Below are 57,671 nucleotides of genomic sequence, written 5' to 3' on the forward strand. Positions count from 1 at the left end.
AACCGAGGTTGGTTATAGAAAGAGCGATTAGCTCATGTTGAATCTGACGAGATAAAATATCTCATTGTGGATTTTGCAAGCAAAATCCGTACTCACTCGTTGTTCAGTTTTCAAAGATCAAACATTTCTTTTCTATTGATTTAGCTCATCGCCTCATCAACTCTTATATCATATCATGTCCGAACCAACTTTGCAAGCTTTTATTTTAAATCTTTTTTTGCATTTGCTCGCAATATTGTATTTCTTGGCCGGAATTAGAATATACCATATACATAAAAGGTTTGCAAGCTTTTATTATATGATTCTTTTGAAATTCTTTATTATAAATGCGTTAATGTTTATTTGCTAATAAAAAAGAACCCCCTCCCTTAAACACCGGGGAAGAGGCTCTAAATTTTTATCTACTATATTACTCGGATCCCATAAAGGCAAATCGAATCACTACAATAATAGCAAGCACCCACATAAGCCAGTGAATTTTAACTTTATTGCTGGTAAACAAGTTACTGAACACTGCCAGCACAACGTAAGACAAAATACCAGCAGAAATACCGTTCGCAATCCCGCCTGTAAAAGGCATCAATACGATAGTCAAAAACGCAGGAAATGCGAGCAGGAAGTTATCCCAGTCAATATTGCGAACCTGACTCATCATTAACACCCCGACAATAATCAGAGCTGGGGCCGTAGCCGCGGAAGGTACAACTAGTGCCAACGGTGCGATAAAGAGAGACAACAGGAACAGAATACCTGTCGTTACGGCAGTCAGACCGGTACGTCCACCTTCTTCCACCCCTGCGGAGCTTTCCACGAACGCTGTAATGGTACTTGTCCCCAATACTGCCCCCGTACTTACACCAACAGCATCCACCAGCATAGCTTTACCGATGATTTTCTCGCCTTTTTTCTTATCCTTCATGATTCCTGCACGGGTAGCTGTCCCCACCAGTGTGCCAAACGTATCAAACAACTCCACAAAAGTGAAAATGAAAATAATATCAAACAGCCCAATGTGCAGAGCCGCCTTCAAGTCTAACTGGCCTACTGCCAGGTTAGTGAAATCAGGAATCCAGTGTCCTGTTGCCAAGCTACTCAGATTCGTTACTCCCATCGGAATACCGATCAATGTTGTTGCTACGATTCCAATCAGCAAAGCACCTTTGACCCGAACAACCATCAGCGCTGCGATAATAAGCAATCCGATTAACGCCAGCAAAGCATCCTTTTGATGAACCAAGCTGCCCAGAACCAAATTAAAAGCATGACCTGGAACCGGTTGACCAACATCTGTACCTGGAACGATGCTCACCATAACCAGATTACAGAGCTTAAAGCCGACAATCGTAATAAACAAGCCGATACCCACCGTAATAGCTGTCTTTAAATTTTCCGGTACTGCAACGAGCAACATCTGTCTTACCCGTGTCACGGTTAAAATTAGAAAGACGATACCAGATATAAATACAGCGCCAAGCGCCGCCTGCCAAGTGATTACACCATTAGAACTCAAGACTACAGTCATAAAATAAGCATTCAAACCCATGCCCGGAGCCATGCCAATCGGCACATTAACGAATAAACCCATCAGAATAGTAATCAGGCCTGCGCCCACCGCTGTCGCAAAGAAAACAGCTTCACTAGGCATGCCCGCACCAGTTGGTCCTAAAAAGGTATTGTTGACCACCAGGATGTAAGCCATGGTCATAAAAGTAGTAATCCCCGCAATAATCTCGGTGCGGATGTTTGTTCCATGTTCCTTTAATTTAAAGAAACGCTCCATGAGTCGTAATTCCTCCTACGCAAAGCATACTCGTATTGTTGTCGTACATTTGCTGTAATATTCGCATTCATAAGCGCTATTACATCCGTTATTTTAGGCTCTCACCTACAGCTTGTCAACAGAAAAAGCGAATGTTGAAATTTGAACACATATGTATTGTTCGGAAAATCGAAACCCCGTCAGGTTGTTATGCACCTGACGGGGTCCCGTTTTAGCGAATCAGATATTTTTGTACTTATCAAAGGCATTCGCTGTGTCCGGTATATTTTCCAAATAAACGATTTTGCCCTTCGTATCCAGCCGGGCCTTATCCACTCCAGTAAGTGTATAAACTTCGCCTGTTGCCTTCTTACCGCACACAGCCCATTTGGTTTCATAGGTATCAGAGCCCCTGTCAGCAGGTTTCCAACCCTCATACATATGCTTGATTTCAAGCGTTCCCTCATAGAACATGTTCAAGAAGCCATTCCAGCTGTCCATCCCTTGCTTCCGATCTCCGTTCAATACAAACTCAATCTCCTCGGAAAAAAGACTGATTAATCGTGCTTTGCTTGTTTCATCATCTCTTGCTAAATCATAATAGTGAAAATATTCGTCTAAAACCTTCATTACGTGCAATTCCTTTCGTGCTGTAATGTTTGTAAGCTTCCTCAGGAAAAAGCTATTGCTATTTTACCTACAGCCTTCGTCTCCCACTTTCCAATCGATCACCTTACTACCGATTTCCGAAATAGTCCCGGCTACATATTCTTTACATTGGTAGACATACGTTGCAATGCACCTGTCAAAGCTACAATTTCCTCATCTGTAAACTCACGCAGCAGCTTGTCCTGAAAGACCTCTCTTTGCTTCGTCAAAACTTCCAGTTCTTGGACTCCTTGCTCGGTCAGACCAATATAAGTGACACGCTTATCCTGCTCTTTTTTATTGCGGATAATCAGACCTTCCTGCTCCAGCCTTTTCAGATGCCGGGTAACCGCTGCTCCGTCCAGAGCGAGCAAATGCTGAAGCTCCAGCTGACTTAATTCCTGACGCTGATGAATATGGTATAAAATCTCGACCTTGGTAAAGCTGGTTTTTAACTGTGCTTCAAAAGCAGTATTCATTTCTTTACACAAAAGATGCATACGATAAAACAATTTGCTTTTATCCGTGCAATGTCCGATGATATTTCCTCCTCCTTCAAATTAATTGACGTATCAATTGATATATCAAGTATTATACACCTCTATTTAAAATATTCAAGCTATGACCAGTCATTTATAGAAAACTCAGACAATATATAGAAAATACCCAAGCTAAGCGACCCGCCTGAGTATTTTCACTTCAGTAGTCCTGCTATAGTTCGGAGTCATAGTGTCGAAAAAGTGTTATGGTATATCTGTTCGTAGCAAACAATAGTCTATCGATTATAGTGTGTTCATAAAACCGATAATACGAGCTGCCAGTCGCTCATGGCCTGCCTGATTCGGGTGTAAACCATCAGGGATGCCGTATTCTCCGGTAAAGTACATCTGTCTATGTACAGGCAGCAGCGGTTGAATACCTGCAATATTCCATAAATCGCAGCACGGAAAAGAATACAGTGAAGCCACGTCCCTCACGGCCTGCGCGTATGCACTATACACTTGTCCCGTGATTACATTAGGCAAGTGTTCGGGAACCGCCTCGCTTGATCCGTGGGGAGGTGTCAGAAAGATGATCAGCTTATCCGGGTAACGGTTAATTAAACCCTCGGCTATGTGCTTGAGCGCACCATAAAATGTTTGCGTTTCTGCCGATGGTGTACCTAAATGACCGAACGGCGTTTTACCCATGGAAAAGTCATTTCTTCCGCCCATAAAAAAGATCACATCCGCATGAGGATTCATTTTTGCATATCGCTCACACATCGGCTCAAAGCCCCCGCTGGCTACACTGCTGCCGGATATGCCGTGATTCTCAAAGCTTTGAAAACCCAGGGCGGCGCTGACGATATGCGGGTAAGGCTTTTCCCCATCCTTTAATTCATAACCAAAAGTAATGCTATCACCCAAAAATACGGCATGGCTGCCTTGGTACTTGCCCTGATTAGTCGTCATTTGATTCCTCTCCTTCTCCATTAGATCGTATTATTGATTTCGATAAATTTATGTTCAATCGCTGTCATTTCGTGATTTGGACGAGATATTAAATATGTATCCATATAGCCAAACTTCTCCAATTGCGTAAGATACAGGCAACTATCCGACAATATAATAATAGAGGCCTCCTTGCAGTACCTGTTTGAGGTCTGAGCCGTAACAAAAGCGATATCGAGTTCCCCGTCAAGGATTAATCGCTTCATTTCCGTGGTAGTGCCCGTTTTTAATGTTACTGAAACCTGCGGGTACAGCTCGTATAGCTTTGTGAGCGCCCTCGTTGTTTCGCCTGCCACAATGGACTGCATCGTGCCATATGAGTTAAGTGTATTATATTGGCCTTGGATGCTATTTTCCACCCTCATTCTAAAATTCAGGAGGTATACAGCATGGTCAAAAAGAAGATTCGTGCAGGTGTCGTAGGAGGTTCGATGAATAACAAATGGGCGAGTCAAACGCATATTCCGGCTTTACTCAAGCATCAGAACCTTGTTATCACGGCATTGGTACTTCTCGCATGGAGAGTGCGCGAAAAAGTGCGGAGAAGTAATATGTTTGCCAAGGACATTTTGACGGATACCCGCTTCGCTGTAAAAAGCACACGCTTACAACAGCAAAATCTTAAAGCAAAAAACCTTCAAAACCACGATAGATGTGGAGTTGAAGGTTTTTTGTCTTGTTCCCAGTCTACAGCCTACTCCCACTCAATCGTTGCTGGTGGTTTGGAGGTTACATCGTACACGATACGGTTGACGTTTTCTACTTCATTAACGATACGTACCGAAATTTTCTCCAGCACATCCCAAGGAATGCGTGCCCAGTCGGCGGTCATGCCGTCGATGGACGTTACAGCACGAATACCTACGGTGTAGGAATACGTACGGGCATCGCCCATAACACCTACACTCTTCATATTCGGCAGAGCGGTGAAGTATTGCCAGATTTCCCGGTCCAGACCGGCTTTGGCAATCTCCTCGCGCAAAATATAATCCGATTCACGGACAATCTGGAGCTTGTCCTCTGTCACTTCACCCAATACACGAATGGCAAGGCCCGGACCCGGGAATGGCTGACGCCATACAATTTCAGCTGGCAGTCCGCATTCTTCACCGACTTTACGCACTTCGTCCTTGAACAATGCATTCAGTGGCTCGATCAGCTTGAACTTCATGTCTTCCGGCAAACCGCCCACGTTATGGTGCGATTTGATGGTTTGTGCCGTTGCTGTTCCGCTCTCTACAATATCTGTGTACAGCGTGCCTTGTGCCAGGAATTCAAAATCATCAAATTGAGCTGATTCTTCTTCAAAAACATAGATAAACTCGTTACCGATGATTTTACGTTTTTGCTCAGGATCATCGACTCCTGCCAGCTTGGACAGGAAGCGCTCACGAGCATCGATTTTGACAACTTTCATATCAAATTTGCCAACGAACGTGTCCATTACACTTTCAGCTTCGCCCTTGCGCAGCAGTCCGTGGTCAATGAACATACATGTCAGTTGGTCGCCGATGGCTTTATGAATAAGCATTGCTACAACGGAGGAATCCACACCGCCACTTAAAGCACACAAAACTTTCTTGTCGCCTACTTGCTGACGGATTTCACGGATTTGATCTTCAATGAAAGATTCCATCGTCCAATTGCCTTCACAACCGCACACTTCATACAGGAAGTTACTAATCATTTCATTACCTTGAACGGAATGACGTACCTCTGGATGAAACTGTACCGCATACAGATTCCGTTCCGGATGGCTCATCGCGGCAATCGGTGCACTCTCTGTTCCCGCATCCAGTGAAAAGCCGGATGGCAGATCTGTAACATGGTCTCCATGGCTCATCCATACCGTTTGGCGGGAATCCAAACCTTTAGCCAACCGGGCACCCTCATTGAATAACACGTCTGCTTTGCCGTATTCACGCTTGCCCGCACGTTCTACCTTACCGTCCAGTTGGTGAGCCATCAGCTGCATACCATAGCAAATACCAAAAATAGGAATGCCAAGGTCATAAATTGCCCGGTCCACCTGAGGAGCATTTTCTGTATACACGCTGGAAGGTCCGCCTGAGAAAACAATCCCTTTCGGTGCCAGCTCTCTCAGCTTCTCCGCAGGCGTATTGTATGGAAGGAGCTCGCTATATACACCAAGATCCCGAATTCTTCTTGCGATTAACTGGTTGTATTGTCCTCCAAAGTCGAGAACTACAACGATTTCATTTGGCTTATTCATTACCGTGCCTCCCTCAATTGTTCGTTTCATTATACGCAACGATAAAACAGGACGTCAAGAAATCACGCGGAGTTGAGTGGACATGAAAAGATTGTTAAAATAAATTGATTCCAAATTACTTAATCTGTTCGTAGGAGTGTACACGATGGATGTGCTGAAGTGGATCTCGCAATTGTTCGAAGAATACGGATACGGCGTCCTTTTTTTCGGCTTGCTGCTTGAGTTTATTGCTTTGCCTTTTCCTGGGGAAACCACGATGGCCTATGCGGGATATCTCTCCTATTCGGGCACCCTGGATTTCGGTAAACTCATACTGCTGGCCTTTTTGGGCACAACCATCGGTATGACCATTACCTACTTTATCGGAAAATGGGCTGGACTCCCCTTTATTCAGAAATACGGTAAATGGGTTCTCTTGTCACCGGACAAGCTTGAAAAAACACAAAAGTGGTTTCAACGATACGGGTACTGGCTTATTTTCCTTGGATATTTTATCCCTGGCGTTAGGCATTTCACTGGCTATTTTTCCGGAATTATCGCTATTCCTCTCCGTAAATTTGCCTTGTATGCATACAGCGGTGCTTTATTCTGGGTTATTTTATTTCTAAGCATTGGCAAGCTGTTTGGTCCGCAATGGGATGCTATTTTCCATTTGGTGGAGCTGTATGCACTGCGCATCGCCGCAGTCATCGGCATTCTCCTCCTGTTGTATGTTGTTTATCGCTGGAGAGCCTTTCTGTTTAGCTCTTTCCACAAATCAGATAAATCAGTGAAAACCAGCAACAAGAAAGATCCACAATAATCAGGCTCCGGCTGTCTTGGAGCTGCGAGCCCTAATATAATACATCGAGATTACGATAGATATCAGAACCAATCCTGCGCCTCCAGCCAAACCCAATATACGAGGCTCTATCACTTCCACAGCTACCCCTGCGCTAAACATAGATAACCGGATTATCCCCTGGCTCCACGCCATCAGCATTCACAATGGCCCCTGTAAATGCAATGGGGTCTCCGGCATTAATAGTGTATCCAAACAAGTGGCCCACACACCGCCAGCTAATGACAGCCCCTTAAAATTTACACAAACAATTAATTATACAATAATCTAATTAGAAATATAACTAATTTAAAGTTGCAGTGTTCTCTCGTCAAGGCATAAATCCATATATTCTGAACATACTAAATCAAAAAACTCCAATATTGGAGGATTTTACGTTATGCAAAACAAAAATGAAAGCTGTCCACTTATCCATGTATCCTCCTGTTTGAAAGATAACATAGCCCATATCCAAAGCTCGATTGGAAATAGCGGGGACCTGATTATAAAGGAACTGCTGTGGATGCAAAAATGGCCGGCGGCTTTGTTTTATATCGACGGACTGGTCAATACTCAATTGCTGCATGACTCTGTCCTGCGCTCATTCATGCGGATGGATCATCGCTATGTTCCAGAAGGTGCCGAGCCATTCGATTATTTGAAGGACCAGGTACTGATTGCCGGCCATTCAGGCAACGTGGACGAAATGGCTTCTCTTCTTAATCGTATGCTATCCGGTGGTATTATCATTTTGCTGGAGGGGTACACCAAAGGCATATGGATTGATGCGGCTGGCTGGGAGGACCGCAATGTTAGCGAACCTCAATCGCAGTCGGTTGTCCGTGGGCCGATGGAGGGATTCACCGAAAATCTGCGTACGAATACAGCCTTGATACGTAAGCGAATTCGTGACCCGCGCCTTTGGATGGAAACACGTCAGATTGGTGAAGTCACACACACCAATGTGGCCGTGATGTATGTCAAAGGCATCGCTGATGAGGCAGTGATCCATGAGCTGAGAGAACGTCTGAACCGGATTGATATAGATGGCATTTTGGAAGGGGGCTATATCGAGGAGGAGATTCAGGACGCTACCTTTACACCTTTTCCCACCATATACAACAGTGAACGCCCGGATTCGGTTGCTGCCAGCCTATTGGAAGGGAGAATTGCCATATTGGTGGACGGGACTCCTTTTGTACTTCTGATTCCTGCACTGTTCGTGCAATTCTTCCAGTCACCGGAGGATTATTACCAGCGTGCCGATATCAGTACTTTGTTGCGAATGCTCCGATATTTAGCCTGTTTTATCGCTCTGCTCGCTCCAGCCTTCTATATCGCCATGTCCACCTTTCATCAGGAGATGATTCCGACCAATCTGCTGATTAGCTTGGCGGCCCAAAGGGAGGGTGTGCCTTTTCCCGCATTTATTGAGGCAATGCTTATGGAAGTGACCTATGAAATATTGCGCGAAGCCGGGGTGCGTATTCCCAAAACGGTCGGACAGGCCGTATCCATTGTAGGCACACTTGTTATCGGTCAGGCGGCAGTAGAGGCGGGGGTAGTGTCAGCTGCCATGGTTATCGTCGTGTCCATTACGGCCATCGCCAGTTATGTCATCCCGGAGAACGGCCTGTCCATTGCAGTGCGGATGATCCGTTTTGCCTTAATGGTGATGGCTGCGCTCTTCGGATTTCTGGGTATATTAATGGGCTTGATGGCCCTCTTGCTTCATCTGACCAGTCTACGATCTTTCGGAGTGTCTTACATGAGCCCGTTCGGCCCTTATGTGCAAAGTGATATGAAGGATACCCTCTTTCGACTGCCTTGGCCGTGGATGACTACCCGTCCGCAAACGAATCAAGTTCAGAATTCGATCCGGCAAAAATACCAGAAAAAGCGGAGGGTTAAGAATAAATAATTTGGGAAGTGAACGTATATGAAAGCAGTAATCAGCACGATTCTCATACTCAGTTTACTCGCTTCCCTTCTGACTGGCTGCTGGGACCGCAGGGAGCTTAACGAGATCGGAATTACCGTAGGACTGGGCGTGGATAAGGAAGGCGATCAAGTCCGTGTGTCGGCACAAGTGGTTGTACCTTCGGAGGTGGCCTCCAAATCAAGATCAAGTAAAGGAGCTCCCGCGGTAATCCTCTTTGATGTAACAGCTCCTACGCTGTATGAAGCTATCCAGAAAATAACGGAAATCAGCCCACGAATCATCTATCTATCCCATATCCGCATGCTGGTATTTGGCGAGGAATTTGCCAGACAGGGCATCGCCGATGTCGTGGAATCCCTGATGAGAGAACCTTTTGCCAGAACTGATTTTTACATCTGTGTCGCAAAAGGCACATCTGCCTCCAACATGCTTCAGGTGGTTACGACATTGGAGAAAATCCCGGCGAACAAAATGTTTTCTTCTATGGAGGTATTATCCAAGACCTGGGCCCCTGTCAGCAAAGTGACTATAGACCAGCTAATGGAGGAGCTCGCCAGTTCCGAAATACATACCACTCTACCCGCCCTCGAAGCCAAAGGAGATTTACCCGAGGGGATAACGGAGGGGATGGACAATGTCAAAACAATTAAACCAACAACGGTTCTGGCAATTTCCAGCTTAGCCGTGTTTAAAAAAGACCGATTGATCGGCTGGCTTGATGAAAGCGATAGCAAAGGATACAACTATATCCGGAATCATGTGGATACAACGACAGGACATATAGACTGCCCGGAAGGCGGTAAAATTGCTCTGATGGCTTTGAGGAGCCACACGAAGACTAAAGTGTTCATGCACAACGGTGAGCCTCTCATCCAGATATCTGTAGAAAACAAAAGTACGATTAGAGAAAATAATTGCAGGAAAATGGAGCTGAAAAGTGTGGCAGATGTTCACGAAATCGAAAGGGAGAGCAATGCCAAATTAATCGAGATTATGAAGCATTCCGTAGAGACTGTACGTCGCAAGTTCAAAGTAGACATTTTTGGATTTGGGCAATTAGTTCACCAAGCCGATCCCAAGGCCTGGAAGGTGCTAAAAAAAGATTGGGATCACACATTTATGAATGTACAGATTGAATATAAAGCGAATACGGAAATCAAGAAACTCGGAGCTATTATGAACTCCTTTCAAAAGAAAATGACGGAGTAGCCAATAAACGAGTACGCTTACGGAAGGAGCATCCCTATGAAGGCCGTCATTGCGGTTGTGTGCATTGGTCTACTCATTGCAATCAAGGACTTGCCCGGCTTATACCGCAAGCATCACTTTAAGGATATGATTGTGTACATCGTGATGCTCTCATTGGGGACGTGGTTTAGCACGTTCACGGCCCAGGCAAAGGAAACGCCGAGTCCACTAATCTTGATTGAGATTATCTATAAGCCGGTAAACAACCTGTTCACACATCTATTTCATTTATAAATAAAGGGGGGGCGCCAGCATTGGAAAAGGGCCGGATTAGTGTTGGACAAGTAACCGTTCTGGTTATTTTTTGCACAATGGGCGATATGATACTGATCATTCCCAGCATTTTTACCCATATCGCCAAACAGGATGCATGGATCAGTACGCTGTTGAGTATACCGGCAGGCTGCGCGCTTGTTTGGCTTTTATTGCGTGTGAATGAGCTATATCCCAGCCTCACTCTTATTGAAACGATGAGGAAAATACTAGGGAAATGGCTGGCTCCTGTCGTCTCCATATGGTACCTTTTTTATTTCCTGATTTCCGACGCCATATATATCAGGGAATTTGGTGACTTTTATTCTACACAAACCTATGTGCTGACACCGTTAAGGATAATAATGCTGCTAGCAGTAATCATGCTGATCTACGCTTTTTTTACCGGAATTGAAGCCCTTGCCCGAGCCAGCGAGATATGCTTGCCTTTCTTTGTCATCGTGACGATTACTGTAGTGGCTTTCCTCATTCCCGAGATTGATTTTTCCAAATTAAAGCCCATGATGGAAGACGGAGTTCTCCCTGTTCTTCACGGTACACTGCTTGGGGTTAGCTATCCATTTGGGGAATTGGTCGTATTCCTCATGCTTTTTCCCTATGTGAAGCATTCAGCACATTTTAAAAAGAGTGTCCTTACAGGAACCCTTATTGGCGGTGTACTGCTCAGTCTGTTCGTGATCATGTCTCTGCTTGTTCTCGGCCCTTTTCTGACTGAATCCAGTGTGTACCCTTCGTATGTGCTCACCTCCAAAATAAATGTGTTCAATTTCTTCCAACGCATGGAGGCTATTATAGGAGCCATATGGGGATTGTCGCTCTTTTTTAAGAGTTTCCTTTATTTTTACGCGTTTACACTGGGGACAGCACAGACATTTCGTCTAAAAGATCACCGCCCTCTCGTCATGCCTGCGATCATGCTCGTCTACGGCTTGAGCATCATGGTTGCACCCAATATCATCTACTATTTTGATACCCTTGTTCCCTATTGGGTGGATTGGGATTTGACCAACTCAGTCATTATTCCCTTGTGCTTGTGGGGCATTTACGCGATCAAGCAAAAAAGTAAACAATCATCATGAGGCTTTTACATATCAAAAACACCCTCCAGGACCGAAATATAACCATCGTCCCAAAGGGTGTAAGAATGCTTATGATTTACGATTGCTCAGCCTGCTCCCGAATGTAATTCAGCGCAGCATCGATATGTCCTTTGACTCTCAAACCGCGCCATTCATGAACCAGAATACCATTCTCATCAATCAGAAATGTAGAGCGAACGATACCCATGTACTGCTTGCCATACATTTGTTTCTGCTGCCACACTCCGTATGTCTCAGCCACCTGATGCTCTACATCGGACAGCAGTTGAAAAGGTAGTCCGTACTTGGCAATAAACTTGTCATGCTGCTTGAGTGGATCAGGGCTTACCCCGAGAATGACTGTATTCAAGCCTTCAAACTCTGTATGCTTATCCCGAAAATCACACGCCTGTGTCGAGCAGCTGGAGGTCAAATCCTTCGGATAGAAATACAGCAGCACCCTGCTGCCTTTATAATCGGACAGCTTAACGCTTTTTCCCCCACTCCCCGGCAATTCAAAGTCCGGTGCCAGTTGTCCGATCACGGTAGAAGCCGTAGACATCTCATCATCTCCTATCTTTTTGGAGTTCGTATACCCTCCGGGCCTATGAGCCAGCGCCCCGATAACGCCGAATACCCCAATTCCATGCCAATAAGCCCAAAGTCAGAAACACAGCGCCCATCACAGGAGTTAAGAGCGCCATCTGCCGCATATCCTCCCTCTGAAGAAACAGGGATGCCGGGTATACGCCAACAAAAGCAAAGGGCAGAATCCAGGTCAGCACCACCTGAATGGCCCGGTTATAAATCGTTATCGGATAACGGCCGTAGCCCTGAATATTATACATGAGCGGAATAATTCCAGTCGGTGCGTCTGAAAAGAACGAAATGGAAGTCAAGATAGTGTAGATCCCCGTATAAATCGCTACAGCGCTCAGACTCATCACGATGAGTACCGGAATAAACCACCACGCCATATGCAGGTCCATCTGCGCCCCGCTGATTCCCATAATAATCAGACCAATCACCGATCCCACCAGCGCTGGCGGGTCCACATTTTCAAGGAAAATCTGGAATAGATTATACGCAGGACGGGTCATAACCCGGTCGAGTTCCCCTTTGACAATATAGCGCTCGCTAAAATTCCAAAGGTTGACAAAACAGGTGAATAGTCCATACGGAACCATGAAAAAGCCGTAAACGAACACCACTTCATTTTCACTCCAGCCTCCCAGACTGTCCGTATGCATAAAAATGACCAAAATAAAAATAAGATTTGTGGCCTGAAACAGCAGGTCCGAAATAACTTCCACCCAAAAATCGGCCCGATAGGTGAGCCGTGACTTCATGTAATTTTTCAAATATTCGCTAATGAGACCCAAATAGTACATCATCGGCTTACCCTCCCTGCACGAACAGACGTCTGCGCGCCAGTCGCCAAATGATGATCATCGGCACGAGCAGAACGACCAGCCAAATGATTTGGATACCCAGCACATTCCAGATGCCAACGCCTTTTACGCGTCCGGTAAAAACAGAGCCCGGTAAATAGGTAATCGCCTGAAACGGCATCCATTGGGCGATCGTCGCCAGCCAGCCCGGAAATAAACTGATGGGTAAAATCAACCCGGAAAACAGGTCTACCACCACGCGCTTCATACGCATCATGCCCTCGTTATTTTCGATAAAAAAGGCCGTTAAACCGGTAATAATATTAATCTGAGTGTTGATCAAAAAGCTGAAAAACAGCATGACCAGAAAACCAATCCAGGCTACCGGGTCTGTGGGAAGCTTCACCGGAAACAGCAGCATCGCAATCGCCATGCCTGGAATCATGAACAACAGGAAGCGGAACATCCCCTCGCCGAGTCCCTGCATACATTTAACGAGCACATAGTTATACGGCCGGATCATCTGAATAGCAATGCTTCCATCACGAATATCCGTCGAAATTTCACGATCCAGATTGTTAAAATAAAAAGCCCTAGCCATCCATGAGACTGCTACGTATGTCGTCATCTGAGCAGCGGTAAAGCCTCCAATGCTGCCAGCATCTCCATATATCGCTTGGTATGTGAAATAATAAACGCCAATATTCATGGAATAAATGAGTATACCTGAATAGTAGTTCACACGATAAGCTAGCATCGTCAGAAATCGGATACGAATAAAATCGGTATATACGCTAAGCATGAACTTTGGCCTCCACTGCCGGAGGTACCGGATTGCCCTGGCGCTCTGCCGAGCCAGACTGATAGATGCTGCGGACGATATCATCTGTGTTGGTTTCAATGATTTTGATGTCCGTAATGTCGGTGCGGCCGACTACACTGGCGAGCACATCCGATACGTTAATATGCAGTGGAATCCATACCTTGCCAGCCAGATCGTTATCCATCGTCCAGGTCAGCGGCATATCGGCGGTCCAAGCCTGCAATTGCTCCAGCCGGGTTGTCGTCCCAAACTGAAACCGTACTTCACGTCCTGTCCCCCACCGCGTCTTTAGATCCTCCAGACCACCATCATAAATGATATTCCCATCATCCAGCATAATGACGCGCGAGCACAACGCTTCAATATCCTGCAAATCATGAGTTGTCAGCAAAATGGTGGTGCCGTAATCCCGATTCATGTCCTTCAGAAACTCGCGAATTTCGGACTTGACCATAATATCGAGACCAATGGTCGGCTCGTCCAGAAACACAATGGACGGATTGTGCAGCAGTGCAGCTACCAGCTCACAGCGCATCCGTTGCCCAAGACTGAGCTTGCGTACCGGACGGCTTAGCAGATCCTGCAATTGAAGTCTCTCCACCAGCTCATCCAGCCTGCGTTTGAAGTCGGTAGCCGGAACCTGATATACTTTGCGCAGCAGCTGAAAAGACTCGATCACGCCGATGTCCCACCAAAGCTGGCTGCGCTGACCGAAAACAACGCCAATGTTGCTTACAAATTTCTCACGATCTTCGTAGGGGACATAACCGCCCACCTTGAGATGCCCCGATGTGGGCACGAGAATGCCTGTCAGCATCTTGATCGTGGTTGACTTTCCGGCTCCGTTCTCACCGATATAGCCGCATATTTCTCCTTGCGGGATACGGAAGGAGATATCTTTGACCGCAGCCACCTCGTTGTATTCTCGGGAGAATAAATCAAGGAAGGCGCCTTTCAGGCCCTCGCGGTTTTTTTGTACCTTAAATGTTTTGCGCAGATCCTGCACATCAATTGCCAGCATGTTATACCTCTCAGTCAGGATTTTACAAAATCCATTGTTAAATTGATTGTGCTCCAAAAAGAAATTATAATGTAATGAATTGAAAAGCGAAAGGGAGAGCATCCATGACAAGCAGAACCAAGAGGACGATATGGTCGGTTCTGGCCGTGGTTATCGTCGCGATTGTCGGCTTTGCCGTGTACTATTTTTCATCCATTTATAATCAATTGAACAATCTGCATAAAGAGGGTGCGAACTCCCCCTTCAAAAATGTAAAGCAGGTCGATCAGGTTCGTACGCCAGACCCACCCAAATGGGAAGGAACGGATATGGTCAACATTTTGCTGATGGGTGTCGATGGCCGTGGTATCCAAAAAGGGGAAGTCCCCCGGTCAGACAGTATGATGGTCGTATCCCTCGACCCTGTCAAGAAAAAGATCCACCTTTTCTCTATTTTGCGTGATACGTATGTGGATATTCCCGGCTACGGCAAAAATCGTATTAATACCGCCATTACCCACGGGCCTAATACAGCCATGAAGGCGGCTGGTGATCTGCTGGGCATTCAGGTGCAATATTATGTGTATACCGATTTCCAAGGATTTATTAAGCTGGTAGACGCTGTGGGCGGCATTGATTTTGAAGTGGAGAAGGATATGCACTATACGAGCAATGCGGATAAGCATCAATACGACATTGACTTGAAAAAGGGCATGCAGCATCTGGATGGCAATACGGCGCTTCAATACGTACGGTTCCGCCACGATGCCATGTCAGACTTCTCCAGGTCGGGACGTCAGCGCGCATTTTTGGAGGCGGTAGCCCAGAAAATGCAGACCACGACCTCCATTGCCAATCTGCCAAATATTTTGGAGCAGGTGAACCCTTACATTGACACCAATCTGAGTGTCAATGATATGTGGAAGCTGGCGAACGTCGGCTACCAAAGCACCTTTGCAGGCAGCGAGCAGGTTCCACCGATGAAGCTCCTTGGAGAAGAAAATGTAGGCGGTGCACAGGTGCTTACTGTCCGTGATCCGGAAGAGCTGAAAAAGTACGTGCAGGACATATTCAACAATCCTCCTGTACAGACACAGGAGCAGGGCAAGGATCAGAATGGAACGAAGCAGCCGGACAGTGCATCATCGTCCAAGACCGATAAGCCTTCTTTTACAGGGGGCAGTAAAACCAGTAATGAAGATGCTTCCACACAATCGACACCAAAGACAGGCCAAAAAGAGCTATAATGAAGATACAGGGGCAGCCGTGAACGCTGCCCTTTGGCGTGTGTATACCCTATTTTGATGAACGGAAAGGAAGTTTGTGATGATGAAACGGGAAAACTCCGAAGCATTATATAAAGAAGCATTGGAGCATATTGTCGGGGGCGTCAACAGCCCTTCGCGCTCCTTTAAGGCTGTGGGCGGCGGCGCTCCAGTATTCATGAAACGCGCCCAAGGCGCTCATTTCTGGGATGAGGATGATAATCGATATATCGACTATTTGGCGGCATACGGTCCTATTATTACCGGACATGCCCATCCCCATATTACCAAGGCCATTAGTGAAGCAGCGGCGAACGGGGTCTTGTACGGAACCTCAACGACATTGGAAATCAAACTGGCCAAGATGCTGAAGGAAGCGATTCCTTCGCTGGACAAGGTCCGGTTTGTGAATTCCGGTACAGAGGCGGTCATGACGACGATTCGTGTGGCGCGGGCCTATACCGGGCGGAACAAGATCATCAAATTCGCGGGTTGCTACCACGGTCACTCGGATCTCGTACTCGTAGCCGCAGGCTCCGGCCCATCCACGCTGGGCATACCGGACAGCGCAGGTATTACGACCAACATTGCGAGCGAGGTCATTACCGTGCCTTTCAATGATCTCGACGCGCTGCGCCAAGCCCTGGAGCGCTGGAGCGACGATGTGGCGGCAGTCATGGTCGAGCCGATCGTCGGTAATTTCGGCATGGTGATGCCGCAGCCGGGCTATCTGGAAGGGCTGTGCTCGATGGCGCGGGCGAACGGCTCCCTCGTCATTTATGACGAGGTCATTACCGCGTTCCGCTTCCACTACGGCTCCACCCAAACGTATGCAGGTCTGGACAATCATGATGCGATTCAGCCGGATTTGACCGCGCTGGGCAAAATCATGGGCGGCGGTCTGCCGATTGGTGCCTACGGCGGCAGCAAACAAATCATGGAGCAGGTTGCCCCACTCGGCCCGGCTTATCAGGCGGGCACCATGGCCGGCAACCCGGCTTCCATCTCGTCTGGCATCGCCTGCCTTGAAGTCCTTCAAGGGGAAGGCGTGTATGAAGAGATGGAACGTCTGGCCGTGAGACTGACAGACGGTATTCAGTCCTCCGCCGACCGCTACGGCGTGCCATTGACGATCAACCGCATTCGGGGAGCGTTCTCAACGCATTTCTGCGATCATCCGATCACGAATTACGCTCAGGCGCAGGATACAGACAGCGAAGCGTTCGCGTCCTTCTTCCGTCACATGCTGGATCGCGGTGTTCATTTGGCACCATCCAAATACGAAGCCTGGTTCCTCACAACAGCGCATACGGACGAAGATGTGGATGCTACGCTGGAAGCGGCGGACGATTCCTTCCGTGCGATGTCACAGGGTAAATAAGCAGAGCAGTAAGCGATAAAATATGGATTCGATAAGAGCCGGAAGTTGTCTTAAGGACGGGGTAGCCCACCTTTGAGACAACGTTCCGGCTTTTTTATGATGCAAACTGCACCCGTACAATTGTGAATTTTATGGATTGTATCCGGTTATGCTGTCCGGGTATAGTGAGAAAGCCATAGATTCAAATCATCATTACGGAGGTTCATTATGCACAGTCGTTCGAGAAATGGGGCAGCCTATCTGGCGGCTCTCTGCTATGCAGCTATACTTGGTTTTTCATTTTTATTCGTGAAGCTGACCGTCACGGAGGCTAGTCCGCTGGATGTGATCGCCCACCGCTTTGCGTTATCTTTTGTCGCTTTGACCATTCCAGTGCTGCTTGGCTGGATCAAAATCAGCATCACACGGCGTGATATTGTACGCATTTTACCATTGGCGCTGCTTTCACCTTTAGTGTTCTTTCCCTTGCAGGCCTTTGGGCTGATGAGCACCTCTTCATCGGAAGGCGGAATTATTCAAGCGACCGTTCCCATTTTCACCCTGCTGTTGGCCTCCTATTTCATTAAAGAACGCACAACAGGGGTTCAAAAGATATCTTTACTACTCTCAGTCTTTGGCGTAATTTTTATATTTGTGATGAAAAGCGGAGCGCCCCTGGCGTCCAACAGCTTTGGCGGTATTCTTTTGCTTGTGCTGTCTGCTGTTTGCCTATCTGGCTATAACGTGCTGGCTCGTCCATTAACACAAAAGTACAGCCCGATGGAATTGACCTACGTAACCTCCATTTTGGGATGTGTCGTTTTTAATCTGGCAGCTCTGGGATATCATGCCATAGACGGTTCCATGAGCGCTTATACCGCTCCGCTGGTAAAGCCTGATTACTGGCTGGCACTGGCTTATCTGGGCATACTGTCTACCCTCGTCACCTCGCTGTTATCCAGCTTTGCCCTGAAGTGGATCGAAGCCTCGAAAATGAGTGTGATCGGTAATTTATCCACGCTCATTTCCATGATGGCAGGTGCTTATATTTTGAAGGAGCAGCTTGCCTACTATCACATTATAGGCGCTATCATAATCATTGCCGGCGTGCTCGGCACCAATTTCGGAGGACGAAAAAGCTTTACACCCATCCAAACCACTTCTCCCAACCGTTAAAAGTGGACCGAAAACAGATATACAATTCACTTCTGGAATGGTAAACTGTATAAAATTGTATGCAATGATGAAAAGAAGTAGGCAGGATGTGAAGCTTCAGAGAGTCGGCGTTGGGTGGGAGCCGATGTTTCACTTTTGTTGAAATGGATTTCGGAGCACCACGTTGAACACTGCTTCATGGTAAAGCAGTCAGTAGGCAAGGCGGAATCGTCCATCCGTTATCAAGGGACAGGATATCGACGGTACTTGTTGGCCATGTAGGGAACTGACAAGAAACGCGTCCGTATCTGGTGAGGGGATCGTTTGTCAGAAGCAAACGGTCAATCCAGGTGGCACCGCGAGGCACAAGCTTCGTCCTTGGAACGCAATCGCTACGTATAGTGTATTGCGAGATTACAGCAAAACGGTATCGTCCGCAGGCTGTGATGTTCCAGAGACGGAGCTTTTTTGTATTGGTTTTGAAGTGAATGGTCCGGGATGGCTTGAATTTGAATTTGAGTTTGAAGGGAGGTGATGGCCGTGGAGGACGGCTGGTGGTGGCGTGTACACCGTGTAATGCTTGCAGCATTTTATAGCGCATTGAATTTAAGGAGGAATATGTATGCAATCAGCAACCGATATTATCCTGACTGGCGACCGTACGACTGGCAAGCTCCATCTCGGCCATTACATCGGCAGCCTTCGTAGCAGAACAGAGCTCCAGCATGAATACCGTACCTTTATTATTTTGGCAGATGTGCAAGCGCTGACCACGCATTTTGACCATCCGGACGTGCTGGCCACGAGTATCCGCCAAGTCGCGCTCGACTATCTGGCAGCAGGCATCGATCCGAATCAGGCTACCCTTTTTATCCAATCCATGATTCCGGAAATTGCAGAGCTGGCGCAGTATTTTAGTATGTTCGTGACGGTCAATTCACTGCGGCATAACCCGACGGTAAAAAATGAAGCACGGCAACGCGGCGTCCAAGATATGTATTACGGCTTTCTTGGCTATCCGGTCAGTCAGGCCGCAGATATCGCGATCTGCAAGGCGACCTTGGTTCCGGCGGGTGACGATCAGATTCCTCATGTAGAGCAGGCGCGTAAAATCGTTCGCCGTTTCAATGAACTATACCGCCCCGTTCTGCCCGAGCCGCGTATCTTACAGGGTGGACGGCTAACCGGGCTGGACGGCAATAGCAAGATGAGCAAAAGTCTGGGAAACGCGCTGTATCTCGATTCTTCCGCCGAGGATGTCCGTACCAAGCTGGCGCGGGCAAAAACCGATCCTGCGCGTATTCACAAGTATGATCCAGGTCACCCGGACATCTGTCCCGTATACGAGTATCATCGTTATTTCCGTCAGGACGGCATGGCCGAAATCCATGAACAGTGCTCCAAAGGAGCCATCGGCTGTACGGATTGCAAAAGGCTGGCGGCTCAGGCTGTAAATAGGTTGTTGGAGCCCATGCGTGAACGACGTCATACTTTTGCAGCACGGACCGGAGATGTTGACGAAATTTTGATCGAGGGTACACGAAAGGCCCAGATTACGGCGAGGGAAACGATGAGCGAGGTACGTGATGCAATGGGGATTGGCTATTTTCGGCGTTAAAATGCGCTGATATAGCTACTTCGTATGGCGGAGCAAATATGTGTCACGATGAAGGTGGCGTGGGCTATTTGTCCAAGTATGCTTCTGTCCTTCAAAAAAAGACATCTCTAGGCTTGAATTGCTATAGCCTGGAGATGTCTTTTTTAACAGTTCACAGTACGTATCGGATTAGACCGGGTATGCCATCACACTCATTAACGCCAGCTCCGGCTGTGTCGTGTCCAGCCTGCTATATTGAACAATTACGGGTACATCGCTGATGACCGTAATCGCGTAAGGTATGCCTGTCGGAATCCGTTCGCCGGACTTTTCCAGCGTAGCTGTTCGGATATGGCGGGTTCGTCTTCCTTCCACCACCTCGATCAGTCCCTCCAACGGCTCGCGATCCTCAAAATAGATGTCTATGCTCAGCTTTGCTGCACGGTTCCCACAGTTCAGCACGCATATACTCTCATGACTGAGCAGCTCTCCCCGGCTTTCCGGTGGAATATATCCATCGGGGATGACCCAGAACAAGCTGCCCCGCAGCTGGTTTACTTTTTCCTGAGGAAGGTCCTGAGAAAGTTCGGTATCACCCATACTATCAGCCTCCTTTTACCAAAATGACTTGGTCAAGCAACGAGCTTTTACCCATAAGGGTTCTCCTTGGTACGCAGCAATTGGGCCAGGAAAGCGAGCGCCAATCCCTGCCCCCAACCCTGAATGCGTTTGTAGGGTACATTGCGATAGCCGTCAATATCGTTCATTATAGCCGTTCCTGCGGATACGCCCGTCACTGTGCCGTCCTCCTTAATCCGGGAAAGGATGCCGTCGATCGCCTTTTGCGAGTATTTGTTAAACAGTCGTCCCCGCATAAGCAAGGCCGTCGCAATCCCTGCGGAGCCGGAAGTTTCCAGATAAGAGGTATCATCATTCAGCACCGTATGCCACAGTCCTTCCGGGGATTGCAGCCGCACCAGCGCACTAAGCTGGTCACGCAGCGAGCCGTCGATAATCATATAGGATGGATGCTGAACCTCTACAAATTTTAGCGCCTTGGCCATCGTGAGGGCCGCCCATGAATTGCCTCGTGCCCAATATATGCCTGACATCCGGCTCTGATTCGCATGATCCCAGCCGTGATAATACAAATTCGTATCCGGGTCCTGCAAAAATTCCTCATGCCCGTGATATTGCCGGATACCGTCCTCCCAATATTCCTTGTTATCCAGCAAATGACCGATGCGCAGCAAATAATAGCCTGCCATAAACATCGTATCCACCCACGCTTGCTGCGGAAATACGTCATGTACTGAATTCACCGTATGCTGGAAAATGCCGTCGGCGAACCGCTCGGCTTTTTTCGCCAGGAATTCTGCCATCCGGGTGGCGATATCCAGGTATTTTTGCTCCCCTGTGGCCTGATGCAGTGTCAACAAGCAGTGTCCGATCGATACGCCGTTCACCGACAGAGGTGGAAGTCCATCCTCAATATTTTCGTCAACCCATTCTCTCAGTTTGGTCAGATACTCTTCGTTCCCTGTCGCTTCATAGGCCTCGCATACCCCGTAAAAGGCCACTCCACCCGGCCAGTCCCAGCTATAGTCCATTTGAAACGTGCGTTCCACGACCCGGTCGATCACCTGTTTAATTTGCTCCTCATCAAAAATCAATGCTGGCATTTCCTCGTCTCCTCCTTCGGTAAGCTTCACGTTAGTTGCCCTCCTTGCCACCTGTTCCAGAAAAGTCCATCGGTCAACGTAAGTACATGCGCAGCGGTTGCAAATCCAGCTCCTTCACAGCCTCCGCCACCATATCTGCAATCCGGACCGCGCCATTCTCATGAAAATGCGTATTATCCTCCAGGCCGCCGGAAAAGTTCATGTATTCTCCGGGCAGCAGCCACATAAAAAGCTCCTTGCTTTCTTCGGGACCCAGCCCTTCATATAACTCCTGCGTGCGGGCAGACAAATCAATCAGCGGCACGTCCGCTTCTTCCGCCAGCTCACGAACCGCCGTAATATAGTCGCCATGGGTGTCGGACAGCGTACCATCCTTGTTAAAATAGCGACGATGTACAGGTGTAATCAGCACCGGGGTTCCCCCCTTGCTTCTCGCTCCATCGATATACAGGCGCAGATGCTCCTTATAGCTTGTAAAAGGCTCTGTAGCCCGCTCCGGATCAGGCTTCTCATCATTATGGCCGAACTGGATGAACAGGAAGTCACCTGCCTTCATTTCGCCCACAATGACGTCCAGCCGTCCTTCATCCACAAAGCTTTTGGAGCTTCGCCCTGATACGGCGTGATTATCCACGCAAACATCATGCTTGAACAGGGCAGGCAAAGCCTGGCCCCAGCCTGTATACGGATAGCCGGACGCGTCCTGATCCGTAACGGTGGAATCTCCGGCCAGAAATAGCCGGAGAGTCTGCGGCGCTGGCGTAATCTCCAGCGCATTGAGCCGCGGCGCGGTGCCCGATATGGCGAGGCGCAGCTGACCGCCCCGAACAGGCACCGCAAACCAGGCCTCCGCGAGCTGGCCTGGCAGCGTGTGGACCGGGGGCAGCATGTGCTTGCCCTCGCCAGCCTTGAGCCGCGTGCGCGTTTCCGCAAGCGGATCGCCGAGCAGCGCATAGACGAGATACACCCCGCCCGGCACGTCCGCTATAAAAGCAGCGTTCAGCGGAATGCAAAAGCTGCTTCGCAGCCGTGTGAGCGCATCCTTCGCAGGCGCAGGAGTTCGCCTTTGTCGTCCGTACACCTGTCCTGTAGCCTCGAAGCCGTACCCCAATTCAGCAGTATAGGAGCAATCCGGGGATACCCCCTTGTAGCCAGCAGCCGGCTCTCCCGGACCAAAATCAAACTTCCACACTCCACTCACCTCTTTCGCAGCTTGGGTTTTACCCCTTCAAGCCACTCGTACTCATTCCTTCTACAATTTGCTTCTGGAAGGCAAAGAATACAGCGATTACCGGTACCAGGCTCAAAATAGACATGGCGAACATTCCTCCCCAGTTGGAGGCCGACTCGCTGTCGAGGAACATTTTGAGTGCAATGGATACCGTATATTTCTCCGGCGAATTCAGATACAGTACCGGCCCCAGCAAATCCTCCCATTTCCAGTAGAAAGAAAAGATAGCCGCCGTAGCCAGCGAGGATTTGAGCAATGGCAAAATAATGCGGAAATACAGCCGGAATTTGCCGCATCCGTCAATCGTCGCCGCTTCATCCAGCTCCGCCGGTATCGTCCGTATAAACTGAACCATCAGGAAGATGAAGAATGGCATCCCGAAAAACGACGGCACCACTAACGGCAAAATCGTATTGACCCAGCCGAGCTTGGTGAAAATAATATATTGCGGTACCAGTACCACATCTCCGGGCAGCATCAACGTCATCATCATCAACGCAAACCAGAAGTTACGCCCTTTGAATTTCAAACGTGCAAAGCCAAATGCGATTAATGAGGAGGAAATCACGGCTCCAATCGTGGCAATCACGACAATCGTGAGCGAATTCAAAATGTACGTGCCAAAGTTGTATCCGCTTGTGCCCTTCCAGCCTGTCACATAGTTTTGCCAAATCCATTCTGTAGGGAAAAGAGAATCTGCCGTGACGAATATCGTCCGACTCTCCTTGAACGAGCTGAACAGCATCCAAAATACGGGATACAGCATCAGGAGCGCCAGCGCAGCGACCAGAATGTGATAGATCGGCCATTTGAACGTTTTCCATGCCATCGGTATCAGCGCCCCTTTTCCGTTTCATAGAATACCCAGTATCTGGAGGTTAAAAATAAAATCGCTGTCAGTATCGCAATCATAATGAGCATGACCCAGGCCATAGCCGCCGCATATCCCATATTACTGAACATAAACGCCTGTCGGAACAAATACAGCGAATGCAGCATCGTCCCATCCATTGGACCGCCCTCGCCCTTCGAAATAACGTAGGCTGGAACGAAGGTCATAAAGGCGCTAATCGTCTGCATAATCAGGTTAAATAAAATAATCGGACTAAGCAGAGGGAGCGTGATACTGAAAAATTTTCGTACTGGCGATGCGCCGTCCACGCTGGACGCCTCGTACATTTCAACCGAAATATTCTTCAATCCGGCCAGAAAAATAAGCATGGAGGAGCCGAATTGCCATACAGACAAGGTGATCAGCATCGTAAGCGAAGCATTCGGATCACCAAACCATTTCACCGGAGTTGCCCCCAAGGCTGACAGCAAGCTGTTAACAATGCCGTCATTGCTGAAAATGTTGCGCCACATGATGGACACCGCAACGCTGCCCCCGATAATGGACGGCAGATAGTACATCGTCCGATAGGTGCCAACCATACGCGATTTGGTATTCAAAATCATAGCCACAAACAGGGCGAATATCAGTCGCAGCGGCACACCGACCAATACATACGTAAATGTGACCCTGATCGAATTCCAGTATTTCGGATCGCCTGTGAACATTTTTTCAAAGTTCCCCAGACCAATCCATTTGGGCGGGGTGAACAGGTTGTAGGATGTAAAAGACAGATACAGCGAAATAAACATCGGAATTAATGTAAACGCCAGAAAGCCCACAATAAACGGGCTGATAAACGCATATCCGGTCATATTGGCTCTCAAGCTCTGATGATTTCGCAAGCTCATCAAGCCTCCCTTCTGTTGCATTTTACCAATTAACAAAACTTTATAGTTTTATTATATCGTTGTTATGTGCATTATATTATGATGTGTGCAAAGGAAGCTTCTACGGCTTGTTCGTCGGGTTAACCGTGCGCAATCATGCTATCACTACGCACGGTTAACTTAACGAAACGGGCCTTCGCCCTATGTCATAACGGGGCAGCCGCCCAGAAAGCCATTACACTCATTACTGCTTGTTATTCGCAAGAATAGTATTCGCATCAGTCCGGAATTTGACCGCTGCGTCCGCCGCTGTCATTTGACCAAAATTGACCTGCTCAATATAATCGGTCAGGGTCGCAATCACTTCCGGTGATCCGACTGGCGGCGGTGAGCTCATTGGAGAAGCCTTTGGCTCCATGGAAGCCACAAAATCAAATACCTGCTTCGTAGCCTCACTCAACTCAGGCGCTATAGCCTCCTTGATTTTGGCGGAAATGGGTACGCCCCGCTCTCCCTTAATCAATTTATTCGCTTCTACATCGTTCATCCAGAAATCAATAAACTTGGCGGCCTCATCTTTCACCTGAGAACGGGCAGCGACCGTCCAATACATCGTAGGCTGCATGTAGATACCTTTTTCCATATCCGGTCCAAACATCGGAGCGAGCGCCATTGGGCGGTTAACGACTTGCTGTAAGCCTACATACTGATTGGACCACTGCCAAATGCCGATGCCTGTTCCTTTTACGAGATCGGATTCCTCAAGAATCCCCTTGGTCTGGTTCATGATTTCAGGAGGCGGAGTCGCCCCTTTCTTAATCAGCTCAGCCAATCCGCCGAAGAAATCGACAAACAGCTTATCGTCGTCATATCCCAATCCTGTTCCTTCCGCATTGTAGAGAGATTTTCCATGTGTCCGCAAATAGTAGTGGAAGAAAATATCGGCAGCCATCGAGCTGTCAAAGTAAACCTTATTGGAGCCTGCCTTCAAGGCCAGTTCTTTGTATTGATCCCATGTCCAGTTGTCAGGAATTTTGTCTATGCCAGCTTTTTTCAGCAGGGCCGGGTCATACTGGAAGCCCAGCACATTGACACCTGTTGGAATACCATATTGCTTTCCGGCAATGATGCCGGTTTTGAGTACATTTTCGTTCACGTCAGCGACCTGAATTTTCTGATTCAAGTAAGGCGCCATATCTTCCAGTTGACCGTTCTTCGCATACTGGCTAATGTATGAAATGTCCATCTGCACGATATCTGGCAGCTGGTTTGCTGCCGCCTGCGGGGCGAGCTTTTTCCAATAGTCATCAAAAGAGGCATATTCCACATCAATCGTCACATTCGGATTTTTTTGCTTATACAAATCAATTACCTTCTGCGTGTATTCATGACGGGTATCTGATCCCCACCAAGCAATCCGCAACTTTACCTTCCCGTCTGTACTTGCCCCCGAATTGCTGCCGCTGTCCGCTCCGCTGCATGCCGTCGTCAAAACGAGCAGCATAGCCATGATCAGAAACCATCCCTTTTTGCCCACTTATCTCTCCCCTTTTCGCTGTTCTAGAAAGGAGCTGTGTTACAAGTGACAACGTAATTACGCCTTTTGATAGCGTTTACATTAGCTCCTGCTGTTATTTTCCCAAAAGCAGAGAAGCATTGGAATACACAAATCAGATTTGGAGGTTTAAAAATCAGAGGGGGTTTAGCACTCATCCCCGTTCGTGTGACTTGATGTACTCGGATGGCGTCATACCTGCCCATTTTTTGAACACCTGGCTAAAATATTGGGCGTTCCCGCCAAAGCCGAACCATTCCGCCAGCTCAAACACCTTGACGTCTCCCGTCTCCCGAATATGCTCAGCCGCACGTTCGATCCGGTAACGATTCACGTAATGCGAAAAGTTCTCCCCCGTTACCTTTTTGAAAATTTTCCCCAGGTAATCGGAATTCATGTATAGCATTTGCCCGGCTACTCCGTTCAGTGACAAATCGGATTTTCGATAGTTTTGCTCAATAATGGTGATCATTTTATCCACGGTGGAGGATTGGCGGTACACATTGCTCTTATAGTAGATTGCGGTCATTCGTCCGGCGGTCTCCTGCACAAAGAATTTAAGAGAAGCAAGCGTTTTTTGCTCTGCCAGCACGGCCATTCGGCTCGTAAACTCGGAGCGCTCCTCTTCAGGGCATATGCGGATCATGGCGGCATACAGTTGAAGCACATAGGAACGGGTCACGGAAATCTCCAGCTTCATCCGGGACAGGATACCAAACAGCCGATCCACTTCCTGTACAACCTCCTCCGTATTGCCCGCCTTGATCAGCAGACCAAACTTTTCCTCGTCCAGCTCCAAATCTGCCATCTCCCGTGGGTCCTCGGTCGCCAAATCCTCCTTCGTAATCAGACTGCCCTCTCCGGTGTAAAAGCGGTGATTCATACAATGCAATGTTTCCCTGTACATCCCCCGCGAATGCTGCATACTGTCCGACTCGCTAACCGCAACCGTTACCTCCAGCTTGTAAAAACGGCGAAACGTCGCACGTACCGCATCAAGCTGCTCCATAAGCCTGGACGTATCGTCTCCGCTTTCCAGCACGATGAGCAGCTGTCCTTGCATAGTCGTCCCAAGCAGCACATGCTCCATTAAATCTGCTGCAATATTTTGCAGCGCAAACAGATGCTCCGGCTCATGGGATTCCTCCACCCGCAGCAGCAGCATGCGGACCTGCTTATTTTGCAATTCCAGGCCAAATAACCGCTCATAAAAAGCGATATCACGGCTTCCGTAGGTTTTATAGGAAATGAACTCCTTCAAAAAATGCTCCTTCACATGCGGCAGCATACGCTGAAAATCGAGCTTCATCCGGTTCACAAACTGCTTGCGTTCCTCCTGCTCCTCCCGCTCCTGACCCAGCTCGGTCAGCGCCTCATGGATTTGCCGCTCATTGCAGGGCTTCAATAAATAATGCTTCACTCCATATTGCATGGCCCGACAAGCATAGTCGAAATCTTTATAGCCGGACAACAAAATGAAACGAACGTCCGGAAAATGCTCCGTCGTTTTGGCAACCAACCCGATGCCATCCAAACCTGGCATAGAGATATCGCTGATCACAAAATCAGGCGGACTGGCCTGAATCTGATCATAAGCCTCAATCCCGTTGCGAGCCGTCCCCACCAGTTGTGTGCCTGCTTTGCTCCAATCCACCACCTGTGATATGCCTTCCAAAATCATACGCTCATCATCAACCAGCAGCACCTTGTACATGACCCTGTTCCCCTTTCACATATGGAATACAGACATGAATCGACGTTCCTGTTCCTGACTCGCTGTGCAGCTCTATCCCCCATGGAGTACCAAAGGTCAGGTTAATCCTTTCCTGAATATTGGTAAGTCCTATGCCCTGTCCACGGGTCGTGACCTGCCCGCTTTGCAGCTTTTCCAAAAAATCCTGCGTCATTCCCGGTCCGTCATCCTCCACCCGCAAGAAAAGCGCACCTTCCCTCACCCTGGCAACAATAGAAATCCGGCACGGCTCAATTTGCGGCTCCAGCGCATAATGAATTGCATTCTCCACCAGGGGCTGAAGCGTCAGCTTCGGTATTTGCGCATCCATCAGCTCCTCCGGCACATCCAGATGGAAAACAAGCCGCTCATCGAAGCGCGTTTTTTGAATCGTGACGTAGCTCCTCACGATATCCAGCTCTTTCCGAAGTGGGATGAGCTGTTCTTCAAAGCTGACCGCACTGCGCAGCAGAAAGGCAAGCGCCTCGACCATTTCCGAGATACGATCCTGCTTATTGGCCTTGGCGAGCCAGTTCACAGACTCTAATGTATTGTATAGAAAATGCGGATTAATCTGTGCCTGAAGCGCCTTGAGCTCCGTTTCCCGCAGCAATAGCTGCTTGGCAACATTTTCATTAATGAGTTCACGAATGCGGCGGATCATCTTTTTGTACGTTCGATGCAGCAAGCCCACCTCATCCTGGGTGGAAAGGGGAACCGCACCGAGTGCTTCCTCTTCCAGACGGTCAAGATCGCCTTTTTCAATTTTGCGCATGTTCTGGATTAATTGAACGATCGGCCTGGTAATGCTGCCCGACAACCGGGCTCCCAGCGCCAGCGCAATCAGCAGCATAATGACAAAAATTGCGCTTACAATTTCTTTGATTATCGTAATACTGCGAAACATATCATCAAAGGGGGTCATATGCAAATACGTCCAGCCCGTATAAGAGGATTTGGTTTGGGCTGCGAAAAAGGTCCCGCCTGTGTAGGTCGCAATGCCGTAAGGCTGCTTGCGCGCAAGCTCAGCCTGCATATCACTCTCACTCAAAAGCGGTGCTTCGGGATAAATCATCTGTTTGCCATCTGTAATCATCAGCTGTCCATCACGGCCTGAGGTCTGCACACGATCCGCTACAATCCGGTCAATCCGCACACGAATCGCAAGCGTTCCGAGCCCTTTTAACGTAAAATTGGTATCTGTAAAGGATTTGAACTGGCGCGCTGCCAGCAAGGAGGAGTGACCTGCTACATACCATGCGTTGGAACCATCATATTCGGCTGCCAGCTCCGACAGGGTGGATCGAAGCTCTGGGGGAATCCCTTCACGGTTGCCCGCGCTCATGACCTGCCCTTCTTTGTCGATCACCATCATAGAATAGACATAGGTTTCAGAGCCTGCGAAGGCGACAAGCCTGTTCGTTATTTTTTTACGCAGCACCATTTTGGTATAAGGCGAGGTTTCACTTTCCAATTGGAGCAAATAACGTTGAAGCTGCTCATCCGTTGTTACTTTGAAGGTGATCTTTTCAACATCCTTTAGTTCATTTTCAATGCCAATCGAGGAAATATTCAATACTTCTGATGTTTTTTTGTACATTTGATTATCGTAAATATGAAATACGTATTTTAGGATAACTGCAAAAACCGCAAAATTGACCAACATGAGCACTATGATTAATAGAATCATTTTATGATGAATTCCAGCATTTTTGTAAGCGCTCTTAAAATAGGTCATTCGTGAATGTCGCCTCCTTTATAACATACAAAATACCCCATGCCTTGGTCTTTCGGCAAGAGGTATTTGTGTTTGCTTAGCGTCGGTCGGAGGGGTCCGATTGGTTCGCCTTGCTCATATATTCATCGTATCGGTCGTCCAGTTCCCGTGCCATACTGCGGTATTTGCGGGTCTCCTCGACAATGGGATCGATTTGCGTTTGAATCCGCACCTCATATTTAGGGCTGAGCCGTTCCCGTTTTTTGGCCTCATTCTCACGAATTTCGCCTTCTGTCAGCAATTCACTGAGCTCACGCTCCAAATCCTCGGATCGGCCCATCATCCTTCCTCCTTCAGCGATTTAGGTGTATTATAACCCGGTTGCATCTGCTTCTTTCAACACTTGAATAAGTTGGGAGTGAATAGCTGTATTCGTAGCTGCAATATGTCGCACGCTCAAATCATAAGGTCTGCCCAGCGTATCTGTGATCGTTCCACCCGATTCCTGTACCAGCAAAGCACCTGCCGCCACATCCCAGGCATTCAAACCGATTTCACAATAGGCTGACAGTCGTCCCGATGCTACATAAGCCAAATGCAGAGCTGCCGAGCCGAGCGCCCGAATGCCTCGTACCTGCGGCGTAAGCACCTGCGTAATTTTCATATTCAGCGGCTGTGCATACGTACGATCCGGCGGGAAGCCGATGCATACCAGACTATCTCCCAGTGTTTCCTCTCTTGATGCCTGCATCCGATTGCCATGTACATAGGCGCCTTTTCCTTTTTCCGCCACGAACATTTCATCACGGGACGGATCATAAATGACGCCGACAATCACCTCGCCACGGTGGGCCAAGGCAATAGACACACTGTAGAACGGCAGACTGTGCACAAAATTAGTGGTGCCGTCTACTGGATCAATAATCCATAAGTATTCCTCTTCACGGGCAGCCTCTAATGCACGGGCCGAAGCTTCGGCTCCCGGCTCCACGCCCTCTTCACCCAAAATGGCATGATCGGGGAAATGGGTGAGGATCAGCCTGCGGATCATCTGCTCCGCACCTTTATCCACCTCGGTTACCAGATCCGCAGAAGATTGCTTGGTATTCAATTGTTCAACCGTTCCCAGCCTGCTCTTAATCCATTCCCCGGCTTTGGATGCCGCGTTAATAGCCACGGCGGTATAGCTTTTTCCTGATACGATATAGGGAACCTTTTCGTTTTCATGTTCGTTCAACGTGTTCACTCTACTTTCTATATCATTGTTACGTGGTTTGCGAAGCTGCCATACAGCACAGTCTCTTAACCATCTCTGTTAAAGTACAACTTTGCTAGTTTGCACAATCTAGTATACACATTAGGTTTCATAAAGTTTCTCTATTTGGGAACTTTATCCGCAAAATCCTACACACTAAGGCGCAATTTCCACGGATGCTCCACTCAGCTAGGACTGCTGCTGCGCTCCAAAAAACATTTCATCTGCCAAGGCGGTCTGAATTCTCGATTCCTCTTCATTCAGCTTGCGAATAAGGATCATTTCAACCTCGGTCACTTCATCGCCCTGAAAATTGATTTCAGCGATACAGCCCACAATCTGTACGATGGCTACTGCCACGTTGTCCACGCTGTAAGCGATGACCTTCTGGCCTGTTGGGAACACACGCAGACCGGATTTAACCATTTTGCCACGTCCGTATTCCAGCAATTCGTACAATTCCTGTTCGCTCTTGAATTTACACACCGAGTTAAATTCAGTTTGAAAGCCCATGTTTAGCCGCCACCTTTCCATACATATGAACAAAAAGGAGAGTGATCAGCTCCCCTTTGTTTCGTTTTATGAGTTCTCGTAGTGAAGTGCAGACCTGCGTTCATAACGCTCCAGTGCGAGTGCAATCATGCGGTCGAGCAGACTTTGATAGGATACTCCGGTTTCTCTCCACAGCAATGGATACATGCTGAACGGCGTAAAGCCCGGCATGGTGTTCACTTCATTAATCAAAATATGTCCATCCGAGCGTCTGACGAAGAAATCGGCTCGGGAAATCCCACAGCCCTCCAGAGCGCGGAAAGCTTGTAATGCGGCCTCACGAATACGATCTGCCACTTCCTCGTCCAATGGTGCCGGAATGAGCGTTTCCGATTGGCCGTCCGTATATTTGGCAGCATAATCATAGTAATCGCTGGACGATACAATTTCACCCGGTACGGAAGCAATCGGCTCATCGTTCCCAAGCACGCTGACCTCAATCTCACGCGCATCCACGTATTCCTCTACAATCACCTTCAGATCAAATTGCAAAGCCAGTTCTACAGATTTCTCCAGCTCTTCCCGGTTATTGGCTTTGGAAATACCGACACTTGACCCCAGATTCGCCGGTTTGACAAAACACGGATAGCCAAGCTCCGTTTCGATGCTGCGCACCAGATCATGACTGGTCTGTGCCCACTGTGTACTATTAAAATAACAGTATTTCACTTGCGGCAAGCCTGCATGCTCAAACAGCTTCTTCATGACGCCTTTGTCCATCCCTGCGGCGGAAGCCAGCACTCCTGCACCGACATAAGGCATATCCGCCATTTCGAACAGACCCTGAATCGTTCCGTCCTCGCCAAAGGTGCCGTGCAGCAGCGGAAACAGCACATCCAGCGTCTGCTCTCCGTACAGCTTGCCAAACAACGTATCCAGTGCCGCTTTGGTACCGCCCTCTGCACGTTCCAGCTTCAATTGCTCCAATGAAGCCAAAGGTGCGCTAAGCAGCGGCCCTCTGCGCCAATCGCCAGCCTTTGTAATATAAAAAGGAATAATCTCGTATTTCTCATAATTAAATGCGTTCATTACAGCATACGCCGTTTGCAGCGAAACCTCATGTTCGCCTGATTTGCCACCGTACACCAGCCCTACGGTTAATTTTTGTTTTGCCATGCTATCCTCCGCTTTCCTGCTTTCGTCATTGTGCCTGATGTGCATCACTGTACCTGTTATTCATCATCTCTTTTAAAAATAGTCGGCGATATGATAAAAGCGATATACCGTGTTATCCGTCCATGCATACGAATTCTTGTAATCCCAATAACGATGTCTGGAGCTTACCGTATGTGCATTGACAAGCGGCATGCCGCCCGCATCAAAGGCCGTTACGATCGTGCTGTGCTGAAAGGTTCCGTCACCGTCCCAATCATAAAAAATGACGTCTCCCAGCATAAGCTGCTCCGGACGGCTCACCTGTTCAGCGGTCAATCCCCACGAGCTTGAGCCCAAATACCGCTCCAGGCTGTTGGAAACCGCCCAGCTATAACTCCACAGCTCACGTCCGGCGACCCGTCCTTTGTACCACCAGCCCGATTCTCTTTTACCAGTATAGTGGATCGGTGCTCCCCCTGCAAAGAGGCATTGCGAGATATAATTGGTGCAATCCACATCAAATCCTTCAAACTCCGGGTTGAAGCTATCCCACCACTGATCTGCATAAGCCGCCGCTTCCTCACGCCGATATCGGCTGGGACGTGCCGATGTGCCAAAGCCCAGCACGCCGCGATTCAGCAGCGGCAGACTCCCTCCTTGATTAAACGACGCCTGTTCAAAAGGCACCTCTCCCCCCGCAGGCTTCCTTTCTGCCGGATCACGCTCGATTCTCATCACCTGCCAGGTCTCACCCTCGCGCATGAACGTCAGTCGCTCCCGCTCAATACGATCCTCCCGGTGGGTCATCCCGCCCTTCTCATAAAAGAGCCGGACATGCAACTGCACATCTATTACGGCCTCATCCGGGGTATCCTGCACAATCCGCAACGGCTTGGCGCGTGTCTCGCTGCGTAGAGGTACAGCATCCCGTTCGTTATACCACTGCTCCAATCTGGCCGCACGCGCTGCTCGTTCCATCCGCTGATCCACCTCCAGATATTCATCCGGCTGCGGTGTCCCATTCACCTCACTGCGATTGTATTGATTCACATAAGCAAAAAGAGCCTGTTTCCATTCCCGCTCCCCCATCCCTATCCCTCCGTATTCGTCCCGCTACCCTTCTTTCGCGAATAGCCGGGATGATGTATAACTTCCTTTCTTCCCTCTCTGGACTGATATGCTCTCTATCTATAAGTATGAATCTCTAAAGCTTGGTATGAACATCGAAACACGAGGAAGCAGAACGTTTTATTTTCCAATCTGCGGCGCATAATTTAGGTTAAAAAAACTTTACGGAACCGCCTGAAAACGGTATACTTAATCCAAAAGCAATAATTTTGAAATCAAGTTTCATCTAATGAAACGAGTTTCATTCATCTCAACCTTTAACACGCAATGAATCACTGAAGATGAAAATGAGAACGCAACCAATTTAAACCAACCGTGCAAGACATCGAAAAAAACGACATTCCTATTCACCCCACAAGCATTCACTTCAAGGAGGTAATACCTATGTCAGGAAAAGATCAATTCTCCACTGCCCGTAGTCTCGAAGTTAACGGCAAGCCTTATCGCTATTACAGTCTTAAGGCATTGGAGGAACAAGGAAAAAGTGGTGTTGCCAACCTGCCTTTCTCCATTAAAGTGTTGCTGGAAGCTGCGGTTCGCCAATTTGACGGACGCGCCATTACAGAGGAGCATGTACAGCAGTTGACAGGCTGGGCCGAGGATCGTGACAGCAACAAGGAAATCCCATTCATCCCGGCACGCATCGTGCTTCAGGATTTTACGGGTGTTCCGGTGGTTGTCGATTTGGCAGCCATGCGTGATACCGTAAAAAAAGCAGGCGGCGATCCAAAACAAATCAACCCGCTCGTTCCCGTCGATCTCGTCATCGACCACTCGGTTATGGTTGATGCCTTTGGTTCCAGTGACGCGCTGGACTACAACATTAATGTAGAGTTTGAGCGTAACGAGGAGCGGTACCGTTTTCTGCGCTGGGCTCAAACGGCGTTCAACAACTTCCGCGCTGTACCGCCGTCCACCGGTATCGTCCATCAGGTCAATCTGGAGTATCTCGCATCCGTAGCCGCCACCAAAACCATTGACGGCGAGACGGTCGTTTTCCCGGATTCCCTCGTGGGAACAGACTCCCATACCACGATGATTAACGGACTTGGCGTTGTAGGCTGGGGCGTCGGCGGTATTGAGGCAGAGGCGGGTATGCTGGGGCAGCCGCTCTATTTTGTCACTCCCGATGTGATTGGCTTCAAGCTGACGGGCAGTCTGTCGGAAGGGGCTACCGCCACGGATCTGGCGCTGACAGTAACTCAAATGCTGCGTAAAAAAGGCGTGGTCGGCAAATTCGTAGAATTTTACGGTCCGGGCCTGGCTAACATCAGCTTGGCTGACCGTGCGACCGTTGCCAACATGGCACCGGAATACGGTGCAACGATCGGCTTTTTCCCGGTTGATGCCGAAACCCTGGTTTACCTGCGCAGCACTGGACGCTCCGATGAGCAAGTCAGCCTCGTAGAGGAATATTACAAAGCGCAAGGCATGTTCCGCACAGCCGATACGCCGGACCCTGTGTTCAGCGATACGATTGAGCTGGATCTGGCTTCGGTTGTAACGAGTCTCGCCGGACCCAAACGTCCGCAAGACCGCGTAGAATTGAGCCGCATGAAGGAAAACTTTGATGGTATTATCCGTACCCCGGTGGACAAAGGCGGCTATGGTCTGAGCGATGAGAAAATCGCACAAAAGATTCCGCTGACCCATCCGGATGGCTCCACCAGTGAATTGGGTACAGGAGCGGTCGTCATTGCGGCGATCACAAGCTGCACGAACACCTCCAACCCAAGCGTTATGCTGGGTGCGGGCTTGCTTGCCAAAAAAGCGGTACAGCGCGGACTTAAGAAGCCGGGCTATGTTAAAAGCAGCTTGACACCGGGTTCCCTCGTCGTGACGGAGTACCTGCAAAAGGCCGATCTGATCGGCCCACTGGAAGCACTCGGCTTCCATGTAGCTGGTTACGGCTGCGCGACCTGCATCGGCAACTCCGGGCCGCTTCCTGACGAAGTGAGTCAGGCCATTACAGACAACGATCTGACCGTGGCCGCAGTCATTTCCGGTAACCGGAACTTTGAAGGCCGTGTGCATGCGCAGGTCAAAGCCAACTATCTCGGCTCACCGCCACTGGTCGTCGCTTATGCGCTGGCAGGCACGGTGAACATTGATTTGGCGAATGATCCGCTCGGCTACGATCAGGACAATCAACCGGTTTACCTGAAAGACATCTGGCCTACTTCCGAGGAAATCAAGGAAGCCATCAGCCTGTCGCTCAGCCCGGATATGTTCCGCCGCAAATACGAAAATGTATTTACTGCCAACGAAAAATGGAACTCCATCCCGGTTCCTGAAGGCGAACTGTATGAATGGGATGAAAACTCGACTTATATTCAAAATCCGCCGTTCTTTGAAGGACTTCAGGATGGCGTACAGGATATCCAAGAAATCCGTAATGCCCGTGTGCTTGCCCTGTTGAACGATTCGGTTACGACAGACCATATCTCACCAGCAGGCAACATCGCCCCTTCCAGCCCGGCAGGACTGTACTTGAAGGAGCATGGTGTGGAGCGTAAGGACTTCAACTCCTACGGCTCCCGTCGTGGTAACCATGAGGTCATGATGCGCGGTACTTTTGCCAACATCCGTATCCGCAACAACGTGGCACCCGGCACCGAAGGCGGCGTGACCAAATACTTGCCAACGGATGAGGTCATGTCCATCTACGATGCGTCCATGAAATATCAGGCAGCCGATCAAAACCTGATCGTTATTGCCGGTAAAGAATACGGTACAGGCAGCTCGCGTGACTGGGCGGCCAAGGGTACGCTTCTGCTGGGCGTTAAAGCCGTCATCGCCGAAAGCTTCGAGCGGATTCACCGCAGTAACCTGGTCGGCATGGGCGTGCTGCCACTGCAGTTCAAGGATGGCAATAGCTGGTCCAGCTTCGGTCTGAACGGCCGCGAAACCTTCGACATCCTCGGCATTGACAATGACGTGAAGCCAGGCCAAGAGCTTACGGTTGTAGCCAAACGCGAGGATGGCACCAAGTTCGATTTCACGGTAATTGCCCGTCTGGACAGCACCGTCGACATCGACTACTACCACAACGGTGGTATTCTGCAAACCGTACTGCGCCAAATGATTCAAGAGTAAAGAGCGTTAAATCGTATAAATAACGAAATCCCCTCCAAAATGCAGTGGAAACTGCAAATTGAGAGGGGATTTTTTACATGCTTGAAGCATTCAGTAGAAAATATGAACGGAAATTAGCAACGGTGCAGATTTTCTCTGGATAAGTGTTTCATATTTGCTTCACCAGATAACCTAAGGGCAGAGATTAGCTGTGACTTATATTGCTCGATAACCTGGACCACCCCTTCTTCCCCGTACGCCGCCAAACCATAAATATACGGCCTTCCGATGGAAACGGCATCCGCTCCCAAAGCCAGCGCTTTATATATATCCGTACCGCTTCTGATGCCACCGTCCACGATAATAGCGGTTCTATCTTTAACCGCGTCAACAATGGGCGAAAGGGACTCCAGGGAGGATATTGCCGCATCCAGTTGTCTTCCACCGTGGTTTGATACAACAATCCCTTCAAATCCCAGCTCGACGGCTTTTTCCGCATCTTTTGGATGCTGTATGCCTTTTAAAATAATCGGCAGACTGGTAATTTTCCTCAAACGGAGAATATCATCCCAAGTAATATGATCCCTGCGTTTATTGTTTTGAATTTCTTTTATAATATTTTCTTCCGTCCATTCCGTGACCAACGCTTGAAATACAGGATCTTGACGAAAATTGGCTCCGCCTCTGGTTGCTCTCACAGGCGAGAAGTGATGAACAAAGCTGCTGCTTCTCCATCCCAATACGCCTGTGTCCACGGTTGCGACGATCGCTTTATATCCGGCTTGCTCCGCCCTTTTCACCATGCTGAAGGTGAGAGCTTCATTGGTTGACCAATAGAGCTGGAACCAGTTATTTCCTTGCGGCGTGTGTTCGCTTATTTCTTCCAAAGAATAATCGGAAACCGTACTTGCGATATAAGGGACACCCGCCTTTTCGGCAGCCTTGGCAGCGGCAAGCTCTCCTTGCGGACACGCAAGTTTTTGGTAGCCGACCGGCGCTAATAGAATTGGAGCTTGTATAGGTTGGTTCAATATGGAAGTGCTTATTTCCACAGAAGATACGTCCCGCAGCACGCGCGGAATAATCGCCCATTGACGAAACGCCGTTTCGTTCGCAAGCAGTGTCTCTCCACTTCCCGATCCGCCTCTAATATATTCAAAAGCACCACGTTCCAATTTTTCTGCGGCCAACGCTTCCCAATCCTTATAAAAGACTGGCATTTGGTTCCTGGTCATGATTTTTCCTTCTTTCCAGCTATAATAAGGAGAGCAGCCCGGAAACCGGATATTTCTCCAAGTCATCGACATATTGCAGGATTCGGCGTGAAGTCTTTTCGTTTTGCAGACAGATCTTCAGTTTGTATTGCATTTCCTCATCAGTTAACGGCTGCAGGGCCGAACCTTTGGGCGCATCCACACGCTCGCTCCATATTTCGTTGCGGTCTGTTATGATTTCCACAATTGTAAATCTGCCTTTCGGGATACTATCGGGAACAGGTTGAATGACATCACTGTACCTTCTCTTGATCTTGCTCATGAACATTCGTACATCTTCCGCAATAGGTTGTGCCTGAAAATTTCCAATTGAAAGCGGATAATGCAAAAGAATCAATCCGACAATATATTCTATGCTAAAGCGACCTTGTTCACCTGTCAGCGGAGTATGCTGCACTAAAGCGGCATCACCGCCCTGGGGGAAAATGATGTCGATTTGCTTGATTCGCTCCGGGTCGATCGGATAGTTAGCCACTAAACGCAAGGCTGCATCCGCTCCATGATACCCTGCGGAGCAAAAAGGATACAGTTTAAACCATAAACCCGGGTTAGCAATTTTCCATGAGCCATGCTGCCAATGATCCAATAAAAAAGGAGCCGCATATGGTTCGCCTTGTCCGTATACAGCAAAAAAGCCCAGCTCCTGATCCAATCCTGCCGCCGTGCCGCTTAACTGATATTCGGTAAATAAAATCGATTGCAGGGCCGCTTGCGAGGCCAAACCTGCATGCAACGGCTTGGCTTCCGTTCCGAACTGAACTCTTAGACCGCTGGCCTGCGTCGCCGCCAAACCTATCACCCGGCACATTTCCTGATGACTCATGCCTAGAAAATAGGCTCCCGCAACAGCAGCGGCAACGGTTCCGAGTGTACCGGTATTATGCCAGCCTTTGGCATAATGGTCTTTTCCGATGGCTTGTCCAAGCCTGGCCATCACTTCCACCCCGATAATATAGGAGGCCAAGAGCCTTTGGCCGTTCAAATCTTTTTCAGCCGACTTGCTCGCAGCCAGCGAAAAAAGCACCGGTAAAATAACAGTGCTCGGATGGCCACGAACATCGGAATGAACATCGTCAAAGTCAAGCGTGTGGCCTATAAACCCGTTTAAGAGAGCGGCATGAAGCGGCGTTGTTTTCATGTTCTGACCGATGACAGGAACAAGTCCTGACCCGCCGTCCATGTCCAAATGCTTTTTAAGCTTCTGGACACTTATATCGCTGCTGGCCGCATAACATGAGGCAATAAAATCAACAAGCCCCATTTTGGCCATATGCACCGCTTCTCGCGAGACCAGCGGGTCCGCAGCCTGAATGCAGTCAACAAACCGGCTTGTTAACGACTGATTGCTCAATTCCATTGCTCCAATACTTTCACGGCAAGATGCGAGAAATAATTTGCAGCGACAATCAGAGCATCTTCATTTAGCGAGTATGCGGGATGATGCCATTCCTGAGGACCATCCACACCCATCCATACAAAAAATCCGGGAATGGTTTCCTGATAAAAAGCGAAATCTTCTCCGCCGGGACTTTGCGCGGCATCCACGACCTTATAGCCCAAGTCTTTGGCCGCATCCGTGGCCACATCCGTAAATCTCCCGTTATTATTCACGCAGGGAAGATAACTGTACCAACGGAAATCCACCTCGGCTCCGTATCCGGCGGCAATCCCTTCCGCAGTGCGTTTCATGAGCACGGGGATACGACTTCGCGCTTCTTCCTGAAAGGTCCGCACGGTTCCTTCCAGCTCCGCTTTGTCCGGAATGACATTCCATGTGTTCCCGGATTGAAACCGCGTCACACTAATAACCGCATTGTGAAACGGGCTAAGACTCCGGCTGACAATCGATTGCAGGCCGGAAACAATTTGCCCACCGACCACAATAGGATCGACACTGTTATTTGGAATGCCGGCATGGCCGCCCACGCCGATCACATCCAACTCAAATTTATCTACACTGGCCATCAACGAACCTTCTTTGATGCCAATTGTGCCGACAGGCAAATCAGTCTTATTGTGCATGCCAAAAATGGCCTTTACCCCTTCAAGCGCTCCGGCTTGAGCGATTAATTTTGCACCTTGGGCGATTTCCTCTGCCGGCTGAAAGATGAATCTGACCGTTCCTCTTAATTGCGACTTTTTTTCTTGCAGCAAAATAGCCGCTCCAATCATAGAGGCGGTGTGAAAGTCATGTCCGCAAGCATGCATAACCCCGTCATTTTTAGACACAAAATCCACTTTCGTTTCTTCTCGAATGGGCAGGGCGTCGATATCCGCGCGAACGGCAATGGTCGGTCCGGGAAGCTCGCCCTGGATTTCGGCAACAACGCCCACCTCTAGCGGAAAATCAAGAATTGGAATGCCAATGTCCGCCAACCAGCGTTTTATCCGTGCAGTCGTTTCATGCTCCTGCAAGGAAAGCTCTGGGTGCTCATGTAACTCTCTACGGTATGCGACTAGCTTTTGCTGTAATTGTTTTTGATTATCAGAAAGCGCCACTGAACGATTCCTCCTTCGTTTCCTCTTCGCTGCCAGTTGCTCTGCTGCCCAACTGCTGCAAAAATTGTTTGGTTCGCGGATTTACGGATTGCTCAAAGATTTGCGCTGGAGTTCCTTGCTCGACAATATGGCCGTCAGCCATGAAAATAATCTTGTCGGCGACTTCCTTCGCAAAGGCCATCTCATGCGTGACAATGATCATCGTTGTATTTTTTTTCGCAATGTACCGGATTACCTGCAATACCTCGGCCACAAGCTCCGGGTCCAACGCGGAGGTCGGCTCATCAAACAAAATCGCATGGGGATCAACCGCCAACGCCCTGGCAATGCCGACACGCTGCTGCTGTCCGCCGGATAAGGTAACCGGGTAGTTGTCCTTTTTATCCACCAGACCGACCTGCTTCAATAAATCGAGCGCTATTTGACTTGCAGCTTCTTTTTTCATTTTTTTGGCGATCACTAAAGATTCCGTAATATTCTGCAGAGCGGTTTTATTCTTAAACAGATTATAATTTTGAAACACCATCGCCGTTTGCTGTCTTAATAAATGCGCTTCTTTCCCGGAAAATTTTTCAGCGTTTATCCTGGCGCTTCCGATTTCTATTTCCCCTTGATCGGGAGTTTCCAATAAATTCAGACACCGGAGCAATGTTGACTTTCCTGAGCCTGAAGGGCCGATAATCGCAACGACTTCACCCTGTTTCACCTCTATATTGATGCCATTTAGCACAACCAAATTGCCAAAACGTTTATGCAGGTTTTTAACCGATATCATTCGTCAAAACCTCCTATTGTTGATAAGGCCGGTTAATTCTTTGCTCTGCCACGCGCTGAAGTGACGATACTCCGATAACAATAATCCAATATAAAAGCCCGACTGCCAAATACGTTTCGAAAAATTTGAAGCTTTCCGCCGCCATCATTTTGGCTTGGGCAAACATCTCGGCCACACCCAACGTAAACGCCAGTGCCGTTTCTTTAATAAGCGTAATAAATGTATTGCCAGTACCGGGTAGCGCGTTACGCGCCGCCTGCGGCAGGATCATCCGGCGGTAGGTTTGAAATTTCGTCATGCCAACCGATAACCCCGCCTCCAATTGGCCTTTATCAACCGAATTCAGCCCAGCTCTGAAAATTTCCGCTAGAAATGCCGCTTCTTTTAAACTCAAGCCAATCAGCGCGGCCGTTAATGCCGTCATATTATTAAAAGCGGGAATTAACTGCGGCAGGCCAAAGTAAAATAGAAATAGCTGCACCAGCATCGGGATCGCCCGAAAAAAAGAAATATAGACAGCCGCAAGCTGTGTGAGTACAGGAATGCGGCTGTTTCTAATAAGTGCCACTATTAAGCCCAGTAAGCTTGCCATTATCATGGCCGATACGGCCATGATAATGGTTAAGGGCAAATATTTAATAATGTTGGGAAAGACGGACAGCATATATTCAAAATCGAAATCCATTGGAGAGTACACCTCAAGACTTAGTTTATTCTGTTACATCCTTACCGTAATATTTTTTCGAGATTTCTACTAAAGTCCCATCATCGCGGAGCTTTTTGAGTTCAGTGTTAAATTCCTTCAGCAGCTTTTCACCCTGTTCCGTTCTGGCAAAAGGAAAGGATACATCATCATGTGAAATCGGATCGCCTACCAATTTGAAGGGAAGCTTGCCTTTGGCAATCTCAGCCAGAAGCGTGGTGGATGCGTTAATATATCCGTCCACCTTGCCTGTGATAACTTCATTCATGGCAGATTCACGTGTTTCATATGTTTTTAAAGTAACCTCGCCTTTGGTGTCCCAGGCTTTAAAATTTTTCACATTGTTGGACCCCAGAACGGCTGAAATGGTTTTTCCTTTTAAATCATCCAAAGTATTAATTTCATTATTGTCTGACCGGACAGCAACCTGTGTGCCAAGAACTGAGTATTTGTCCGTAAAATTATATACTTTTTTTCTTTCATCGGTTACGGCTACGTTATTGGCGATCGTGTCCAGCTTGCCTGCTTCCAATTGACCCATCAATCCGGAGAAATCCGTCAGTGTCCATTCCACTTTGTAGCCAAGATTCTTTGCAACAGCCTCCAGCACTTCGACATCATAGCCGACCAGTTTATCTCCTTCTTTAAAGGAGTTTGGAAAGCTTTGTCCTGTCGCCCCTACTCTGAGCACTTTTTCTCCGCTTGAGCTTGTTCCATTGCCGCAAGCCGCCAACACGACCAGCAACATTCCTGCAATCATAATACCAAGAAACTTTTTCATCATAATCCCCTCTGCTTTATACGTTTTGAGTTACCTTAGCTGCCTGCAGATCCTTTTTAAAGTAAACCGTTGTATGACCTCTCCCCAAATCTTTGGTACCGATTTTGTGATACCCCTTGCTTTCATACATGGCAGACAGCCATGGGTGATTTTCCGCCGTGCCCAAGGTAACGGCCGTACTTTTTAAATCGGACGCTATTTTTTCTTCAGCCAATGACAAAATCTTCGATCCGATTCCTTGCCGCTCATTTGCCGGATCTACGGCCAGCCAGCCGATATGCGGCAGACCGGCGGGGCCAGGTTGGTTCCCCCATGGCAGCCTAATGGCGACGGTCGCGATCATTTTCCCGTTTTGCTCCAGCACATAACACAAGTTATGGGTGATATGCTTTTTCACCAAATCCAGATCAGCATGTGCCGCGGCAAAATTTATCCCCAAATCCCTTATGGGTTGGTAAGCTCTTAATGTCAGGTCGAGCAACTCTTCCGCATCGTCAAGAACCGCCAGACGGAAATGCTGCTTCACCAGCACTTGATCCACTTTTTCAATCGCGGAACCAAGATAGGTTTCAGGATTTAACAGCTCTTTTATTTTCGTTTCATCCAGCACCTTAGCGACTTGTTCATTGGCAACCAACACATCCTGAAACGGTGTATGCTCTTCAATAGCCTTCATCGACAGCTCATAAATAAGCTCATGTGCAGTCTGTTTCCCGTAGCTCTCCGCCAATGCAAACATGACTCTTTCCGATAATAAAAGCCCGCCTTGCAGATTTAAGTTTCGGAGCATGTTATCAGGTTTTACGATCAGACCCTGCAAAACCGTTTTGGTCGATAACAGCTGAGCAGACAGATAGATGCAGATTTCCGGCAAAGCAATCCATTCGCCCCGCCATGACATAGCATCCCGTTCATGCTCCACGATAAGGGAATCCTGAATAAGGGACACGCTATGGAGAATCGGTCTTGTCAGGCTTGCGATCCCCTCCAGCGCTGCCGGATTCCGTTTATGGGGCATCGTTGTGCTGCCAATCTTCCCTATTGAAAAAGGTTCTTCAACTTCATCAATCTCCGACCGCATCAGATTATAGAATTCATTGGCAAGCTTGCCTAATGTACCGCTGATTAATCCGATAACACTGGCGTACTCCGCGATTCTGTCTCGCGACGAATGCCAGCAAATCTCCGGCACGGACAAACCCAGTCTTTGTAGAGCGTTCGCTTCGATTTCAGGCCCTTTAGGACCAAAAGAAGCAAATGTCCCGACTCCGCCTGCAATAACACCGGTAAATGTCCGGGCCTCCAAACCTTGTAACCGTTCAATATGGCGGTTAATTTCACTCAGCACCACGGATAATTTAAAGCCAAAGGTTGTCGGCAGACCCTGCATGCCGTGAGATCGGCCGGCCATCGGCGTTCTTTTGTATTTTTCGGCAAGCTTGGCGAGCTCTCCCGCAACCTCTTTCAACTCCGAAAGGATAAGGGCATGTGCCTCTTTTAATTGCAGTATGGTTCCTGTGTCCACAATATCCTGGGTCGTTGCTCCAAAATGGACATACTCTCCATCCTCGCCGCATAATGATTGCAACGCTTTTATGGTTGCATTTAAAGAGTGTTTCGCTCTTGCCGATTCACTTGCGATTTCAGCAAAATCCACAAATTCGGCCTTAGCGTTTTTGGCAATCGTTTCGGCGGCACCCCGGGGGATAATTCCAAATTCCCCTTCCGCCAGAGCAAGAGCAGCCTCCACATCAAAATGCTTTTGCAGCCGGTTATGCTCCGACCAGATGCTGCGCATGTCAGCTGTTCCGAAATTATTTCTTAGCAATACCATATCTATTACATGGGAACTCATTACATTTCTTCCTTTCCGCCTAGTCTGCTTTTTCGTGTTGGGGCTACATTACAATACATAACAACGCCACAACGCCAAATTCATAGTTAACACATGTGTTTTACCGCTTTACCTAATTACTATAATATATAGATCGAAATTTAGCATGTCAATAATTAAAATCTAAGACTAATTTCGTCAGGGCACCCGCTTAAGAAGTAATTGACATAGATTTGCGAACAGAGTATATTTTTCACAATATCATTTATTCCTCCCTATTAAGTCGGAATATAATGGAGGTAGCGTCATTATGGAATCAACTGTCGTTTTGAAAGCTGGTCCACAGGAATACTATCACAGTAAAGGGATATTGAATCAATTGCCCCAATTGATTGTCGAAAGAAAGATCAACAGATTATTGGTCATACATGGAGAAAGATCGCTTCAGGCCGCCATGCCTTACTTGCCTTCGCTGGAAAATTTTGAGATTCAATATGAGAAATATAGTGGCGAATGCTCTCTAAACGAGATTAAGCGAATCTCCGCTATTGCCAAGCAATATAAAGCGGAAGGACTAATGGGGATCGGCGGAGGAAAGGTGGCGGACCTTGTAAAAGCAGTGGCCTATCAACTGCAAATCCCGGAAATACTTGTTCCGACACTTGCTTCCAATTGCGCCGCATTCAGTGCCGTAAGCATCATTTATAATGATGAGGGGGTCCATGTTGACAGCTTGTCTTTCCCGAAAGCAACCAACCTTGTCCTGATTGAACCGGAGATCATTTTAAACAGCCCTGTTGAATATACGATCGCCGGTATCGGCGACACTCTCGCCAAATGGTATGAAGGCGTGTCCCGTTTGAATCAGATACAGACCAAAACAATACCGATGCAATTGAGTTTCGAAATGATGCACAAATGCAGGGAGTTTTTATTCGAGTTCGGGGAACAATCCATCAAAGACGCGCAGACCGGAAAATTAACGGATGCCTTTATCAATGTTATTGATACGAATATTGCCGTTGCCGGCCTCGTTGGAGGCTTCGGAAGTATATTTGCCAAAAGCGTTGGCGCACACGCCTTCTTTAATGCTGCGACAGCTATTCCCGGAACGAATACGATTTTACACGGATCTCTTGTAGCGTTTGGAATTCTGGTTCAATTAGCCCTGGAAAAGAAAATAGACGAGCTGGAGTCGATTCTTCCTTTCTATAGAAAAATAGGCCTCCCGACAACGCTGCAGGATATATATTTGGACGATTCCAGCACGGAAGCGCTGCGGCTGATTGCGGCAAAAATGACGTCTCAAACATCGAGAATTCACAGTTTACCGTTTAAAGTCACCGCTGATGATGCACTATGGGCGATCCTGACAGTGAACAGGATTACAAGCAGCTACAGTTATTAAGGATATACATTGCTTCTAGCCATCAGCAGAAAGGAAAAAAGAATGGTTGATTTTGATGAATCCAAGCGGCTGAAATCCCTGCCGAGAAAGTACATGTCCAAACAAGCGGAAGCGATTGCCAATTATGAAAAGCAAGGAATTGATATTATTAATCTCGGAAGAGGCAACCCGGATTTGCCTACTCCTCAGCATATTGTGGATCGCTTGAAAGAGGCCGTTGATGTGCAGAGCAACCATGGATATCCACCTTACAATGGGAAAAAGTCTTTGAAACAGGCCATTGTTGCATTCTACAAGCGTGAATACGACGTGGATCTTGATCCGGACACCGAAATTGCCATTTTTAACGGGTCTATTATCGCCGTTGCCGCTCTGCCACAATGTCTTTTAAATCCGGGCGACACCATCATGTTTCCTGAGCCTGCCTTTCCGATGTATTATTCCGCGGTTAAATTGGCCGAGGCCCATCTTTACGGTTTGCCTGTGAAGGAAGAAGATGGATTTCTGCCGGATTATAACGCGATTCCGACGCAAATCGCCAACCGTACAAAATTGCTGTTGTTAAATTATCCGAACAATCCGACAGGCGCTGTGGCAACAAGTCATTTTTTCGCGGAAACTGTTCAGTTTGCCACAAAACACAATATTCCCGTTTTTCATGATATGGCTTACGGATCGATTGGTTTTGACGGACACAAGCCGCTTAGCTTCTTGCAGACGAAAGGGGCTAAAGAAATAGGCGTGGAAGTATACACCATGTCAAAGGCGTACAATATGGCCGGCTGGAGAGTGGCGTTTGCCGTTGGCAATCCATCCATTATCGCAGGCATTAACCGCTTTGTTGAACATGCTTATGGAAACGTGTTCGGAGCGGTTCAGGATGCTGCCGCAGCCGCCTTAACATCCGACCAGGACTGCGTCCGCCAAATCACGGATATATATAACCAAAGAAGAGATACATTAGTAAACGGGCTGAACAAAATCGGCTGGCATGTAAGGCCTTCCGCAGGCACCTTTTTCGTATGGGCGAAAGTCCCGGAGGGGTATAGCTCAGAACAGTTTTCCGCTCTTTTATTGGACAAAGCTCATGTTGCCGTTATTCCGGGCGAAGCTTTTGGTCAACATGGCGCCGGATATGTTCGCATTAGTTTGGTTAGTTCGGAAGAAAGATTGCTGGAAGCCGTGCAACGGATTAAAGATGCCAATATTTTAAGATATCAGAAAGTATAAACTTCGTAGGATCAGCGAATTAAAAGGACTCTCACAGCCGTTTGCAGGAGCTGTTGTTGGGCAGACGGTCAGAGGGAGCGAAAACCTCACAACAGCAAAAAAGCCGATCCCTCAGGACCGACTTCCAACCATGTTCTCCTTTAACCTTACCTTGGCACCGCCATTACTTCGAAATATCCAAAAATCCCTCTCCGAACACATCCCGTACGTCATGAATCGTAATAAACGCTGCTGTGTCGACGGCTTTTACAATCTTTTTGAGCGCCGACACCTCTTGCTTGCTAATGACGATATACAGAACCTCCTTCGGATTTTTGGTGTAATATCCGTGGCCTGACAGGACGGTAACTCCACGATCCATCTGCGTAATGACCATCTCTGCAATTTTATCTTGATGCTCGGAGATAATCATGACCGCCTTTTTAGGATTTAGTCCCTCAATCATGAAATCCATAACCTTTGTACCCACGTACAGGATCACGATAGTCAGCATCAATTTTTCCGGACCAATAATAAAATAGGAAGAGAACGCTACGATCAAATCAAAAAACAACAAAGCATAGCTGATATTCCAATCCAAATATTTGTTGGCAATCCGTGCCAAAATGACCGTTCCCGCCGTTGTGCCCCCTACCCGCACGATTAAGCCAATCCCGATTCCGACCAAAATCCCGGCAAATACGGCATTAATCGTCGGCTCATGCGAGTCAATCCGCCAATCGGCCGTTAAATGCAAAAATAATGAGTTAAATGCAACCGCAATGACGGTGTATAACGTTGTTCTCGCATCCAGAAACTTATATCCGATAATCAACAACAGACCATTGATCACCAGATTGACGACCGAGGGAGACCAGTGAAACAGGTAGTACAAAATAATCGTAACCCCTACAACGCCCCCTTCGCCAAACTCATTCGGGATGACATACAGATTAACAGCCAGCGCGAAAAAAAAGGCGCCTACAATAATAAATGCGATATCCGCAAGTCTCTTTTTCATATATGCTCTAATCCTTCCTCAAACATTTCATCGCTACTTAGCCAGATGATTGACTGACTCTTGCTGTCAAAATACGCTTACAACCAGTTCATGGTATCTACTTACAAACCTAAAGTCAATATAACTTTGACACTTTAATTCGCCACCAAACTGCCTTAATCCCGAATTCAGGACTTTGCAAAATTCGATTCCTGACGCTCCAAAACACAAAATACAGACGAAACCCAGCCATCTCACAAAAAAACACAATCCCGACTACTAAACTGAGAAAACGGGCCTCTAGCCCTTATTTTCGATCTAGGCACATCCTCCCCTAAAATGACCATCCTCCTAATGCACATTTTGGACACATACGACCATCTTCCTGTTTTATGTCAAAAGCATTTTACTTTGAAAAAATGCGGTTATAATGATTTCAACTTAACCAAGCAACCTACATGGCATTACGACATCAAATACATACAAATAGTCCTATACAGATGTCCTAAGCAACTCAAACCGGATTTGACAAAATGGAATTGGAGGAACAACCTACATGAATACAATGAACCTAACTGTACACACCCTGATGCCCTTTCACCACCAATACCAACGCGCCAACGCTGTGAGTATGCAGAAGAAAGAAGATAGCTCGGAGAAGAAGCTCAGCTTTCAGGACATTTTGAATGAGAAAATGGGTAAAAAATAAAATAAGCTCAAAAGCCGTGTTTCCCTACATCGTCTGTAGAGAAAACACGGCTTTTTTAGGGTTATTGACTTACATTCAACCTATTTCCCCGCATCCCGGTACTGTTCGGCCTTTTCACGCATCCCGGCAGCTACGGCTTCTTCTGTATTCAGTCCCTTATCTGCCGCATAGGCGCGAATGTCCTGCGTAATCCGCATGCTGCAGAATTTGGGGCCGCACATCGAGCAAAAATGGGCTTCCTTGGCCCCCTCTGCCGGCAGCGTCTCATCATGGTAGGATAAGGCTCGCTCGGGATCGAGGGAAAGATTAAACTGGTCGCGCCAGCGGAATTCAAAGCGTGCCTTGGATAAGGCATCATCCCGTCGCTGCGCCCGTGGATGGCCTTTCGCCAGATCGGCAGCATGTGCAGCAATTTTGTAGGTAATGACTCCTTCACGAACATCATCCTTATTCGGCAGGCCCAAATGCTCCTTCGGCGTAACGTAGCACAGCATGGACGTCCCGAACCAACCGATCATGGCTGCTCCGATAGCTGAGGTAATATGATCGTAGCCAGGCGCAATATCCGTCGTGAGAGGTCCCAAAGTATAAAAAGGAGCTTCCTTGCAAATTTCCATTTGTAAATCCACATTCTCCTTGATTTTGTGCATCGGAACATGCCCCGGGCCTTCGATCATGACCTGGACGTCATGCTTCCACGCGATTTGCGTTAGCTCACCCAGCGTTTCCAGCTCTGCAAACTGTGCTTCATCATTCGCATCATAGATGCTGCCCGGACGCAGACCATCCCCGAGGGAAAAGGCTACATCGTAAGCTTTCATGATTTCGCATATTTCTTCAAAATGCGTGTACAAAAAGTTCTCCTGATGGTGCGCAAGGCACCAAGCCGCCATAATCGACCCGCCCCGGGAGACAATTCCCGTCATTCTGTTCGCCGTCATCGGGATATAGCGCAGGAGCACACCCGCATGAATTGTAAAATAGTCCACACCCTGCTCCGCCTGCTCAATCAGGGTATCGCGATACAGCTCCCACGTCAGTGCCTCAGCTTGGCCGTTCACCTTTTCAAGTGCCTGATACAGCGGTACGGTTCCAATCGGCACAGGGGAATTCCGGATGATCCATTCACGCGTCGTATGGATATTACGGCCTGTGGACAGGTCCATGACCGTATCCGAGCCCCAGCGCACAGCCCAGGTCATCTTCTCCACTTCCTCCTCAATGGAGGACGTGACTGCAGAATTACCAATGTTCGCATTGATCTTCACGTGAAAATGACGTCCAATGACCATCGGCTCACTTTCCGGGTGATTGATATTGGAAGGCAAAATCGCCCGTCCCGCCGCCAGCTCCTGCCGCACAAACTCGGGCTCCACCCCTTCGCGAATGGCTGCAAATTCTATCTCGGGCGTAATGATTCCCTTGCGGGCATAGTGCATTTGCGTCACCGTGCGCCCTTGTGAGGCACGAAGCGGACGATGGGTCACGCCGGGAAATTCCGCCGCCTCCCGCTTGGAACCGGGCTTCAACCCGTTATCCTCCGGCTTAACCGTGCGTCCCTCGTAAGCTTCGGCATCGCCCCGTTCCAGCACCCAGGCTCTCCGCAACGGCGGCAGCCCCCGTCGAATATCCACCTGATAGGCTTCGTCCGTCATTGGTCCGCTCGTGTCGTACACACGCAAGGGCTCATGATGCTCGGTGCCCTGCGGCGTATGTGTGGGGTGCAGCGCGATTTCACGCTCTGGCACGGCAATATCCGGCCGCGAGCCTTGAATATACACCTTGCGGCTCCCCGGAAAGTTCTTCACTCCTGTTGCCTTTACTTCAGTTCCTTCTGTTTCCGTCGGTTTCATTGTCCGTTCCTCCTGTTTCGATGAAATGACACACCGATCCGGAACCATTCCCAGGGTGGCTGATCTATGCAAAAAAGCCGGTTCCCCAGGGAACCGGCTAATCTAACGAAGAGCTATCCAAAAGTACGCACACGGAATAATATATTCCATGCGCCTTCTTAGGCAGCAGCTGCGTATACATTTCAATGGCCGATTACTTCCCTACGCTGGTATGATCCAGATCAGGTGCAAAGGGTCCGGAATCTTGCACGATTCCATCTCAGCCCGGCATTACAGGCTCCCCCAGTAACTGTGATACTTCGATTTGCATGAGGCGGCGATAACAGACATCCCGCCATCCTCATCAGATTACTTTAAAATTATTGCTTTGGCAACCCTTCTCTGGTCCTGTTAGGGGAGCATAAGCCCCATTTCCTTCGCTGCTTCGATCAAAATCGGGGCAAAATCATGCAGCGTCTCAGGTGCAAGTCGGCTGACCGGACCAGATACAGATAAGGCCGCAGCGACCTGTCCCTTCCGGTTCACCACAGGCGCAGCCACAGCGGCTGCACCCGGCTCCCGTTCTTCATAGCTGGTCGCATAGCCTTTCTCGCGAATATCCTGCAACTGAGCCTTATAGACCTCCGGATCTACCGAGGACGGCCATTCACCCCCTCTTAGCAAAGCTTCCAGCTCCTGCGGCGGCATAAAGGCCGCCAGCACCTTGCTGGAAGCCCCCACAGCCAGCGGCATGCGCGCACCCACAGGCGCAACTCGGCGGATGGGCTGGTTGCTCTGCACGGCTTGAATGCGAATACGCATGCTGCCGTCCCGCAAGTACAAGCTGATCGTCTCACCCAGACGGTCACGCAGTCCTTCCATTGCAGGCTGCAGCAGCACCGCCGGCTCGTCGCTTTGTGACAGATGGGTGGACAGCTCCCATATGCGGAAGCCGAGCCGGTATTTTTCCGTCGCGGCATTTCGAACGACAAAGCCACGATCCTCCAGCGTGGTCAGCAGCCGGTGAACCGTGCTTTTATGTAGCCCAATTTTGGAGGCAATCTCCGTCAGACCAAGATCCGAGTCTGCGGTAAAACACAGCAATATATCAAGTGCACGCTCCACAGCGCGAACGGTTAATTTACGGTCTTCCATCGTGAACCGCTCCCCTTGTATCCATTTTCGTTTCACACCATGAAACATGGTTACATAAATTATATAGAATACTCGCGGCTACTGTAAACCGATGTTTTTGTGACAGCTATATTACAGAAAAAGAACAAACATCGACAATTCTTTGCATCATTTTTACTTTTCCGGTGCAGGCGTTGACTTTGGATAATCACCATCATACGATAATAGGTATCAATACGGACATACACTATCATTTTCAAGTGAATTTGTACCTATTATTCCATAGCATGAAGCTCAATTTTATATAAGGAGGCTCTTACATGATTTCGACATCCCAGCGCAGCTCACAGCTACACACCGCTGTTCAGGAGCCGTCCATCCCACTGATTAATCCCCGTATGCTGCGGTTCAAGCACATTGTGATTGCGCTGCTGCTATCGGTCGTATTTTTTCTGTTGTTTTGTTTTATTGCCCTGCACGCCTACATCGCCTGGGTACTGACGAATCCAACCGTGGCACCGCTGTACTCTAACCCGATGCAGGCGAAAGGAATGCCCTATGAGGAAGTCAGCTTCCCCGCCAAGGACGGCAGCCGTATGGTGCAAGGCTGGTATATCCCGGCGGATCAATCGCGGAAAACGATTATTTTCAGCCATGGTTATGGGGCCAACCGCGAAGAAAGCTGGATTCCCATGTATGATCTGGCGCATTATGCCCATAGTCTGAACTTTAATGTGGTCATGTTCGATTATGGTTTCGCGTCACAAAACAGCAAAGCAGTCGCGACCGGAGGCAAAGCGGAATCCCAGCAGCTTCTAGGGGCGATCCAGCTTGCCAAGCAACGCGGCTCGTCGGAGATTATCGTATGGGGCTTCTCGATGGGGGCAGGAACCGCCCTGCAGGCGGGCTTGCAAACCAAGGATGTGGACGCGATGATTTTGGACAGCACCTTCCTGCTGGAGCCGGATACGCTGTACCATAACATTCATAATCAAATTAATCTGCCACGCCATCCGTCTTTGGAAATTCTGGAGCTGCTGTTTCCGGTCTTGAACGGCACCAGCTTGCATCAAATTCCATATCAAGCGGTTAAAAAGGAAGACTATCCGTTTCCGATCATGTTTGTACATGGTACGCAGGATGAAAAAGCGCCTTATCCCATTGCGGAGAAGCTGGCAGCCAATCAGACCAATCCGCTTTCCAGTGTGTGGATTGTCAAAAACGGGCTGCATGAGCTGATTTTCAGAGAGCATCCACGTGAATATTTGCGGCGGGTATCGACGTTTTTAAGCAGTGTGCAGGAGCTGGAGGACAAGAAGACCGTCGCTAATGCGAAATAAGCAAACGACTGCGAAATAATGAAATGGTGTAATAAAATGGTGCAGTAATGAAATGATATGGAGAAGCCTGATTATGGACACTTAGCTCGTGCCGTAGTTGGGCTTCTTTTATACGTCCCAATGGCATTCATCATTCTGTATGACATGTGTATCTGATGGAGGAGTTTGTAGACATATTCCCGACGAGATGGCGAATATACTGGGTACGTATGCATCCGGGGCAGATTCTTTCTCCAACCCGGGTAGCCATTGTGGGATACGGGAGGTAAAAGAACAATGCTGAGTACTTATGGGTCTTTTCTGCCCTTGCGCGTGCTGGAGGAAATCCGGCATTGGAAGCAGCAGGAAAGTTGGCATGTGGAAGTGATTAAGTCCGCTACTGAGGGGCTTGAGCCTGCATATGTGCAGTTGCTCGATGATTGGCGAACCGTATTTGAACAGACCGAACGTGCTGCTGTAGAACTGCTTGAAGAGCAGCGGAGCGCCCTTGATCCGGCAGCTCAGGCGTGGCAGCACCCAGAAGCGCAGAAATCGGCTGCTCCAGAAGCACACACACACGAACTGGCTGAACCATCAGGACAGTCAAGGGAATGGGGCGAGGCGTCGTCATCTGGAGAGGTGTCATTGCCAGAGACTGTCTCGCAAGATCTACATCGCCGGCTGGACGGATTGCTGCAAACTGCAAACCGCCAGTCACAGGAATATGTTCGCCAGCTCGGCCTGCTGGGCGAGCACAGTCTTGCATTACGGCAGCAGCCCAGAGCTGCCGGAATTGTGCTGCACGCGGCCCATGAAAGCCAATATTTCCTGATCTCGACTACACCCTTTCAAGAGCCTGGCGCCATCGCACGGGCTGCTGAGTTGTATCATGTGGCAGCAGAGGGTGAGCACTACCCTGAGGATGCGTTGCGAGAGCGACAGGTGGGCATACGGGGAGAAGGCACATGGGCGTCTAAAGGCGTTCAGTCCGGTCAGACGCAGCCTTCGGCAACGGAAAAAGCTTCCCCCGGCCGCTCGGTTCCTATTGGGGGACATCGCTTGCCACCGCTTCCTTATCCCTATAATGCGCTTGAACCCTATATTGATGAAAAGACGATGCGTATTCACCATGACAAGCATCATTTGAGCTATGTGAATGATTTGAATAAAGCGGAGAAGAAGCTGGAAGAGGCCCGGAAAACAGGTGACTTTGACCTCGTAAAGCACTGGGAACGGGAACTGGCGTTTAACGGTGGTGGCCATTATCTGCATACTCTTTTTTGGACGATTATGAGCCCCCAAGGAGGCGGAAAACCAAGCGGGCCGCTGGCTGAGCAGATCAAAAAAGATTTTGGCAGCTTCGACGCATTCAAGAAGCATTTCAGTTCGGCAGCCGAGAAGGTTGAGGGCGGCGGCTGGGCGATTCTGGTGTGGAGTCCTCGCGCGGGACGGCTTGAAATTTTGCAGGCCGAAAAGCACCAGAATCTGACTCAATGGGAGTCCATTCCGCTGCTGGCGATTGATGTGTGGGAGCACGCCTATTACTTAAAGCATCAGAACGAGCGCAACAAATACATCGAAGACTGGTGGCATGTCGTCAACTGGCCTGCAGTGGAAGAGCGCTACGCTCAAGCCTCCAAGCTGAGATGGCTGCCCTTCTAAGCTAAGTGCCATGTGAACTAAGTTCCATATGAGCTAAGTTTCATGTAAGCTAGTGAGCTAAATTCATTCTACACTATACTTGTGAATCGTACCGCTCCCTAAGAGCAGCCATTTGCTCTACCAATCCTTGCGGCTGCGCTAGCGAGCCATCGACAGGCAAAATCGTAGCCCGGCTTTCGATCACCCGGCGCAGAGATGCCGTATAGGCCTCAACAGATGGCACCCCAGCCAGCTCTGCCAGGCTGCCCATCGTTGCCGGATTTACCCGTGGATAATCCGGCTGCGGCGTCCCCGTCGGCGTATCTCCGGCTGCCGCCGCATAAAACTGCTGCACCGCCTGTGCACGCTCTGCACCACTGCCCTCAATCATCACGAAGGCCGTGATGATATACGCCTTGGCTTGACGCCGCTGCGCAATGCCGCAAAACTTGCGGCCTCGGACGCTGACATCGTAATCACCGGGACAGAAGGACCCGGTGATTTCCCCGGTCTGCGCCTCGGCAGACCACGGGGCCAGCGCCTCGGCAATCAGCCCCGCCATGAGCCGGAAATCCTCATTCAGGCTAATCGCCCGCTGCGGATTCGGCAGGATCAGGGACAGGTTCAGTACCCCCCTGTCCAGCATGACGGCTGCTCCGCCCGAAGGGCGTACGCACACCGAGGTTCCCGCGCTGCGCACGCACTCCATCGCCTGCGACGCGTATGGAAGCCTGCGGTCCCGGTGACCGATGACCAGCGCAGCCGGATGTCGCCACAGATGCAAAACAGGCGCAGCTCCTTTCCCTACTTGCCGACAGGCCAGCTCCTCCCAGGCCAGCGGAGACAAAACGTCCATCCGGGTATCGGTCAGCGGCGCTTCATACCATTGCAAATCAGGCAATGCTGTTGTTTTTTCTGCTGAGCTACGTACGTTCTCCATATGGTATCCCCTATCTTAAAATCACTGTTATGCATAGGTTAATCGTAAATGTTAAGGCAGCTATGCTGCGCTGTTGGATATTGTATCAGTCCATCCGTCTATTCCTATGTTAGCAAAAAGGATGTTAGCAAAAAAGGGTGGCTACGCCTATGCGTAAACCACCCTTTTTCATCACATAACCGTCAAGCCGTCTTCGATCATTCCTTGATCAGGGACAGGAATTCTGCGCGTTGTGCCGCATCATCACGGAAAGAGCCGCGTACCGCAGACGTTACCGTTTTACTGCCCGGCTTTTTGACACCCCTTGCACACATACACAAATGTTCGCCTTCCACAACCACCATAACTCCGTGAGGAGAAACCGCTTCATCCAGAATATCCGCGATCTGTGATGTAATCCGCTCCTGCACCTGCAATCGGCGGGTCACAGCCTCCACCAGACGGGCAAGCTTGCTCAAGCCTACAATTTTGCCGCTAGGTACATAGCCGATATGCACTTTTCCGAAGAAAGGTGCCATATGGTGCTCACACTGGCTGTAATAGACGATGTCCTTCACAATCACAAGCTCCTCGTGATTCTCGTCGAATGTCACACCCAGCGCATCCCGGGGATCAACCTCATAACCCGCAAATATTTCCTCATACATGCGCGCTACGCGTGCCGGTGTTTCCAACAGTCCTTCACGCTTGGGGTCTTCACCGATCAGTTGTAAAATCTGCTCCACATGGTACTCGATTTTATCCCGGTTATCCGCAGCTTTGCGGTTAATATAATCTTTTACGCCAGCCACAGTAATCCTCCTCTATGCAGCAACCTCATGCGACATCCGTGCTCTCGTTGCTCATTATTTCCGACGGCCCTGATTTTTACGCGCACCAGGCTGATTTTTGGAGAACTGCTGGTTCTTCATCATCTGCTGAGCCTTCTGCATTTGTTTTCCATTCAGGTTGTAACCCATCTGCTTGGCCATTTTTTGCAGCGTTTCAGGGTCGTTCTGCATCTTCTCAAGCTGTTTGCGAAGATAATAAGCACCGATGAAAAATCCCCCAACCAAACCAACAATCAGGGTAATAATCGGAATGACAATATTCCACACCACGAAGTCGTCACCTCTGTATATTTATATGAAACATCATGTATTACACACGAACCTATCATAGCAAAACATGGGACAGCTAGCAAATCACAATTTGCAAACATATGTCCTCATTCTTTTTCCAAATCCAGCAGCTTTGTCTTGACTTGTAGACCTCCGGCATAACCGACCAGGCTTCCGTTTGCACCTGATACCCGGTGACATGGAATCAGGATGGGCAGCGGATTTTTGTTGCTCGCATCGCCGACTGCGCGTACGGCTTTGGCACGTCCGATGGACTCCGCAATATCCTTGTAGGACACGCTCTGTCCATACGGAATATTTTGCAGTGCACGCCATACCTGCTCTTGGAAGGGAACCCCTCTCAAATCAAAGACTATACTGAATTCCCGTCGTTCTCCGGCAAAATATTCACGCAGTTGATCCGCAGCCCCGCGCAGTTTTTCCGGCTGCTGCACATAGACATATTCCCCGATCCACGTCCGGGCCCATTGCTGAAGCAGTGCCTCCTTCGCATAAAAAACGCCAAACTCTATTCGACACAGCCCCCGATCCGTTGCGCATAGCGTCAAAGTGCCCACAGGTGTCTCCATTTCATCATAATAAATGGTGGTTGGACCCTGTTCTACTTGCTGTTTCTCCTCCAGTTTGGAATGCGCCTGCGCGATCATTTCGCGTACTTGCTC

At 48.7% G+C, this 57,671-nt stretch carries 53 protein-coding genes, 1 pseudogene, 1 riboswitch and 1 other annotated feature (1 of these 56 running past the window's edge); of the genes and pseudogenes, 16 read left to right on the forward strand and 38 right to left on the reverse strand.

The window, feature by feature from the left end; translation table 11 throughout:
* Positions 1–409 precede the first annotated feature (409 nt).
* The 5 genes from BAZ21_RS21340 to BAZ21_RS21360 all read right to left on the reverse strand — a co-directional run bounded on the left by BAZ21_RS21340 (position 410) and on the right by BAZ21_RS21360 (position 4,208).
* Positions 410–1,780, reverse strand: coding sequence for an NCS2 family permease (locus BAZ21_RS21340; RefSeq protein ID WP_068504944.1), 1,371 nt, complete (start codon positions 1,778–1,780; stop codon positions 410–412).
* Between the two features lie 219 nt (positions 1,781–1,999).
* Positions 2,000–2,389, reverse strand: coding sequence for a hypothetical protein (locus tag BAZ21_RS21345; protein WP_068504945.1), 390 nt, complete (start codon positions 2,387–2,389; stop codon positions 2,000–2,002).
* Positions 2,390–2,520: 131 nt separating this feature from the next.
* Positions 2,521–2,886, reverse strand: a complete 366-nt coding sequence (locus BAZ21_RS21350; RefSeq protein ID WP_256022293.1) for a MarR family winged helix-turn-helix transcriptional regulator — start codon at positions 2,884–2,886, stop codon at positions 2,521–2,523.
* A 303-nt stretch (positions 2,887–3,189) separates the two neighbouring features.
* Entirely contained in the window at positions 3,190–3,861 is a 672-nt protein-coding gene (locus tag BAZ21_RS21355; protein WP_068504947.1) for an SGNH/GDSL hydrolase family protein, read from the reverse strand.
* A 20-nt stretch (positions 3,862–3,881) separates the two neighbouring features.
* Positions 3,882–4,208 (reverse strand): LysR substrate-binding domain-containing protein, encoded by a 327-nt coding sequence (locus tag BAZ21_RS21360; protein WP_256022295.1) that lies wholly within the window; start codon positions 4,206–4,208, stop codon positions 3,882–3,884.
* Positions 4,209–4,289: 81 nt separating this feature from the next.
* Here BAZ21_RS21360 and BAZ21_RS30130 point away from each other — a divergent pair.
* Positions 4,290–4,444 (forward strand): annotated as a pseudogene (locus BAZ21_RS30130) (gfo/Idh/MocA family oxidoreductase); the annotation flags it as partial.
* A 150-nt stretch (positions 4,445–4,594) separates the two neighbouring features.
* Here BAZ21_RS30130 and guaA read toward each other — a convergent pair.
* Positions 4,595–6,133, reverse strand: coding sequence for a glutamine-hydrolyzing GMP synthase (gene guaA / locus BAZ21_RS21365; protein ID WP_068504949.1), 1,539 nt, complete (start codon positions 6,131–6,133; stop codon positions 4,595–4,597).
* A 145-nt stretch (positions 6,134–6,278) separates the two neighbouring features.
* On the opposite strand from guaA, the gene BAZ21_RS21370 reads away from it, so the two are divergent.
* On the forward strand, positions 6,279–6,935 hold the full coding sequence (locus BAZ21_RS21370; RefSeq protein ID WP_068504950.1) for a DedA family protein: 657 nt from the start codon (positions 6,279–6,281) through the stop codon (positions 6,933–6,935).
* Here the strand turns inward: BAZ21_RS21370 and BAZ21_RS21375 are convergent, their stop codons facing one another.
* A complete protein-coding gene (locus BAZ21_RS21375) occupies positions 6,936–7,115 on the reverse strand; it encodes a hypothetical protein (protein ID WP_068504951.1) in 180 nt (59 codons plus the stop codon).
* Between the two features lie 238 nt (positions 7,116–7,353).
* Between BAZ21_RS21375 and BAZ21_RS21380 the strand changes: the two genes are divergently transcribed.
* From BAZ21_RS21380 to BAZ21_RS21395, 4 genes are read left to right on the forward strand one after another with little or no spacing between them, the layout of a single operon-like run.
* Positions 7,354–8,874, forward strand: coding sequence for a spore germination protein (locus BAZ21_RS21380; RefSeq protein WP_068504952.1), 1,521 nt, complete (start codon positions 7,354–7,356; stop codon positions 8,872–8,874).
* A gap of 18 nt (positions 8,875–8,892) precedes the next feature.
* Positions 8,893–10,104, forward strand: coding sequence for a Ger(x)C family spore germination protein (locus BAZ21_RS21385; protein WP_068504953.1), 1,212 nt, complete (start codon positions 8,893–8,895; stop codon positions 10,102–10,104).
* A gap of 36 nt (positions 10,105–10,140) precedes the next feature.
* Positions 10,141–10,377, forward strand: a complete 237-nt coding sequence (locus BAZ21_RS21390; protein WP_068504954.1) for a hypothetical protein — start codon at positions 10,141–10,143, stop codon at positions 10,375–10,377.
* A gap of 20 nt (positions 10,378–10,397) precedes the next feature.
* On the forward strand, positions 10,398–11,495 hold the full coding sequence (locus BAZ21_RS21395; protein ID WP_084011811.1) for a GerAB/ArcD/ProY family transporter: 1,098 nt from the start codon (positions 10,398–10,400) through the stop codon (positions 11,493–11,495).
* A gap of 76 nt (positions 11,496–11,571) precedes the next feature.
* Here the strand turns inward: BAZ21_RS21395 and bcp are convergent, their stop codons facing one another.
* From bcp to BAZ21_RS21415, 4 genes are read right to left on the reverse strand one after another with little or no spacing between them, the layout of a single operon-like run.
* Positions 11,572–12,057, reverse strand: coding sequence for a thioredoxin-dependent thiol peroxidase (gene bcp / locus BAZ21_RS21400; protein ID WP_068504955.1), 486 nt, complete (start codon positions 12,055–12,057; stop codon positions 11,572–11,574).
* 43 nt (positions 12,058–12,100) lie between these two features.
* Positions 12,101–12,889: an ABC transporter permease gene (locus BAZ21_RS21405; protein ID WP_084011813.1), complete on the reverse strand. Its 789-nt coding sequence runs from the start codon at positions 12,887–12,889 to the stop codon at positions 12,101–12,103.
* A 4-nt stretch (positions 12,890–12,893) separates the two neighbouring features.
* Positions 12,894–13,688 (reverse strand): ABC transporter permease, encoded by a 795-nt coding sequence (locus BAZ21_RS21410; protein ID WP_068504956.1) that lies wholly within the window; start codon positions 13,686–13,688, stop codon positions 12,894–12,896.
* Complete coding sequence (locus BAZ21_RS21415; RefSeq protein ID WP_068504957.1) at positions 13,681–14,730, reverse strand: ABC transporter ATP-binding protein; 1,050 nt, start codon at positions 14,728–14,730, stop codon at positions 13,681–13,683. The genes BAZ21_RS21410 and BAZ21_RS21415 overlap by 8 nt, the downstream gene beginning before the upstream one ends.
* Positions 14,731–14,834: 104 nt before the next feature.
* Here BAZ21_RS21415 and BAZ21_RS21420 point away from each other — a divergent pair, with 104 nt between their 5' ends.
* From BAZ21_RS21420 to trpS, 4 genes are all read left to right on the forward strand, one after another.
* Positions 14,835–15,956, forward strand: coding sequence for an LCP family protein (locus BAZ21_RS21420; protein WP_068504958.1), 1,122 nt, complete (start codon positions 14,835–14,837; stop codon positions 15,954–15,956).
* Between the two features lie 82 nt (positions 15,957–16,038).
* Positions 16,039–17,355: a glutamate-1-semialdehyde 2,1-aminomutase gene (locus tag BAZ21_RS21425; protein WP_305119375.1), complete on the forward strand. Its 1,317-nt coding sequence runs from the start codon at positions 16,039–16,041 to the stop codon at positions 17,353–17,355.
* 207 nt (positions 17,356–17,562) lie between these two features.
* A complete protein-coding gene (locus tag BAZ21_RS21430) occupies positions 17,563–18,510 on the forward strand; it encodes a DMT family transporter (protein WP_068504960.1) in 948 nt (315 codons plus the stop codon).
* 55 nt (positions 18,511–18,565) lie between these two features.
* Positions 18,566–18,872, forward strand: a binding site (T-box leader).
* 239 nt (positions 18,873–19,111) lie between these two features.
* Complete coding sequence (gene trpS / locus BAZ21_RS21435; protein ID WP_068504961.1) at positions 19,112–20,107, forward strand: tryptophan--tRNA ligase; 996 nt, start codon at positions 19,112–19,114, stop codon at positions 20,105–20,107.
* Positions 20,108–20,275: 168 nt separating this feature from the next.
* Here the strand turns inward: trpS and BAZ21_RS21440 are convergent, their stop codons facing one another.
* The 13 genes from BAZ21_RS21440 to BAZ21_RS21500 all read right to left on the reverse strand — a co-directional run bounded on the left by BAZ21_RS21440 (position 20,276) and on the right by BAZ21_RS21500 (position 33,716).
* Positions 20,276–20,686, reverse strand: coding sequence for a sensory rhodopsin transducer (locus BAZ21_RS21440; protein WP_068504962.1), 411 nt, complete (start codon positions 20,684–20,686; stop codon positions 20,276–20,278).
* A 47-nt stretch (positions 20,687–20,733) separates the two neighbouring features.
* Positions 20,734–21,768, reverse strand: a complete 1,035-nt coding sequence (locus BAZ21_RS21445) for a glycoside hydrolase family 88/105 protein (RefSeq protein ID WP_068505083.1) — start codon at positions 21,766–21,768, stop codon at positions 20,734–20,736.
* Positions 21,769–21,841: 73 nt separating this feature from the next.
* A complete protein-coding gene (locus BAZ21_RS21450) occupies positions 21,842–22,960 on the reverse strand; it encodes a rhamnogalacturonan acetylesterase (protein ID WP_068504963.1) in 1,119 nt (372 codons plus the stop codon).
* 28 nt (positions 22,961–22,988) lie between these two features.
* Positions 22,989–23,828 (reverse strand): carbohydrate ABC transporter permease, encoded by an 840-nt coding sequence (locus tag BAZ21_RS21455; protein WP_010348474.1) that lies wholly within the window; start codon positions 23,826–23,828, stop codon positions 22,989–22,991.
* Between the two features lie 5 nt (positions 23,829–23,833).
* Positions 23,834–24,742 (reverse strand): carbohydrate ABC transporter permease, encoded by a 909-nt coding sequence (locus BAZ21_RS21460; RefSeq protein WP_010348473.1) that lies wholly within the window; start codon positions 24,740–24,742, stop codon positions 23,834–23,836.
* Between the two features lie 223 nt (positions 24,743–24,965).
* Complete coding sequence (locus BAZ21_RS21465; RefSeq protein WP_068504964.1) at positions 24,966–26,258, reverse strand: ABC transporter substrate-binding protein; 1,293 nt, start codon at positions 26,256–26,258, stop codon at positions 24,966–24,968.
* A gap of 172 nt (positions 26,259–26,430) precedes the next feature.
* Positions 26,431–27,990 carry a response regulator transcription factor gene (locus tag BAZ21_RS21470; protein ID WP_068504965.1) on the reverse strand — a complete coding sequence of 520 codons (1,560 nt, stop codon included), beginning with the start codon at positions 27,988–27,990 and terminating at the stop codon, positions 26,431–26,433.
* A complete protein-coding gene (locus BAZ21_RS21475) occupies positions 27,968–29,746 on the reverse strand; it encodes a sensor histidine kinase (RefSeq protein ID WP_068504966.1) in 1,779 nt (592 codons plus the stop codon). Before BAZ21_RS21475 ends, BAZ21_RS21470 begins: the two co-directional genes overlap by 23 nt.
* A 76-nt stretch (positions 29,747–29,822) precedes the next feature.
* Entirely contained in the window at positions 29,823–30,065 is a 243-nt protein-coding gene (locus BAZ21_RS21480) for a hypothetical protein (protein ID WP_084011815.1), read from the reverse strand.
* Positions 30,066–30,095: 30 nt separating this feature from the next.
* On the reverse strand, positions 30,096–30,962 hold the full coding sequence (locus tag BAZ21_RS21485) for an inositol monophosphatase family protein (RefSeq protein WP_068504968.1): 867 nt from the start codon (positions 30,960–30,962) through the stop codon (positions 30,096–30,098).
* Between the two features lie 207 nt (positions 30,963–31,169).
* Entirely contained in the window at positions 31,170–31,493 is a 324-nt protein-coding gene (locus BAZ21_RS21490) for a hypothetical protein (protein ID WP_007428793.1), read from the reverse strand.
* A 66-nt stretch (positions 31,494–31,559) separates the two neighbouring features.
* Entirely contained in the window at positions 31,560–32,648 is a 1,089-nt protein-coding gene (locus BAZ21_RS21495; protein ID WP_068504969.1) for a D-alanine--D-alanine ligase, read from the reverse strand.
* Between the two features lie 72 nt (positions 32,649–32,720).
* Positions 32,721–33,716, reverse strand: coding sequence for an amidase domain-containing protein (locus BAZ21_RS21500; protein ID WP_068504970.1), 996 nt, complete (start codon positions 33,714–33,716; stop codon positions 32,721–32,723).
* A gap of 423 nt (positions 33,717–34,139) precedes the next feature.
* On the opposite strand from BAZ21_RS21500, the gene acnA reads away from it, so the two are divergent.
* Positions 34,140–36,851: an aconitate hydratase AcnA gene (acnA, locus tag BAZ21_RS21505; protein WP_068504971.1), complete on the forward strand. Its 2,712-nt coding sequence runs from the start codon at positions 34,140–34,142 to the stop codon at positions 36,849–36,851.
* A gap of 113 nt (positions 36,852–36,964) precedes the next feature.
* Here acnA and BAZ21_RS21510 read toward each other — a convergent pair whose 3' ends face one another.
* The 7 genes from BAZ21_RS21510 to purB are packed head-to-tail and all read right to left on the reverse strand — an operon-like array spanning position 36,965 to position 44,717.
* Positions 36,965–38,065, reverse strand: a complete 1,101-nt coding sequence (locus tag BAZ21_RS21510; RefSeq protein ID WP_068504972.1) for an alpha-hydroxy acid oxidase — start codon at positions 38,063–38,065, stop codon at positions 36,965–36,967.
* A gap of 19 nt (positions 38,066–38,084) precedes the next feature.
* Positions 38,085–39,461 (reverse strand): MmgE/PrpD family protein, encoded by a 1,377-nt coding sequence (locus BAZ21_RS21515; RefSeq protein ID WP_068504973.1) that lies wholly within the window; start codon positions 39,459–39,461, stop codon positions 38,085–38,087.
* Entirely contained in the window at positions 39,452–40,603 is a 1,152-nt protein-coding gene (locus BAZ21_RS21520; RefSeq protein WP_068504974.1) for a M20 peptidase aminoacylase family protein, read from the reverse strand. Before BAZ21_RS21520 ends, BAZ21_RS21515 begins: the two co-directional genes overlap by 10 nt.
* Positions 40,590–41,378 (reverse strand): amino acid ABC transporter ATP-binding protein, encoded by a 789-nt coding sequence (locus BAZ21_RS21525; RefSeq protein WP_068504975.1) that lies wholly within the window; start codon positions 41,376–41,378, stop codon positions 40,590–40,592. Before BAZ21_RS21525 ends, BAZ21_RS21520 begins: the two co-directional genes overlap by 14 nt.
* A 13-nt stretch (positions 41,379–41,391) precedes the next feature.
* A complete protein-coding gene (locus BAZ21_RS21530; RefSeq protein WP_068504976.1) occupies positions 41,392–42,063 on the reverse strand; it encodes an amino acid ABC transporter permease in 672 nt (223 codons plus the stop codon).
* Between the two features lie 25 nt (positions 42,064–42,088).
* Positions 42,089–42,868, reverse strand: coding sequence for an amino acid ABC transporter substrate-binding protein (locus BAZ21_RS21535; protein WP_256022319.1), 780 nt, complete (start codon positions 42,866–42,868; stop codon positions 42,089–42,091).
* A gap of 10 nt (positions 42,869–42,878) precedes the next feature.
* On the reverse strand, positions 42,879–44,717 hold the full coding sequence (gene purB, locus BAZ21_RS21540) for an adenylosuccinate lyase (protein ID WP_068504978.1): 1,839 nt from the start codon (positions 44,715–44,717) through the stop codon (positions 42,879–42,881).
* Positions 44,718–45,006: 289 nt separating this feature from the next.
* Between purB and BAZ21_RS21545 the strand changes: the two genes are divergently transcribed.
* Together BAZ21_RS21545 and BAZ21_RS21550 are read left to right on the forward strand one after the other, a co-directional pair.
* Complete coding sequence (locus BAZ21_RS21545; RefSeq protein WP_068504979.1) at positions 45,007–46,104, forward strand: iron-containing alcohol dehydrogenase family protein; 1,098 nt, start codon at positions 45,007–45,009, stop codon at positions 46,102–46,104.
* 42 nt (positions 46,105–46,146) lie between these two features.
* Positions 46,147–47,334: an aminotransferase class I/II-fold pyridoxal phosphate-dependent enzyme gene (locus BAZ21_RS21550; protein ID WP_068504980.1), complete on the forward strand. Its 1,188-nt coding sequence runs from the start codon at positions 46,147–46,149 to the stop codon at positions 47,332–47,334.
* A gap of 163 nt (positions 47,335–47,497) precedes the next feature.
* Here BAZ21_RS21550 and BAZ21_RS21555 read toward each other — a convergent pair whose 3' ends face one another.
* Entirely contained in the window at positions 47,498–48,334 is an 837-nt protein-coding gene (locus BAZ21_RS21555; protein ID WP_068504981.1) for a YitT family protein, read from the reverse strand.
* Between the two features lie 535 nt (positions 48,335–48,869).
* Between BAZ21_RS21555 and BAZ21_RS29110 the strand changes: the two genes are divergently transcribed.
* Positions 48,870–49,022 carry a hypothetical protein gene (locus BAZ21_RS29110; RefSeq protein ID WP_010348453.1) on the forward strand — a complete coding sequence of 51 codons (153 nt, stop codon included), beginning with the start codon at positions 48,870–48,872 and terminating at the stop codon, positions 49,020–49,022.
* 80 nt (positions 49,023–49,102) lie between these two features.
* Here BAZ21_RS29110 and thiC read toward each other — a convergent pair whose 3' ends face one another.
* Together thiC and BAZ21_RS21565 are read right to left on the reverse strand one after the other, a co-directional pair.
* The gene (thiC, locus tag BAZ21_RS21560) at positions 49,103–50,875 is read right to left on the reverse strand and encodes a phosphomethylpyrimidine synthase ThiC (RefSeq protein ID WP_068504982.1); all 1,773 of its coding nucleotides are present in this window, start codon (positions 50,873–50,875) and stop codon (positions 49,103–49,105) included.
* Between the two features lie 181 nt (positions 50,876–51,056).
* Positions 51,057–51,169, reverse strand: a riboswitch (TPP riboswitch).
* Positions 51,170–51,265: 96 nt separating this feature from the next.
* Positions 51,266–52,009 (reverse strand): IclR family transcriptional regulator, encoded by a 744-nt coding sequence (locus BAZ21_RS21565; protein ID WP_068504983.1) that lies wholly within the window; start codon positions 52,007–52,009, stop codon positions 51,266–51,268.
* Between the two features lie 299 nt (positions 52,010–52,308).
* On the opposite strand from BAZ21_RS21565, the gene BAZ21_RS21570 reads away from it, so the two are divergent.
* Complete coding sequence (locus BAZ21_RS21570; protein ID WP_068504984.1) at positions 52,309–53,328, forward strand: alpha/beta hydrolase; 1,020 nt, start codon at positions 52,309–52,311, stop codon at positions 53,326–53,328.
* A 276-nt stretch (positions 53,329–53,604) separates the two neighbouring features.
* Positions 53,605–54,969, forward strand: a complete 1,365-nt coding sequence (locus BAZ21_RS21575; RefSeq protein WP_068504985.1) for a Fe-Mn family superoxide dismutase — start codon at positions 53,605–53,607, stop codon at positions 54,967–54,969.
* Positions 54,970–55,042: 73 nt separating this feature from the next.
* Here the strand turns inward: BAZ21_RS21575 and BAZ21_RS21580 are convergent, their stop codons facing one another.
* The 4 genes from BAZ21_RS21580 to queG all read right to left on the reverse strand — a co-directional run.
* Complete coding sequence (locus BAZ21_RS21580; protein WP_068504986.1) at positions 55,043–55,888, reverse strand: lipoate--protein ligase family protein; 846 nt, start codon at positions 55,886–55,888, stop codon at positions 55,043–55,045.
* A 197-nt stretch (positions 55,889–56,085) separates the two neighbouring features.
* Entirely contained in the window at positions 56,086–56,679 is a 594-nt protein-coding gene (gene folE / locus BAZ21_RS21585) for a GTP cyclohydrolase I FolE (RefSeq protein WP_068504987.1), read from the reverse strand.
* A 54-nt stretch (positions 56,680–56,733) separates the two neighbouring features.
* Positions 56,734–56,988 carry a YneF family protein gene (locus tag BAZ21_RS21590; RefSeq protein WP_013369414.1) on the reverse strand — a complete coding sequence of 85 codons (255 nt, stop codon included), beginning with the start codon at positions 56,986–56,988 and terminating at the stop codon, positions 56,734–56,736.
* Between the two features lie 107 nt (positions 56,989–57,095).
* Positions 57,096–57,671, reverse strand: the final stretch of a protein-coding gene (queG, locus tag BAZ21_RS21595) for a tRNA epoxyqueuosine(34) reductase QueG (RefSeq protein WP_068504988.1). The gene runs 1,122 nt beyond the window's last position; 576 of the gene's 1,698 nt are visible here — the last part of the coding sequence; the start codon falls outside the window, past its right edge; it ends in the stop codon at positions 57,096–57,098.

It is taken from the genome of Paenibacillus kribbensis (assembly GCF_001705305.1).
Lineage (GTDB): Bacteria > Bacillota > Bacilli > Paenibacillales > Paenibacillaceae > Paenibacillus > Paenibacillus kribbensis_B.

Coding starts and splice junctions, on each gene's coding strand:
- BAZ21_RS21340 (WP_068504944.1), bottom strand. CDS start 1,780: ATGGAGCGTTTCTTTAAATTAAAGGAACATGGAACAAACATCCGCACC.
- BAZ21_RS21345 (WP_068504945.1), bottom strand. CDS start 2,389: ATGAAGGTTTTAGACGAATATTTTCACTATTATGATTTAGCAAGAGAT.
- BAZ21_RS21350 (WP_256022293.1), bottom strand. CDS start 2,886: ATGAATACTGCTTTTGAAGCACAGTTAAAAACCAGCTTTACCAAGGTC.
- BAZ21_RS21355 (WP_068504947.1), bottom strand. CDS start 3,861: ATGACGACTAATCAGGGCAAGTACCAAGGCAGCCATGCCGTATTTTTG.
- BAZ21_RS21360 (WP_256022295.1), bottom strand. CDS start 4,208: ATGCAGTCCATTGTGGCAGGCGAAACAACGAGGGCGCTCACAAAGCTA.
- guaA (WP_068504949.1), bottom strand. CDS start 6,133: ATGAATAAGCCAAATGAAATCGTTGTAGTTCTCGACTTTGGAGGACAA.
- BAZ21_RS21370 (WP_068504950.1), top strand. CDS start 6,279: ATGGATGTGCTGAAGTGGATCTCGCAATTGTTCGAAGAATACGGATAC.
- BAZ21_RS21375 (WP_068504951.1), bottom strand. CDS start 7,115: ATGCTGATGGCGTGGAGCCAGGGGATAATCCGGTTATCTATGTTTAGC.
- BAZ21_RS21380 (WP_068504952.1), top strand. CDS start 7,354: ATGCAAAACAAAAATGAAAGCTGTCCACTTATCCATGTATCCTCCTGT.
- BAZ21_RS21385 (WP_068504953.1), top strand. CDS start 8,893: ATGAAAGCAGTAATCAGCACGATTCTCATACTCAGTTTACTCGCTTCC.
- BAZ21_RS21390 (WP_068504954.1), top strand. CDS start 10,141: ATGAAGGCCGTCATTGCGGTTGTGTGCATTGGTCTACTCATTGCAATC.
- bcp (WP_068504955.1), bottom strand. CDS start 12,057: ATGTCTACGGCTTCTACCGTGATCGGACAACTGGCACCGGACTTTGAA.
- BAZ21_RS21405 (WP_084011813.1), bottom strand. CDS start 12,889: ATGATGTACTATTTGGGTCTCATTAGCGAATATTTGAAAAATTACATG.
- BAZ21_RS21410 (WP_068504956.1), bottom strand. CDS start 13,688: ATGCTTAGCGTATATACCGATTTTATTCGTATCCGATTTCTGACGATG.
- BAZ21_RS21415 (WP_068504957.1), bottom strand. CDS start 14,730: ATGCTGGCAATTGATGTGCAGGATCTGCGCAAAACATTTAAGGTACAA.
- BAZ21_RS21420 (WP_068504958.1), top strand. CDS start 14,835: ATGACAAGCAGAACCAAGAGGACGATATGGTCGGTTCTGGCCGTGGTT.
- BAZ21_RS21425 (WP_305119375.1), top strand. CDS start 16,039: ATGAAACGGGAAAACTCCGAAGCATTATATAAAGAAGCATTGGAGCAT.
- BAZ21_RS21430 (WP_068504960.1), top strand. CDS start 17,563: ATGCACAGTCGTTCGAGAAATGGGGCAGCCTATCTGGCGGCTCTCTGC.
- trpS (WP_068504961.1), top strand. CDS start 19,112: ATGCAATCAGCAACCGATATTATCCTGACTGGCGACCGTACGACTGGC.
- BAZ21_RS21440 (WP_068504962.1), bottom strand. CDS start 20,686: ATGGGTGATACCGAACTTTCTCAGGACCTTCCTCAGGAAAAAGTAAAC.
- BAZ21_RS21445 (WP_068505083.1), bottom strand. CDS start 21,768: ATGCCAGCATTGATTTTTGATGAGGAGCAAATTAAACAGGTGATCGAC.
- BAZ21_RS21455 (WP_010348474.1), bottom strand. CDS start 23,828: ATGGCATGGAAAACGTTCAAATGGCCGATCTATCACATTCTGGTCGCT.
- BAZ21_RS21460 (WP_010348473.1), bottom strand. CDS start 24,742: ATGAGCTTGCGAAATCATCAGAGCTTGAGAGCCAATATGACCGGATAT.
- BAZ21_RS21470 (WP_068504965.1), bottom strand. CDS start 27,990: ATGTACAAGGTGCTGCTGGTTGATGATGAGCGTATGATTTTGGAAGGC.
- BAZ21_RS21475 (WP_068504966.1), bottom strand. CDS start 29,746: ATGACCTATTTTAAGAGCGCTTACAAAAATGCTGGAATTCATCATAAA.
- BAZ21_RS21480 (WP_084011815.1), bottom strand. CDS start 30,065: ATGGGCCGATCCGAGGATTTGGAGCGTGAGCTCAGTGAATTGCTGACA.
- BAZ21_RS21490 (WP_007428793.1), bottom strand. CDS start 31,493: ATGGGCTTTCAAACTGAATTTAACTCGGTGTGTAAATTCAAGAGCGAA.
- BAZ21_RS21495 (WP_068504969.1), bottom strand. CDS start 32,648: ATGGCAAAACAAAAATTAACCGTAGGGCTGGTGTACGGTGGCAAATCA.
- BAZ21_RS21500 (WP_068504970.1), bottom strand. CDS start 33,716: ATGGGGGAGCGGGAATGGAAACAGGCTCTTTTTGCTTATGTGAATCAA.
- acnA (WP_068504971.1), top strand. CDS start 34,140: ATGTCAGGAAAAGATCAATTCTCCACTGCCCGTAGTCTCGAAGTTAAC.
- BAZ21_RS21510 (WP_068504972.1), bottom strand. CDS start 38,065: ATGACCAGGAACCAAATGCCAGTCTTTTATAAGGATTGGGAAGCGTTG.
- BAZ21_RS21515 (WP_068504973.1), bottom strand. CDS start 39,461: ATGGAATTGAGCAATCAGTCGTTAACAAGCCGGTTTGTTGACTGCATT.
- BAZ21_RS21525 (WP_068504975.1), bottom strand. CDS start 41,378: ATGATATCGGTTAAAAACCTGCATAAACGTTTTGGCAATTTGGTTGTG.
- BAZ21_RS21530 (WP_068504976.1), bottom strand. CDS start 42,063: ATGGATTTCGATTTTGAATATATGCTGTCCGTCTTTCCCAACATTATT.
- purB (WP_068504978.1), bottom strand. CDS start 44,717: ATGAGTTCCCATGTAATAGATATGGTATTGCTAAGAAATAATTTCGGA.
- BAZ21_RS21545 (WP_068504979.1), top strand. CDS start 45,007: ATGGAATCAACTGTCGTTTTGAAAGCTGGTCCACAGGAATACTATCAC.
- BAZ21_RS21550 (WP_068504980.1), top strand. CDS start 46,147: ATGGTTGATTTTGATGAATCCAAGCGGCTGAAATCCCTGCCGAGAAAG.
- BAZ21_RS21555 (WP_068504981.1), bottom strand. CDS start 48,334: ATGAAAAAGAGACTTGCGGATATCGCATTTATTATTGTAGGCGCCTTT.
- BAZ21_RS29110 (WP_010348453.1), top strand. CDS start 48,870: ATGAATACAATGAACCTAACTGTACACACCCTGATGCCCTTTCACCAC.
- thiC (WP_068504982.1), bottom strand. CDS start 50,875: ATGAAACCGACGGAAACAGAAGGAACTGAAGTAAAGGCAACAGGAGTG.
- BAZ21_RS21565 (WP_068504983.1), bottom strand. CDS start 52,009: ATGGAAGACCGTAAATTAACCGTTCGCGCTGTGGAGCGTGCACTTGAT.
- BAZ21_RS21570 (WP_068504984.1), top strand. CDS start 52,309: ATGATTTCGACATCCCAGCGCAGCTCACAGCTACACACCGCTGTTCAG.
- BAZ21_RS21575 (WP_068504985.1), top strand. CDS start 53,605: ATGCTGAGTACTTATGGGTCTTTTCTGCCCTTGCGCGTGCTGGAGGAA.
- BAZ21_RS21580 (WP_068504986.1), bottom strand. CDS start 55,888: ATGGAGAACGTACGTAGCTCAGCAGAAAAAACAACAGCATTGCCTGAT.